The organism is Streptomyces sp. NPDC057877, from assembly GCF_042796855.1.
In the GTDB taxonomy this organism is placed as follows: domain Bacteria; phylum Actinomycetota; class Actinomycetes; order Streptomycetales; family Streptomycetaceae; genus Streptomyces.
The window spans coordinates 225,546-280,582 of the sequence record NZ_JBHVMS010000004.1; the positions used below are offsets into that span (position 1 = coordinate 225,546).

Genomic DNA, 55,037 nt, shown 5'->3' on the forward strand with positions numbered 1-55,037 from the left:
GCAGTCGGCCCACCGGCAGCTCCGGGCTTTTCTCCGCGAGACGGGTGACCAGGTCGTCCACCTGGGCGTTCGTCTGCGCCACGATCATCAACGGGCGCCCGGCGTCGGCCAGTTCGAGTGCCGCGCGTACCACCAGGGTGGACTTGCCCGCGCCCGGCGGGGAGTCGACGACCACGCCGCGGTCGGGGCCGTGCAGGGTGTCGTGGAGGATCGCGGCCGTCGCGCTGGCGGCTTCGGCGCCCGGGTCGAATGCCGTCGTCGTCACAGTACGTCGTCCTCCGTCAGCGGGTCGGCGGGCTCCGGGGGCGTCTCGCCCGGGGGTCCGCCGTGGGTCCAGGGGGTGTCCTCCGGGTCGGGCAGCTTCGGGCCGCCGCGCTGGTCGTGTTCGAAGAGGGTGAAGCAGACCAGGTCACCCTTCTCCGGCACCGAACCCGGCTCCGGTTCCTTGCCCCGGCCCATCTTGTCCAGCACGCGGAGGACGAGAAGCCCTTCCGCCTCCTGGGCGACGAACTCCGCCGACTGCGGCTTGCCGCCCAGTGAGCGGTACACCTTCACCCGCTCGCCGAGCTGCGGGCGGTCGTCCGTGCGGACGGTGACCAGCGGGCGCGGGCTGGGGCGCTTGCCCTCGCTGTACGCCATGACCACGTCCGTGACCTCGCCCGCGAACGCCTCCCCGGACAGCCGCCGTCCGGCCATCACCAGCGGGTCGTCCAGGGCCTCCTGCGCCTCCAGGCGGGCCTGTTCGCGCTCGCGCGTGGCGAGTTTGTTCGCCGCGGTCACCGCGTCGTCGCGGCGCGGCTGCGGGGGCTCGCCGGACAGTACGCGGTCGCGGTGGCCGGTGAAGGACCAGCGGTCGCGGGTCCAGCGGTCCGCCACGCGTGACCCCTCCGGCAGGTCCCGCAGCAGGTCCAGGCCGTGCCAGACCGCGTCCCAGGTGGGGCGCGTGACCTTGGCCACCAGGGCGCGGACCGCCTCCTCGGCCGCGGTGACCGCGCCCAGCCGGTCGTCGGCCTCCAGGCCGTCCTCGGCGGCGGCGAGGGCGGTCCGCGCGCGGTCGTAGCGCTCGATGGCGGGGGCGAGGAGCTTGTTGTCGAACGCCGGGTCGGTGGCCGGGCCCGCGGGCGGGCAGACCAGCTGGCCGTCGGCGTCCCGGTCCAACTCGGCGCGCAGGGCGGCCTCGGCGCCCGTCAGGTCCCGCGGCGGGTCGATCCACGCCAGCAGGGCGCCCAGGTGCTGGTCCTCCAGGCTGGACTGGCCGGTCGCCCAGTGCCCGGACAGTACGTCCGTGAGGGCGAGGAGGAGCGAGGAGCCGGGGACCCGGGCCCGCTCGCCGTAGTGGGTCAGCCAGCGGCCGAGGAGCGGTACCCGGGGTGGCGCCGGGTGCGGGGTCTCGGGGTCCTGCTCGGCGGTGCGGCGGAACCGCATGGAGCGGCCCAGCAGCCGTACCAGGTCGATGCCCGCGCGGCTCGGCACGATCAGCTGCGGGGCGTCCGCGCACAGGTCCACCTCGACCTTGACCCGCTTGCCGGTCTCCGGGTCGGTCTCGGTGCGCTCGGCGGCCTCCACGACGTCGGCGTACGCGTCGATGTACGGCAGTACGACGTCGGCCAGTTCGGCCAGGAACGCGAACCTGAGGTCGCGGTCGCGCGGCTGCGGGACCGCCAGCAGCCGGGGCGCGTCCCGGTCGGTGCCGACCAGCGCGCCGAGCGGGGCCCCGGCCTCACCGGCGGTGGTGAGCGGTACGAGGACCAGGGGGCGGTCGGACAGATGGCGGTGGCGGACCGTGGCGGCGGGCTGGGCGCGGCCGGTGTCCACGGCCTCGAGGCGGGCGAGGGTGGTGATCAGTGACATGCGGCGGCCCTCTCCGCGGCGCCGCTCAGGGCCTCCGCGCGCAGGCGCGCCGCTCGCCGCAGCGCCGCCACCGCCGGGTCCCGCGGGTCGCCGCTCTCGCCGCGCGCCGCCGCCAGGACGTCCCCGACCGTCGTCAGGCCGCCCAGTTCGGCGCGGACCGGGCGGCCCAGGGTGGTCACCGCGCCCGCGGTGCGCGAGCGGTCGCGGCAGTGGAAGGCCAGTTCGCAGGCGGACAGGCACTCCGGGGCGTAGGTCGCCGGAACCGCCTCCACCGCCGCCGTCAGCTCCGCCTCGGGCAGTGCGGGGGAGAAGCAGACGCCCTCGGGAAGGGCGTCGGCGATGTCCTCGATGCGGGTCAGCCGGTCGAGCTGGCGGGCGGTCACCGCGCGCTGCTTGCGGATGTCGACGGCGGAGGCCGTGGGCAGGTTGGAGAAGTCCTTGGGGCAGACCAGGAGGATCCGGTGGCCCACGCGCGGGGGCGGGTCGAGGCGGGCGGCGACCTGTTCCAGGGCCAGCACGTACACCGCCGCCTGGCGGGCCGCGGCGCCCACCTTCGCCGGGTCCGCCGAGCCGTCCAGCATCGGGAACGACTTGATCTCCACGACGGTCCACCGGCCGTCCGGGTGCACCACCACCGCGTCCGGCTCCAGGAACGCCGGGGAACCGGCGACGTCCAGCGCGAGCATCGGATGGTCGAGCAGCGTCCAGCCGCCCGCCTCGGTGGCCTCGCGCAGCGCCAGCGCCGTACGGGCGGTACGGCCCTCGGGGCCGGTCGCGGACAGCTCGGGCACGCTCGCGGCGGCGGGCGGCTCGGCGCCCGGGTCGAGCCTCTCGCGCGCGAGCCGCAGCAGCTCCGCGCCGCCGTCGGCCTTGACCTTCGCCTCGAAGGCGTTGCCCCGCATGAAGGCGAACTGCGACTGTCCGAAACCGGACGGCGAGCCCAGCGCGCCCGCCAGCCTCGCCTTGTCCACCCCGGCGCCGTCGAGGATGGCCCGTCGTCTGCACCCCGGGTTGGCGGCCAGCGCCGCCAGGGCGCGTGCGTCCAGTGCCTTCGCCGGTACGTCCGGACCGCGCAGCTCAGCGAGCCGGTGCCGGAGCGCCGTCCCCCGCCTCCGCGGGGGCGGCACCCTGCTCGGCTCCGGCTCCGAGCCGCGACTCGCGCTGCCGTGGAATTCGTTCACCCGCCGAAGTCTGGCATCCGCCACTGACAATTGAGGCGGGTGCGGTGTCGGAGTCGGCCGTGACCGGTGCGATCCGCGCCATCAGCCAGGCCCGCACCCGCTGTGCGGTCCGCATCACCAGCGGGGTCAGCGCCAGTCCGGCGCCCATCACCGCGGCGCCCGCGACGGCGTCGAGGAAGTAGTGGTTGGCGGTGCCCATCACCACGATCGTGGTGACCAGCGGGTAGACCACGCCCGCGACGCGGCCCAGCCGGGTGCCGCTGTAGCGCCACAGCATCACCCCGCACCACAGCGCCCAGCCCACGTGCAGGCTCGGCATCGCCGCGTACTGGTTCGTCAGGCCGCCAAGACCGCGCGGCGCGCTGGCCTCACCGGCCCACCAGCCGTACGTGCTGTACTGCGCCATCGTGTCCACGAAGCCGTGGCTCGCGTCGAGCAGGCGCGGGGGGCAGGTCGGCAGCAGGGTGAAGCCGATCAGGCCGATGAACGTCGACGTCATCAGCCAGGTGCGGGCCGCGCGGTACCGCACGGCCCGGGACCGGAAGATCCAGATCAGGATCGCCGGGGTGACGATGTAGTGCAGCGAGGCGTACCAGAAGTCCGCCGGTACGCCGATCCACGTCTCGCGCGTGAAGAGGCGGTTGAGCGGGTGCTCGGCGTTGATGCGGAGCACCTTCTCGATCTTCAGGATCGCCAGGCCGTGGTCCACCGCGGTGGAGACGTCGCCGCGGGCCAGGAGCCTGCCCGCGGAGTAGCAGGCGTACACCAGGAGGATCAGTGGCAGCTCCGTCCACCAGCGCAGCCGGGGCCGAACGGCCGCCTCGGTGCCCGGTGTCTCGGCGTGCGGCATCCGATCGCCCTCCCCCTTCTCATCGCGCGGCACCCAACGGCCGACCGCCCACTTTACGGTGTATGTGCACGACCCGGCGGGGGTGCCTCGGCCCTGATAGACGCAGAGATCGCCCTGTGGGTTGCCCCCGCACAGCGTGCGCGATGATGGAGGGGTTCCGCCTCCCGTTTACCTGGTTTCCCCGGAAAGGTCACTCATGGCACCGCGCATCCTGCTGGCCCGGCACGGGCAGACCCAGTGGTCGCTGTCCGGCAAGCACACCGGCCGGACCGATGTGCCGCTCCTGGAGGAGGGGCGACGGGGCGCGAAGCTGCTGGGCGAGCGGCTGCACCGGGCACCGCACGACGGGCTGCCCGCGGCCGAGGTGCGCACGAGCCCGCTGTCCCGCGCGCGCGAGACGTGCGAGCTGGCCGGGTTCGGTGAGCGGGCGGAGCCCTGGGACGTCCTCATGGAGTGGGACTACGGGACCTACGAGGGGCTGACGCCCGACGACATACAGGCCCTTCGGCCCGGGTGGCTGATCTGGCGCGACGGTGTGCCCGGCGGGGAGAGCCTCGCGGAGGTGACCGCCCGCGCGGACGAGGTGGTCTCCTGGGCGCGCGGGCTGGAGGGCGACGCGCTGGTCTTCGCCCACGGGCACATACTGCGGTCCATCGCGGCGCGGTGGCTGGGGCTCCCTCTGGACTTCGCGGCGCGCATCCGCCTCAACCCGACCAGCCTGTCCGTGCTGGGGTGGGCCTACGGGGAGCCCGCGCTCGACACCTGGAACGACGTGGGTCACCTGGTGGCGTAGGCGCCCGTCGCCCCGGTCACCCCGTCCGCTTCCGCGGCGCCTCGTGTCTGTCCAGGAACTCCGACACCCCCGCCGCCCGCCGGTGCGGCAGCAGGACGCGTGCCGTTCCCGCCAGCATCGCCTGGACGCGGGAGGACTGGACCTGCTCCAGGAGGTCCAGGACGCGCAGGCCCGCCGCGGCGGCCTCGTCGGGGTGGCCGCCCCTGGCCAGGTCGTCGGCCAGTTCGGCGGTGTAGAGGGCGATGTTGCGGGTGAAGTGCGGGTCCTGGAGCCGGGCCGCCCGTCCGGCGTGCCGGGCGGCGCGTGGCCAGTCGCCCAGGGTGGACCAGCACTGTGCCTCCAGGCCCTCCAGTTCGGCCTCTCCGTAGAAGCTCATCCACTCGGGGTCGGCGTCCGAGCGGCCTCGCTCGAAGAAGGCCTGTGCGCGCGCCAGGGCCTGTTCGCAGCCCGTGCGGTCGGCGAGCCCGGCCCAGCCGCCCGCCTCGCGCAGGGCGAGCAGCGACATCAGCCGGGCCGAGCCCAGCGGACGGGCGATGCGCTGGGCGGCCTGCGCCGCGCGCACCGCCTCCCGGGGCCGCCCGGTGTCCCGCGCGAGGAACGCCGTGTTGCAGAAGGCGTGGGCCTCGAGAGCCGCGTCGCCGGTCATCCGGGCGGTCGCGAGGGCCTCGGCGTAGTGGGAGCGGGCGTCGTCGAAGCGGCCGGAGTCATGGGCCAGCCAGCCCACCGAGATGGCCAGTTCACCGGCGCCGGAGTGCAGTCGGTCGGCCGTGGTCTGCCGGGTCGTACCGGCGTCCAGAAGCGCGTACGCGGCGCGCAGCGGTGCCGCCGCGCGCCGGTAGAGACCGTCCGCTCCGTGCCGGTCGTCGAGCAACCGGATCCTGCGTACGGCCTCTTCGAGCGCGCTCGCCTCGCTCACCCCGGCGCGCCGCACGGGGCGTTCCACGGCGGCGGCGTCGAAGGTGAGCCCGAGCGGGCCCAGCGAGGCGGCGGCCACCGTGGCGCCTCCGCCGGTCATGAATGCGCGACGCAGCACGTCGCTCTCCTCGTAGTCGTCGTGCGTGTCGTACGGGCCCTGCGGGTCGTACCTGTCCTGCGGGCCGTACGGGTCCTGCCTGTCATACGCATCACAGGTCCCACGCGTCTCACTGGTGACGATCGGCGGGCTCGTGGTGTGCACGGGGAGCGCCTCCGGGGCGGTGCGCGCGCCGCGCCCGCGTACGGACGAGCGGGGCGCGAAGCCCAGGTCAATGAGCGTGCGGCCGGGGAACATGTGCAGGAACACCCGTTCGTACGCGTAGTTGGGACAACGGATCTCGCCCGACTCCACCCGGCCGATGTAACGAGCGTCACAGCTCACCCGCTCACCGATCTCGCGGGCGGCCCGGCGGACCGCGGCGGCGAACTCGGCCGGGGAGCGCCCACCGCGCAGGCCGCGGAAGACGAGGTTCGGCCGGGCGGGCCGGTCGGGCTGAGAGGTCATCGTTGACGACGTCATGGCCGGGTCCTCTCGTGCGAACCGTCGAACCATGCCGGAGTGGGGGTGGGTTGCCTCTGATGTCGGCATGAAGCCCCGGTCTCCGGCGAGCAAGAACGTACCTGCTGTACCGGTGCCGCCACGCTGTGTTTGGCTACAAACCGGATATCTCATCCACGATCTGCCATGAAGTGCCATCCTTTGCGGCGGACTTCCGCCGTAGCCGTTGACGCGACGAAGCGTTGAACCCTGCGGACCGGGAGCCGCCCGACTCCCGGCCTGCTCGCCCTAGGAGGGTTTCGTGGTGGAGGCCGGGATGGAGACAACGACCCCGACGACGGCGCGGGGATCGGCGACCGGGTGCGACCTCGTGACCGTACCGGCGCGGCAGGGCCTGGAGGCGGTCGACATCCTGCGGCGCGGCGCCGGCGACTCCATGGGGCCCGTCCTGCACGACGACGACTGCGACACCCTCTGCTTCGTGGTCCCGCCCGGCACGGCCGACGCCTGGGACGTACCGGGCAGCGTCTGCACCCAGACCGACGGCCGCGGCGTGAGCCTCGTACCCGAACCCCCCGTCGAGGGCACCGACTGGCTGCTGCCCCCCGACGAGGCCGACCGCGCGACCGACCCGGCCGTGCTGCGCCGGGCGCTGGGGGAGGCGGCGCGGCTGATCGAGGCGGCGGACAACTGCCGCTGAGGGCTCCGGAGGACCGAGGGTGCCGGACCGTACCCCCTGAGCGTCAGGCTCCGCCCCTGCGACAATGGCCGGATGGGAAAGTCCAGGAACGCCCGGCGCGGGCAGGCGGCCGTGGCCGCCGTCGTCGAGCCCGTCGACGGGGGGCTCGCCGAGCTGGTCCCCGACCGGGACCGGGCGCGCGCCTGGACGCTGCTCATCGACGGGGCGCCCCAGTCCCACGTGGACCTGGACGACCCGGCGTATCTGGACTTCGAGTACCAGCGCCGCCTCGGTCACGTGATCGACCTCGCCGCCCCGCCCGGCAGACCCGTCCACGCCGTCCACCTCGGCGGCGGCGCGCTCACCCTGGCCCGCTACGTCGCCGCCACCCGCCCCCGCTCCACCCAGCAGGTCGTCGAGCGCGACGCGGCCCTCGTCCAACTGGTCCGCCGGGAGCTGCCGCTCGCCCCGAACGCCCGGATCCGGGTGCGGTCGGTGGACGCCCGCGAGGGGCTGGCCAAGGTGCCGGACGGCTGGGCCGATCTCGTCATCGCCGATGTGTTCAGCGGAGCCCGCACCCCGGCGCACCTCACCTCCACCGAGTTCCTCGACGACGTCCGCCGCGCGCTGCGCCCGAGCGGGGTCTACGCGGCCAACGTCGCCGACGGTCCGCCGCTCGCCCATCTGCGCGGTCAGATCGCCACGGCCGCCGCCCGCTTCGGGGAACTGGCGCTGGTCGCCGACCCGGCGGTGCTGCGCGGCAAACGCTTCGGCAACGCCGTACTGGTGGCCGCCGACCAGCCCCTGCCCGTCGCCGAGCTGACCCGCCGCGCCGCCTCCGACCCGCACCCGGCCCGGGTCGAACACGGCAGGGCCCTCACCGACTTCAGCGGCGGCGCACCGGCCGTCACGGACGCCGCCGCGGTCGCCTCACCGGCACCGCCGCCGTCCGTCTTCCACTGACCCCACCCACGCGGGTCAGTACGTCCCGATCTCCACCCGCGGCGGACCGTCGTGCCAGGTGCAGAACACCGACACCCGGTCGGCACCGGACGTGAACTCCACCCGGATCCAGGTCTCCGTCTTCCACACCTGCATCGACCAGCCCGCGCCCGGGGTCGCCGAGACCAGGGTCGCGTGGTCTTCGCGCAGGTCGAAGACGGCCCGGCCGCCCTCGGTGTCGTAGCTCTTGACCTCGCCGGACGGGGTGGGGCTCGCCTCCGGCGTGGGGGAGGAGGGCCGGGGCTTCGTGGACGGGGTCGGCTCGGTCTCCGGCGAGGCGGACGCGGGCGGCCGGGTGGAAGGGGCGGCCGGGGTCTTCGACGGGCCCGGGCGCTGGGTGCTCGCCGACGTGGCCAGCGGCTGTGAGTCCCGGGGGGTGTCGGCGGCCGTGACGGGCAGGGCCCGGGGCGGGTCGTACACCGTGCCCGCCAGGACCGTGTGCACGCCCCACCAGGACAGCGCCGCCGCGGCACCGGTGGCCAGCGACCAGGCGAGTACGTGGACGAATCCTCTGAGCATCGCGGGCCATACTGCCTCACGCGTCACAGTGGGCGCAGCCCCGGGGCGTGGTGCGGGAGTTGTCCACAGGCGGTTGTCCACAGGCTCGGACCGGTGGTGCCCGTATGGCGTACGGTGCGGCGCATGGCAAGTGTGCTCGTGGTCGAGGACGACCAGTTCGTACGCTCGGCGCTGATCAGGCATCTGACCGACGCCGCGCACACCGTGCGCAGCGTGGGTACGGCGCTGGAGGCGCTGCGCGAGGTCGCCCATCTCCGCTTCGACGTGGTCATCCTGGACCTCGGACTGCCCGATCTCGACGGGTCCGAGGCCCTGAAGATGCTGCGCGGCATCACCGACGTCCCTGTGATCATCGCCACGGCCCGGGACGACGAGGCGGAGATCGTCCGGCTGCTCAACGCGGGCGCGGACGACTATCTGACCAAACCGTTCTCCGTCGAGCACCTGTCGGCCCGGATCGCCGCCGTGCTGCGCCGCGCCCGTGCCGCCACCGCCGACGCCGCGCCGGACACCGTGCTGCGGGTCGGCGGACTGACGGTGGACCCCCTGCGCCGCCAGGCCGAACTGGACGGCGTACGGCTCGATCTGACCCGCCGCGAGTTCGACCTGCTCGCCTTCCTCGCGGGCCGCCCCGGCGTCGTCGTACCGCGCCGGGAACTGCTCGCCGAGGTGTGGCAGCAGTCGTACGGCGACGACCAGACCATTGACGTCCATCTGTCCTGGCTGCGCCGGAAGCTGGGCGAGACGGCCGCCCGGCCGCGCTATCTGCACACCCTGCGCGGCGTCGGCGTGAAGCTGGAGCCACCGGCCGGGGAAGCGGGGCCGACGCGATGAGGTGGGCACTGGTCAAGGTCTCGCTCGCGGTCACCGCCATGGTCGTGGTCGCCTTCGCCGTACCACTCGGGCTGGTCATCAAGGAGATGGCCCGCGACCGGGCCTTCGCCAACGCCGAGCGGGAGGCCGCGGCGATCGCCCCGGCGCTCTCCATCACCACCGACCGGGACCAGTTGGAGCGCGTGGTCGCCTCCGCGGGCTCGGACGACGGCATGGCCGTGCACATCCCGGCCGCCGAGGACGCGGAGGCCGTCGAGATCGGGCGGCGGCGCGCCACCGCCGAGGACATCGAGGCCACCCGGGAGATGGGCCGCGCCTCCACCGCGCGCGTGCCCGACGGCTCCGCGCTGCTCCAGCCGGTCGCCCTCAGCTCGGGCCAGATCGCCGTCGTGGAGGTGTACGTCCCGGACGCCGCCGTCGGCAAGGGCGTCGGCACGGCCTGGGCGGTGCTCGCCGGGGTCGGCCTGGCCCTGATCGTCGGCTCGGTGGCGGTCGCCGACCGGCTGGGCGTGCGGATGGTGCAGCCCGCGCAGCGCCTGGTCAAGGGTGCGCGGGAGCTGGGCGAGGGCAAGCTGGGGGCGCGGGTGCCGGAGGAGGGGCCGACGGAACTGCGGCTGGCGGCGGTCGCGTTCAACTCGATGGCCGACCAGGTCGTCCAGCTCCTCGCCAACGAGCGGGAGCTGGCCGCCGACCTCTCCCACCGGCTGCGTACCCCGCTGACCGTGCTCCGGCTGAACGCCGCCTCGCTCGGCGACGGACCGGCCGCCGACCAGACCCGGGCCGCCGTCGCCCAGTTGGAGCGGGAGGTCGACACCATCATCCGCACCGCCCGCGAGGCCAAGCCGCAGACCGCGGCGGCCGGGCCCGGCGCCGGGTGCGACGCGGCCGAGGTGGTCCGGGAGCGGATGGGGTTCTGGTCGGCGCTCGCGGAGGACGAGGGCCGCAAGTGGCGGGTGGCCGGGGTGGAGCGGCCGGTGCGGATACCCGTCGCCCGTGCCGACCTGGCCGCCGCGCTGGACGCGCTGCTCGGCAATGTCTTCCGGCACACCCGGGAGGGCACCGCCTTCGCGGTCGACGTGCACAACGGCGAGGACGCGGTGATCGTCCTGGTCTCCGACGCGGGCCCCGGCATAGCCGACCCCGACGCGGCGATGTCCCGCGGCCGTGGCTCCGGCGCGGACGGCTCGACCGGCCTCGGCCTGGACATCGTCCGCAGACTCGCCGAGTCCACCGGCGGTGACGTCCGCATCGGCTCCTCCGTCCTCGGTGGCACGGAGGTACGGATCTGGATCCAGCTCGACGACCGCGAACGCGCTCCGCTGCGGCGCGGGCACCGGGGCGCGGTCCGCCGACGCCGCCCGGCGAAGCCGGTCGTGAAGGCCGGTCATTAATCCGGTCCGATCGCATCCTTAAGCGCGCCCTAAGTCCCTCAACCACCGCCCGGAACAGGCACTTTGCCCGTTTCGAGATCGCTAGCGTGCTGCCGAACCCCCACCTTCGAACGACCAGAGGCAGGCACGCGATGAGCACGCACCGGCGCGGACTGAGCGGCAGGAACAAGGCGATCGGCGGGGCCGTCGCCGCGGCCGTGATCGGCGGTGGCGCCGTTCTGTTCTCCGGCACCGCGCAGGCGGCCGGTGTCGGCGCCGCGTACACCAAGACCAGCGACTGGTCGACCGGCTACACGGCCCAGTACGTCGTCACCAACAACAGCGGCGCCAAGAAGGCCGACTGGACGCTGGAGTTCGACCTGCCCTCCGGTGCGAAGCTCAGCTCACTGTGGAACGGCGAGTCGAGCGTCAGCGGGCAGCGCGTCACCGTACGCCCGCCGAAGTGGGACACCGACGGGCTGGCCGCGGGCGAGTCCGTCACCGTCGGCTTCGTGGTCAACGGCTCCGCGGACCCCACCGGTTGCGTCATCGACGGCGCCAAGTGCTCCACGGACGACACGGCCACCCCCGAGCCCACCGGCCGCCCGACCGACTCCCAGACCCCCACGGCCACTCCGACACCCACGTCCACCCCCACGTCCACCCCCACGTCCACCCCCTCGGAGACCCCGAGCACCGGCACCCCCACCGGCACCCCCACCACCGCCGCCTTCGCCCCCTACATCGACACCTCCCTCTACCCCGCCTTCGACCTCCTCGCCTCCGCCCAGGCCACCGGCGTGAAGCACTACAACCTCGCCTTCATCACCGACGGCGGCGGCTGCACCCCGAAGTGGGGCGGCGTGACCGACCTGGGCAGCGACGCGGTGGCCGGGCAGATCGGCGCCCTGCGGGCGAAGGGCGGCGACGTACGGGTCTCCTTCGGCGGCGCGGCCGGTGCCGAACTGGCCACGGCCTGCTCCTCCGCGAGCGCGCTGGCGGCGGCGTACGAGAAGGTCGTGGACGCCTACGACCTCACCAAGGTCGACTTCGACGTGGAGGGCGGCGCGCTCCCCGACGCCGCGGCCAACACCCGCCGCGCCCAGGCCATCGCGCAGCTCCAGAAGGCCCACCCCGACCTGGACGTCTCCTTCACGCTGCCGGTGATGCCGGAGGGCCTGACCCAGCCCGGCGTCGACCTGCTCGCCGACGCCAAGCGCAACGGCGTCGGGATCGACGCGGTCAACATCATGGCGATGGACTACGGCCCGGCGTACAGCGGCGACATGGGCACGTACGCCGAGCAGGCCGCCACCGCCACCCAGGCGCAGATCAAGAGCGTCCTCGGGCTGAGCGACAGCGCCGCCTGGAAGACGGTCGCCGTCACCCCGATGATCGGCGTCAACGACGTCGTGACCGAGATATTCAAGGTCGAGGACGCCACACAGCTGGTGAGGTTCGCCGAGGCCAAGGGGCTGGGCTGGCTGTCGATGTGGTCCTCGACCCGCGACAAGCAGTGCCCCGGCGGCGCGAAGAACTCCGCGGACCCCACCTGCAGCTCGATCCTCCAGGGCGACTTCGCCTTCAGCAAGGCGTTCGCCGCCTACAAGTGAGCCACGGGGAATGACCGGGGCGCGGCACCCCCACAGTGCCGCGCCCCTCCCTCCGTGCTCCCCCCTGGGTCAGGCGTCGGCCGCGTCGGCCGCCGGGGGGAGCACACCCGTGCGCGCCGCCTGGCCGTACCAGAGGGCGCTCGACTTCGGCGTGCGGGCGAGGGTCGCGTAGTCGACGTAGACCGCGCCGAAGCGCTTGCCGTAGCCGTACGCCCACTCGAAGTTGTCCATCAGGGACCACAGGTAGTAGCCGCGCACGTCGGCGCCGTCCGTGATCGCCCGGCGTACGGCGGCCAGGTGGCCGTGCAGATAGGCGACGCGCTCGGGGTCGTGGACCTTGCCGTCGGCGTCCATCTTGTCGTCGTAGGCCGCGCCGTTCTCGGTGACGTAGAGCGGCACACCCGGGGCCTCGCGGCTGTAGCGCATGATCAGGTCGTGCAGACCGCTCGGGTCGATCGTCCAGCCCATCTCCGTGCGCTCGCCCGGCGTCTGGTGGAACGCCACGTCCTCCGCGGCGGGCCAGGGGGAGTGCTCGCTGGAGCCGTGGCCGTCGGCGCGCGGACCGGCGGGGGCGTTGTCGACGTGCGAGACCAGCGAGGGGGTGTAGTAGTTCAGGCCCAGTGCGTCCAGCGGCTGCTTGATGGCGGCCAGGTCGCCGTCCTGGACGAAGGACCAGTCGGTGACCGACGAGGTGGCCTCCAGCAGCGTCGCCGGGTAGGCGCCGTGCAGCATCGGCCCGTGGAAGACGCCGTTGGCCAGGTCGTCGATCTTCTGTACGGCGGCCAGGTCCGCGGGGTCCTGGGAGAGCGGCCGGACCACGGAGGAGTTGAGGGAGACGGCGACCGAGTTGCGGGCGGGCATCACCGACCGCAGGGCGACGGCGCCGAGACCGTGGGCCAGGTTCAGGTGGTGCGCGGCCTTCAGGGTGGCCGCCGGTTCGGTGCGGCCGGGGGCGTGCACCCCGGAGCCGTAGCCGAGGAAGGCGCTGCACCAGGGCTCGTTGAGGGTGATCCACTGCTCCACGCGGTCGCCGAGCGCCTCGCCGACGATCTGCGCGTACTCGGCGAACCGGTACGCCGTGTCCCGCTCGGGCCAGCCGCCCGCGTCCTCCAGCTCCTGCGGCAGGTCCCAGTGGTAGAGGGTGACGGCGGGCTTGATGCCCTTGTCCAGCAGTTCGTCGACCAGACGGCGGTAGAAGTCCAGGCCGACCTGGACGGCGGGGCCACGGCCGGTGGGCTGCACCCGGGACCAGGAGACGGAGAAGCGGTACGCGGTCAGGCCCAGCTCCGCCATCAGCGCCACGTCCTCGCGGAAGCGGTGGTAGTGGTCGACGGCGATGTCACCGTGGTCGCCACCGGCCGTCTTGCCCGGCGTGTGGCTGAAGGTGTCCCAGATCGACGGTGTGCGGCCGCCTTCCCGTACCGCCCCCTCGATCTGGTAGGCGGAGGTCGCCGCGCCCCACAGGAAGGTGGGGGGGAAGGACACCGGCGTTTCGGGCTCAGGCATGGAAGCGCTCCCATAGCGGGTCCCGGCGGGGACCCACAGGTAGAGGACGGAGGAGAAGGGGAAGGAGAGGGGCCGAGGCGGCGGTGACCCGGCCCCCTGCCGACGGGGGCGTAGCGGCAGGCGTTGGGGTCAGCCCTTGACCGCGCCCTGCATGATGCCGCCGACGATCTGCTTGCCGAAGATCGCGAAGACCAGCAGCAGCGGCAGCGTGCCGAGCAGTGCGCCCGCCATGATCAGGGACTGGTCGGGCGTGTAGCCGCGGCCCAGGCCCGCCACCGCGACCTGCACGGTCGGGTTGCCGGTCTGGGTCAGCACCAGGAACGGCCACAGGAAGTCGTTCCAGGTCTGGACGAACATCAGCATGCCCAGCACGGCCATCGCGGGCCGCGCGGCCGGGAACACCACGTGCCACACCACGCGCCAGCTGCTCGCGCCGTCCACCCGGGCGGCCTCGATGATCTCGTCCGGCAGCGCCTGGATGAGGTACTGCCGCATGAAGAACACGCCGAACGCGCTCACCAGCGACGGGAAGATCACCGCCTGGAGCTGGTCGGTCCAGTCCAGCTTGGCGACCATCATGTACAGCGGGATCACGCTGAGCTGCGGCGGCACCATCATCGTGCCGATGACGATCAGCATCAGCGCGTTGCGGCCCTTGAACTTCAGCTTGGCGAAGGCGAACCCGGCGATCGTCGACAGCACCACGATGGTGATCGCGGAGATCCCCGCGACGATGGTGGTGTTGAGGAACGCCTCACCCAGGTTGGCGTCCTCCCAGGCCACCTCGAGCTTGTCGAACAGGTTGCCGCCGAACCACAGCGGCGGGGGGTTCTCCGCGAGGCGCTGGTTGTCCCGGGAGGCGGCGATCGCGGTCCACACCAGCGGGAACAGCGAACCGATCGTGAACAGCGCGAGGATGATGTACGCGACGGGTCCGGCGTGCATGGTCCCGCCCGCACGCGCCGACTTCGGGCGGCGCACCTTGCGGTGCTCCTCCGGTTTGGCGTCCTTCGGGCTCAGTGTCGTCGTCACGGCCGGTTCTCCTAACTACTGGCGCGCAGCCGGCGCGAGATGACGTAGTTGACGATCCCGATCACGATGAGGATCAGGAACATCGTCCAGGCGATGGCGGAGGCCCGGCCGAGGTGCTGGTTGACCCAGCCCTGCTCGTACAGGTACAGGCCGAGCGTCTGGAACTGGTGCTCGGAGCCGCCGGAGGCGCCCTTGTTCGCGTCGAACAGCAGTGGCTCGCCGAACACCTGCGAGGCGCCGATCGTCGACACGACCACGGTGAACAGGATCGTCGGCCGCAGCGACGGCAGTGTGACGTGGAAGAACTGCTGCCAGCGGCTGGCCCCGTCCAGGGCCGCCGACTCGTACAGGTCCTGCGGGATCGCCTGCATCGCGGCCAGGTAGATCAGCGCGTTGTAGCCGGTCCACCGCCAGATGATGATCGTCGACACCGCGATCTTCGAGGCCCACGAGTCGTTCTGCCAGTCGATGTTGTCGATGCCGACCGCGCCCAGCGCCCAGTTGATCATGCCGTAGTCGCGGCCGAACAGCAGCACGAAGACCAGCGAGGCGGCGGCGATCGAGGTGGCGTACGGGGCGAGCATCACGACCCGGTAGAAGGTCGAGGCGCGCAGCTTGTAGTTGAGGATGTGCGCGATGCCCATCGCCATCAGCAACTGCGGAACGGTGGAGATGACGCCGATGATGAGGGTGTTCTTCGCGGCGTTCCAGTAGAAGTCGTCGTCGATGATCCGCGAGTAGTTGCGCAGGCCCACCCAGTCCATGTCGGTGGGCGCGGTCAGCTCCACCTGGTGCAGTGAGGCCCAGCCCGTGTAGATCAGCGGGAACAGGCCGAACGCGATGAACAGCAGGAAGAAGGGGGTGACGAAGGCGTACGGGCTCCATCGCATGTCCCGCTGCCAGCGCCGGGACAGCCGGGCCCGATGCCGCTTCTCCTCGGCGGTGAGGGGGGCGGCCTCGCTCGGGCGCGGGGCCGCGCCCCCCTTGGAGGGGGACGCGGCGGCCGTGTCGTGCCGGGTGGTCATGCCGGTCACTGGTCCAGGTTGTTGTCGATGGTCTTCACGGCGTTGTCCCAGGCGTCCTTGGGCGACTTGCCCTGGGTGACGAGGATGACGCCGTTGTCGGTCAGGCCCTGCTGGATGATCTGGTCCTTCGGGCCGATCACCTGCACGGGGCTGTTCTGGGCGGCCTCGGCGAAGATCTCGCCGATCGGGGCGTCACCGGTCATGTCGTTCTTACCGTCGACGACCTGGGGCATGGTGTACGCGGCCGGGGTGCTCGGGAAGCTGCCCTGCTTGCCGAACAGCTTGGCCTGCTGCTCGGGCGCGGTCAGCCAGGCGGCCAGCTTGGCGGCCTCCTCGGTGTTCTTGCCCGACTTCGGCACGGAGAGGAAGGAACCGCCCCAGTTGCCGGACTTCGGCGCCTGGGCGACGTCCCACTTGCCAGCCGATTCCGGCTTCGACTTGCCCTTGATGTAGCCGAGCATCCACGGCGGGCAGGACATCGCCGCGAACTTGCTGTTGGCGATGGTGGTGTCCCAGGCGGGCTGGAACTGCGTCTGGTTGCCGATCAGCCCGTCCTCGGCCGCCGCGGCGGTGAGGTCGAAGGCCGCCTTGACGGCCGGGTTGGTCTTGTAGATGACCTCGCCGGAGGAGTCGTAGAACTTCTCCTTCTCACTGCTGAGGATGGCGTTGATCAGACCGCCGGGCGAGTCCATGAAGGTGGTGCCGCTGGGGGCGTTCTTCTGGTAGTCGCGGCCGACGTCGACGAACTTCTCCCAGTCGCCCGCCCACAGCTTGGCGACCTCTTCGCGGTCGGTCGGCAGACCGGCTTCCTTGAACAGGTCCGTGCGGTAGCAGATGGCCATCGGGCCGACGTCGGTGCCCAGGCCGATGGTCTGGCCCTCGGCGGTGGTGGCCTGCTGCCACTTCCAGTCGAGGTAGTCGCTCTCCTTGCCGTACTTCGACAGGTCGAGGAGCTTGTCGGACTGCGTCTGGACGACCTCCGCGATGTTGCCCACCTCGACGCCCTGGATGTCCATCAGGCCGCTGTTGGTGGTGAGGTGGTTGACCAGCGCGGGGTAGTAGTTCTCGTTCCGCTCCACCACGTTCTCTTTGATCGAGATGTCGGGGTTGAGCTTCATGTACTCGTCGTAGAGCCCGGCTTCCTTGAAGCCGAACGTGCCGAAGAGTCCCAGCGTGATGGTGGTCTTGCCGCTGCCACCGTCCGACGAGTTGGAATCGCTGTCCTCGCCGTCGTCGGCACACCCGGCCAGCAGCCCAGCCCCCAGCGACGCGATGGTCGCGAGAACCACCGCCTTACGGCGGATTCGGGTAGGTGCTCGCATTGCAGTCCTCCTGTTGCCCTGACGTGCCGACCCCCCGGCCAAATTACTTGCTTGGGCCCGTTGTTCTTCTCGCTGCGGCTCGGGCGGGGAACGTGCGGGTTGTGTATGTGTCAGGTACCGTGGGAGCGCTCCCATCGGTGATGTGTTGAAGGGTCTTAGCTTCGGGCGGGGGTGTCAAGGGAACAGACGCGGAGAGATGCGTTCAGTTATCGGCCTGTTAACTGGAACGACCGAGTCGGTCATCTGGTGCCCGTCCGGCACCTTGACGCCTCGACACTGTTACATTCCAGGCCAGGCGTGGTGTCGACGGGAGGGCGGAGCCAGTGGCAAGCCACGGAACACGGGGCCGGAGCGGCGGCCGACCGACCCTGGAAGAGGTGGCGGCACGGGCGGGCGTCGGCCGTGGCACGGTCTCCCGGGTGATCAACGGCTCCCCGCGCGTGAGCGATGCCACCCGGGCCGCCGTCGAGGCGGCGGTCGCGGAGCTTGGTTACGTCCCGAACACGGCCGCCCGTGCGCTCGCCGCCAACCGCACCGACGCGATCGCCCTCGTCGTCCCCGAGCCGGAGACCCGGTTCTTCGCCGAACCGTACTTCTCGGACATGCTCAAGGGCGTCGGCGCGGAGCTGGCCGACACCGAGATGCAGCTCCTGCTGATCTTCGCGGGCAGCGACCGGGAGCGCCAGCGCCTGGCCCAGTACCTGGCCGCCCACCGCGTCGACGGGGTCCTGCTCGTCTCGGTCCACGCGGACGACCCCCTTCCGGACCTGCTCTCCCAACTGGAGATCCCGGCCGTGATAAGCGGCCCCCGCTCCGCCGCCGAGACGCTCCCCTCCGTCGACTCCGACAACTACGGCGGCGCCCGCCAGGCCGTCGAGCACCTGCTGTCCCGGGGCCGCCGCCGCATCGCCCACATCACCGGCCGCCTCGACGTCTACGGCGCCCAGCGACGCACCGACGGCTACCGCGACGCCCTGCGCGACGCCGGGCACGAGGCGGACGAACAGCTCATCGAGAGGGGCGACTTCACCGAGGAGGGCGGTCGCAGCGCGATGTCCGCCCTCCTCGCCCGCCGCCCCGACCTCGACGCCGTCTTCGCGGCCTCCGACGTCACCGCGGCGGGCGCCCGCCAGGTCCTGCGCGAGTCCGGCCGCCGCGTCCCCGGCGACGTGGCCCTCGTCGGCTACGACGACTCGGCGATCGCCCGCCATATGCATCCGCCGCTGACCAGCGTGCGGCAGCCCATAGAGAACATGGGGCGCGCGATGATCGACCTGCTGCTGGGCGAGATAGCGGACCGTCGGCCCGCGGTGTCGCGGGGGCTGGAGCCCCGGCAGATGGTGCTGGCCACGGAGTTGGTGGAGCGGACGTCGTCGTAGTCGCGGGGAGGGCGTCCTGGCCCGGGGCGGCAGGATCTCCACCTGGCGACGGGCTTCGCCCTCGGCGGCAGGCGTTCACCGCGCGGGCGAGTCGCCGGGCGGGCGCGACCCTGGCGGGCGATTTCGGACGGCCCGGTGTCCGCCCCGGCGCGGGTCACCCGGCCGTCCGGATCGCCAGCCACGCCAAGACGTTCGACCGCCTGCGCGGCACGGCCGTCCACGGCGCCGATTCCCGTGCCCTGGTCCTCCGCGAGGTCGAGACCCTGCGCTGAGACCCGACACTGTTGACGACAAACACCAGGGCCCGACCTGATCCCCCAGGTCGGGCCCTGATCAACAAGGGTGAGTGACGGGACTCGAACCCGCGGCATCCTGGACCACAACCAGGTGCTCTACCAGCTGAGCTACACCCACCATGACCGGCGGTTCTACCGTGGTCTTCCCGACCGGCCGAGAAAAAGTGTACAGGGTCCGAAGGGGTGCTCGCGCACGCCTTTTTCCGAGGCCCCCGCACGGGCCCCGGGGCTCCCTACCGGGCGGGCAGGACGTGCTTCGCGGCGATCGCCTTCGCGGTCTCCGAGTCGGGGCCGGGCTGGGGGACGAAGACGGCCTCGCGGTAGTAGCGGAGTTCCGCGATGGACTCGCGGATGTCGGCGAGGGCGCGGTGGTTGCCGTTCTTCTCCGGGCTGTTGAAGTACGCCCGGGGGTACCAGCGGCGGGCCAGCTCCTTGATCGAGGAGACGTCGACGATGCGGTAGTGGAGGTAGTCCTCCAGCGTGGGCATGTCGCGCAGCAGGAAGCCGCGGTCGGTGCCGACGGAGTTGCCGCACAGCGGGGCCTTGCCGGGCTCCTTGACGTGCTCGCGGACATAGGCCAGGACCTGCGCCTCGGCGTCCGCCAGCGTCGTACCGTCGGCCAGCTCCGCGAGCAGGCCGGACGCGGTGTGCATCTGCCGCACCACCTCCGGCATCGTCTCCAGCGCGGCGTCCGGCGGACGGATGACGATGTCCACGCCCTCGCCGAGCACGTTCAGCTCGGAGTCGGTGACGAGGGCGGCCACCTCGATGAGCGCGTCGTCGGACAGCGAGAGGCCGGTCATCTCGCAGTCGATCCACACCATGCGATCGTTCATGCGTCTAACCCTACGGCCACGGCGTTCGAACCCACCCCGGTGTGCCCGGCGGCCCCGTCGACGCCGCACGGCGGACCCCCGGGCCGCAACCCGGAGGCCCGCCGTGGGCCGCTGCTCAGGCGCCGCCGCGCTGGCCGGGCAGGCCCGCCAGGGACGGTGAGGACGAGCCGACCGTCGCCGGGCGGCGGGACTGGTGGGGCAGTGGGCTCTCGGGGTGGAGGGTGGACGGGGGTGGGCCGACCGGCGCGGACGGTCCCGGGGGCGGGGCGACCTGCGGCGCCGGGGGCGCCGGGCTGTCGCTGTCCATGGGCCGGTCACCGTGCGGACGGCGGGCCCGGTAGGCCGCGCGGTACGCCGCCGGGGACGAGCCGAGCTGGCGGCGGAAGTGACCGCGCAGCGCCACCGGCGAGCGGAAGCCGCAGCGGCCCGCGACCTCGTCCACCGAGTAGTCGGACGTCTCCAGCAGCCGCTGGGCCTGGAGCACCCGCTGGGTGATCAGCCACTGCAGCGGGGCGGACCCCGTCAGCGAGCGGAAGCGGCGGTCGAAGGTACGGCGCGACATGTACGCGCGCGCCGCCAGTGTCTCCACGTCGAACTGCTCGTGGAGGTGTTCCAGCGCCCAGGCGACGACCTCGGCGAGCGGGTCGGCGCCGATCTCCTCTGGTAAAGATCGATCGAGGTAGCGCTCCTGCCCGCCTGTCCGGCGCGGCGGTACCACCAGACGCCGGGCCAGCGCGCCCGCCGCCTCGTTGCCGTGGTCCGTGCGCACGATGTGGAGGCAGAGGTCGATCCCCGCCGCCGTACCGGCGGAGGTGAGGACGTCTCCGTCGTCGACGAAGAGTTCCCTGGGATCGACGTGTACCGACGGATAGCGCTTGGCCAGCGTCGGCGCGTACATCCAGTGGGTGGTGGCCGGGCGGCCGTCGAGCAGGCCCGCCGCGGCCAGTACGAACGCGCCGGTGCACAGCCCGACGATGCGGGCGCCTTCCTCGTGTGCCCGGCGCAGCGCGTCGAGTGCTTCCTCCGGCGGCGGCGAGGTGATCGACCGCCAGGCGGGCACCACGACGGTGCCTGCCCGGGAGATCGCCTCCAGCCCATGTGGTGCCGTGAGTTCCAGGCCCCCTGTGGTCCGCAGTGGGCCGTCCTCGCCGGCGCACACCAGCAGGCGGTAGCGGGGCACCCCGGCGTCCTGGCGGTCGATTCCGAAGACCGACAGCGGTATGGAACTCTCGAAGATGGGGCCGCCGCTGAACAGCAGCACCGCGACGATCTCCTTGCGCCGTCGCCCGGACAGCTTCCGGGTCGCGGCTTCCGGCGCGGCAGTGGAGTCGTGGCTCATACTGCTAAGCCCCCCTCGGTGGTCGCGGCTCCTCGGTTGTGTCGCTCCTGCACGTTTCCCCTCGGTCCTGCACGAGTCCCCCGCCGTAAGACAGTCAAGATCGAATCTACTGCGTCCCGCCGTGCCCAGGTGGCCAGTTCGGACCTAGGCACATTGTCGACTTGGCAACTTGGCGTGAAGCATTCGATCACGAAGCGTTGCACTCGCGGGCCGTGCAGGGAAGTGCGCCTTGTCGCAGTGGCCAATCAGCGTAGGGTGCGCGCGTCCCGCGGGACCCTTTCCATGCAGGTCAAACAGGGGTTGAGGGGTGGTCAGGGAGCGGGATGCACGGGTTCTGGAAGTTGGCTGAAAAGGTACGGGCGCGTGCGCGAAAACCGGTCAGTCGACCGGTGTGTTTCCGCCTGCGTGACGACCGCCCCGGTGCGCCCCCGCTCCCGCCCGGTTCGTTCCCCTTGTGGCCCGCTTCGGTCCCGTTACGGCCCGGTTCGCCCCCTGCCGGGCCGCGCACCGCTCGGAGCGGCGCAGCAGCACACGGCACACGGCGGTGACGGCGGCCAGCCCGAGCGCCGTACCGGCGGCACCGGCGAGGGAGGTGCCGTAGGCCAGCAGGACCACCGGGACGAGGACGCAGGCGAAGGCCGCCCAGCCGATGACGCCGGAGGTGGTGTCGGGCGTGGTGCGGGGTGAAGGCATCGCGGGCTCCCTCGGGCGGCGGTCACGGGGTTCAACGCCTGTTCGAGAAGTCGGTCACTGTGCGCACCCGCGCCCGTGCCCGTGGTGACGGTGATGGCATGACTCGACCCGCCCTGTGCCGCCGTAAGCGAATCCTGTGCAAACCGCCTGTACGGGGCAGCAACCATTGCGTTACGGGCGCACCCTCGTGCATGCTCCGGTGAACCCGCCGCGGCCTGTGTGCGGGATCTGGGCTAAGGAGGCGTGCCGCCGTACCCTTGGGGGTATGGGGTTGGGAAGATGATTCCCGGACACAGCTCCGCCGCACACTGTCGTCCCACCCAACACAAGGATCACAACGCCGAGACAGCCATGGCCGGTCACGAATTCTTCGAACCCGCGGACCGCAAGCGACCGGTCGCCGAACCGACGGCGGCCGATCCCCAGGCGGCACAAGAGCCACGTCAGTCCTGCGATCCCGCCTTCAAGCACGGAGTGGTCGTCGGCTTCGACGGCTCGACCTCCAGTGAGCGTGCCCTCGCCTACGCGATCGGCATGGCCCAGCGCTCCGGCTCGGGCCTGATCATCGTGCATGTCGCCAACCGGCTGCCCACCACGGTGTGGGCGGGCTGTGAGCCGCCCGTCTTCGTGGACGTGCCGGACCACCGCACCGAGGTGCTCGGCCTGGAGCTGGCCTGTGCGGACTATCTCGCCGAAGTGCCCTGGATCCTGGTCGAGCGCGGCGGTGACATCTGCCACGAACTCGAGGAGGTCGGGCGGGAGTACGAGGCGGACGCGATCGTCGTCGGCTCCACGCACGGCATCGTCGGCCGGATCTTCGGCTCGGTGGCCGGGCGGCTCGCCAAGCGGGCGCAGCGGCCGGTCGTGGTGATTCCGTAACTCCCCGTCAGCCGGGGCGAGATGCCCCGTGGGCAGGACCAACTCCCGTTGTCCGCAGCTGTGCGGAGTCCGTCTCCACGCGTGAACCTACTCACGCGTAGAGGTGTTTGTGTGCTTGTGAAGGGCATATACCGCTCACCGCACGACTGCACATGCATGAAGGGAGCCCGCCGTGGACAACGGAGTCTCTGCGGGAAGTACCACCACCGTCGTCGGCCGACTCGCCCTCGGCGTCACCCTGCTGGCCTTCGGCCTCGCGCACACCGAGGTCATCGACGGTGTGACGGTGGCCGACACCGTGACCCTCGCTCAGTACGTGGGCGGCGTCGCCCTGTTCGTCGCCGGTCTGCTGGCCTTGCGCGACCGTGACGCCGCGAACGGTACGGCGTTCTCCGCGCTCGGCGCGCTCTGGTTCACCTGGGCCGTCTCCGCCGACGCGGGGGCGACCGCCAACGCGGCCGGGCTGTTCCTGCTGCTGTTCGCCCTCGTGGTGCTGTCGCTCACCCTGGCGGGGGGCGACCAGCTCGGGCAGGGGGCGTACGGGCTGTTCTTCGTGGCACTGCTGTTGCTGGCCATCGCCCGCTTCGGGGAGAGCGACGGGCTCGCCCAGGCCGGTGGATGGTTCGCCGTCGCGGCGGGCCTGGTGGCCTGGTACGCGGCGACGGCGGTGCTGGCGCACTGGCCCACCGCGCTTCCGCGACGCGCTGCCGGCCGGGGAGTGACGGCCACCGGTTAGCCGCGCTGGCTGGGCGGTTGTTTCAGTCCCGGCCGATGGGAGCGGGCCCCCCGTGCCTTGGTGGCAGCGCGTGGGGGCCCGTTCGCCTGTGCGGCCGGTGCGGGTGCGTGGTGGCTGGTCGCGCAGTTCCCCGCGCCCCTTGGGGGCGCTTACTCGACCGTTACCGACTTCGCGAGGTTCCTCGGCTTGTCGATGTCCCTGCCCAGGGCCAAGGCCGTGTGGTAGGCGAGGAGTTGGAGGGGGATGCCCATCAGGATGGGGTCCAGTTCGTCCTCGTTCTTGGGGACGAGGAGGGTCTGGTCGGCCTTCTCCTGGGGCTGGTGGGCCACGGCGAGGATCTTGCCGCTGCGGGCCTTGATCTCCTCCATCGCGGCGCGGTTCTTCTCCAGGAGGTCGTCGTCGGGGACGATCGCGACCGTGGGGAGGGCCGGTTCGATCAGGGCCAGCGGGCCGTGCTTCAGCTCGGAGGCCGGATAGGCCTCGGCGTGGATGTACGAGACCTCCTTGAGCTTCAGGGAGGCCTCGCGGGCGACCGGGTAGCCGCGCACCCGGCCGATGAACAGCATCGAGCGGGCGTCGGCGTACTGCTGGGCCAGCTTCTCGATCTCCGGCTCCTGCTCTATGATCTCGGCGATCTGGGCGGGCAGCTTGCGCAGGCCCTCGATGATCCGCTTGCCGTCGCGGACCGAGAGGTCACGGGTGCGGCCCAGGTGCAGGGCGAGCAGGGCGAAGGCGACCGTGGTGTTGGTGAAGCACTTCGTCGAGACCACGCAGACCTCGGGACCCGCGTGCACGTAGATGCCGCCGTCCGCCTCGCGGGCGATCGCGGAACCGACGACGTTCACGATGCCCAGCACCCGCGCGCCCTTGCGCTTCAGCTCCTGGACGGCCGCGAGGACGTCGTACGTCTCACCGGACTGCGACACGGCGATGTAGAGCGTGTCGGGATCGACCACCGCGTTGCGGTAGCGGAACTCGGAGGCGGGCTCGGCGTCCGCGGGGATGCGGGCCAGCTCCTCGATCATCTGGGCGCCGATCATGCCCGCGTGGTACGAGGTGCCGCAGCCGAGGATCTTCACCCGGCGGATCCGGCGCGCCTCGCGGGCGTCCAGGTTGAGGCCGCCGAGGTGCACGGTGGAGAAGCGGTCGTCGATGCGGCCGCGCAGCACGCGGTCCACGGCGTCGGCCTGCTCGTGGATCTCCTTGTGCATGTACGTGTCGTGGCCGCCCATGTCGTAGGAGGCGGCCTCCCACTCCACGGTGGTGGGCTCGGCGGTGGTGCGGGTGCCCTCGGTGGTGTACGTGCGGAAGTCGTCGGCCTTGAGGGTGGCCATCTCACCGTCGTCGAGGGTCACTATCTGCCGGGTGTGGGTGACCAGCGCGGCGATGTCCGAGGCGACGAACATCTCCTTCTCGCCGATGCCGAGGACGACCGGGGAGCCGTTGCGGGCGACCACGATCCGGTCGGGGAAGTCGGCGTGCATCACGGCGATGCCGTACGTGCCCTCGATCACGCGGAGCGTCTCGCGGACCTTGTCCTCCAGCTTGGTCGCCTGCGAACGCGCGATCAGGTGGACGAGGACCTCGGTGTCGGTCTCGGAGAGGAACTCGACGCCGTCCGCCTCCAGCTTGCGGCGCAGGTCGGAGGCGTTGTCGATGATGCCGTTGTGGACGACGGCGACCCTGCCCCCGGCGTCCAGGTGCGGGTGGGCGTTGACGTCGGAGGGGGCGCCGTGGGTGGCCCAGCGGGTGTGGGCGATGCCGGTGGTGCCCTTGAAGCGCGCCGGGACCTTGGCCTCCAGGTCGCGGACCCGGCCCTTGGCCTTGACCATCTTCAGCCCGGCGGCCTTGGGGGAGGTGACGACGATGCCCGCCGAGTCGTAGCCGCGGTACTCCAGTCGCTGCAGGCCCTCCAGGAGCAGGGGGGCGACATCGCGCTTCCCGATGTATCCGACGATTCCGCACATATACGTGTATTCCTAGCCGTAGACGATGCGCCGCAACTGCCGGAGGGTGAGTTCCGGCGGTGCCACGGCGCGGTACTTGAGGTCCGCCTCGATCCGTTCGAAGATCGCCGCGTTGACCAGGCCCTGGGCCTGGAGTTCGCGGTGGCGGCGACGGACGTAGTCCTCGGTCGTCTCGTCGAAGTAGGCGAGCACGTCCTGGATCACGCGCAGCGCCTCGCCCCGGCTGAGGGGCGTGGAGCGCGTCAGATGATCTACGAGTTCGTCGTGCACCCGGTAGATCCTGGAGTATGCGCGATGGATTCGCAAGAAACCTGCCCGGATTCGGGCAGGAGCGCACAGGGAACCTACATCCGCTTCAAAATCGCCCGCTTGGCCAGGCTGAACTCCTCTTCCGTCAGGACGCCGGTACGGTGCAGCTCACCCAGCTCGCGCAGCCGCCGCAGCAGGGCGTCGTGGTCGTCCTCGGTGGCGGGCGGCAGCGCGGGGGTGTCCTGGGGCTCCGGCTGCCGTGCGTCGGCGGGTGCGGCCGGGTGCGGGAGCCGGGCCTGGACGGCGGCGGCGATCAGGGCCATCAGGGGATCCTTCTTGAAGCCCCACAGGTCGATGGCGTTGTGGTCGTACTTGGGCGGGGCCGTGGTGGGGGAGTTTCGTACGGTGAAACGGAGGTAGCCGTTCTCCAGGCCGGCCGCGGGGTGCCACTCCACCGCCTCTATGTCGGCGACGGCGAGCGTGCGCGGGCCCCGGGCGGACTTGGCGTCCTCGGTCTTCCAGTTCCACTCCAGCCGCACCTGGTCGCCGTCGAAGCTCGCCGTGCCGTCCCCGGCGGACGCCGACAGCGGCACCGCGGGGCCCGGCAGCAGGTACTCGGTGACCGGGTCGGCCGGGACCTGGTCGAGGAGCAGGGCGTTGCGGACCTCGTCCACGAAGTACTCGGCGACGCCGTAGCGGTCGGACTCGACGGTGAGCTGATAGGGGTCGTGGGGCTCGGTCAGCCGCCCGCCGGTGGCGTGCAGCAGCGGGTCGGCGCCGTCGCGCAGCCGCAGCCGCAGCCGTCCGGTCTTCCGGCCCTGTTCGAAGGAGATGCCCGCCAACGCGCCCAGGGGGACGACGAGTTCGCCCAGGGTCTTGCGGAACAGGCTGACGCTCTTGTCGCGTCCGGGGGTCAGCCGCAGGGCGTCGCCGTCGAACGCCCAGGAGCCGTCCTTCTGGAAGATTTCCGCCATGAGGGGGATTGTTTCATCGGTTTCGCGAGAGAGTGGTCCAGACCTTTCGGAGTCCCGGCTCCGGTTCAGGTCCAGGCAATGGGTCAGGTATAGGTCAGGTATATGAAGGGATCGTTTGTGAGATCGCCCAGACCGCACCACAGAACGCTTCGCCTTCTCGTCTCGCTGCTGCTCGCCGCCTCGGCCGGTGTCTTCGCCACCGCCGCCGCGCCCGCGGAGGGACCCGCACCCCTCGACCGGGTGATCCCGGCGCCCGTCTCGACGGAGGCGGGCGGATCGCCGTACCGCGTCACCGACCGCACCCGGATCCAGGTGGACGGCTCGCGTGAGGTGCGCGGGATCGGGGCCTATCTGGCGGACGTGCTGCGGCCGTCGACCGGCTACCGGCTGCCCGTCACCACGGACGGCGGCAAGGACACCATCCGGCTGCGGCTGGCCAAGGGCCCCTACGGCGCCGAGGGCTACCGCCTCGACAGCGGTCGCACCGGCGTCACGGTCACCGCGGCCAGGCCCGCCGGGCTGTTCCACGGCGTCCAGACGCTGCGGCAGCTCCTGCCCGCCGCCGTGGAGCGGGACACCGTACAGCCCGGGCCGTGGCTGGTGCCGGGCGGCACCGTCGAGGACACCCCGCGCTACGGCTGGCGCGGCGCGATGCTGGACGTCTCCCGGCACTTCTTCACCGTGGACCAGGTCAAGCGGTACATCGACCAGCTCGCCCTCTACAAGATCAACAAACTGCATCTGCACCTCAGCGACGACCAGGGCTGGCGCATCGCCATCGACTCCTGGCCGCGCCTGGCGACGTACGGCGGCTCCACCCAGGTCGGCGGCGGCCCCGGCGGCCACTACACCAAGGACGACTACAAGGAGATCGTCCGCTACGCCGCCTCCCGCTACCTGGAGGTCGTCCCGGAGATAGACATGCCGGGGCACACCAACGCCGCCCTCGCCTCCTACGCCGAGCTGAACTGCGACGGCGTGGCGCCCCCGCTCTACACCGGCACCGCGGTCGGCTTCAGCTCCCTGTGCGTCGACAAGGAGATCACCTACGACTTCGTGGACGACGTGATCCGCGAGCTGGCCGCCCTCACCCCCGGCCGCTACCTCCACATCGGCGGCGACGAGGCGCACTCCACCAGCCACGAGGACTACGTCACGTTCATGGAGCGGGTGCAGCCCGTCGTCGCCGAGTACGGCAAGACGGTCGTCGGCTGGCACCAGCTCACCGGCGCCACCCCCGCGCCCGGAGCGATCGCCCAGTACTGGGGCCTGGACGGCACCAGCGCGGCCGAGAAGGAGCAGGTCGCCGCGGCGGCCCGCAACGGCACCGGACTCGTCCTGTCCCCGGCCGACCGGATCTACCTCGACATGAAGTACGACGCCCAGACACCGCTCGGGCTGTCCTGGGCGGGCTACGTCGACGTACGGCGGTCCTACGACTGGGACCCGGGCGCCTATCTGCCCGGCGCGCCCGCGTCGGCGGTCCGGGGCGTCGAGGCGCCGCTGTGGTCGGAGACCCTCGAAACGTCCGCGCACATCGAGTACATGGCCTTCCCCCGGCTGCCGGGCGTCGCGGAGCTGGGCTGGTCCCCGGCGGCGACGCACGACTGGGAGGACTACCGGACACGGCTCGCCGAGCAGGGGCCGCGCTGGGAGGCACTGGGGATGCAGTACTTCCGGGCGCCGCAGGTGCCCTGGCCCACGGAGTGAGGAACGCCTGACGGGTGCCCCGCGATCCCGGGGGCACCCGCTCATCCGGCCTCGACCCACCGTATGACGCCCTCGTAGGCGTCGAGCGTTCTGGTGTCGTGGGGCCCGAACCAGCGTTGGCAGTCGTCGCCGATCTGGTCGTAGAAGGCCGCGGCACCCCGTGCGTCCCCCGACTCTCCGGTCGTCTCGGCGAGTTCCAGGCGCGCCTTGAGCACATCCGGGTGCCGGGAGCCGAACTGGACGCGGAGCTGTCGCACCCGCTTCTCGAGGGCACGGATGCGTCCCGCGTAACCGGCGTCGGGGCGTGTCGAGGCCGCCGCCCGACCATCCGGAACGCTCGTCGGCGGGTCCACGGCGTGATGTGAGCCGCGCTCGACCTGCCGCAGGGCGTGTATGACCGCGCGGGCGTTCGGGGGACGCTCCGAGGGCTCCTTGGCGAGCAGCTTCATGATCAGCTCGTCCAGCAGCCTGGGCACTTCGGGCCTCTGGGCCCGCGGGCTCACCGGTTGCTGGAACTGGTGGGCGCGTGCGAGAGCCGCCGGGTCGGAAGACGCGTCCCCGAACGGCGGCCACCCGGTGACCATCTCGTACATGACGCACCCGAGCGAGTAGAGGTCGCTCTGGCCCGTACCCGCTTCCAGACGGCAGCGCTCCGGCGAGGAGTACAGCGGAGTGCCCGCGCTGTGGTGCGACTCGGTGGCGTCGGCGAAGCGGGCCAGGCCGAAGTCGACGATGCGGACGTCACCGAGATCGTCGGTGATCAGGATGTTGCCGGGCTTGATGTCCCGGTGCACGACGCCCACCCGGTGCGCCGCCTCCAGCCCTTCGGCGATCTGCGTGGACCACAGGATCGTCCTCTCCCGGGACAGGGGCGGAGGGCCCAGATGCTCTCCGAGGGGGAGACCCTCCACGAACTCCATGACCAGGAACGGTGTGTCGCCGTCCATGCACCGGTCATGGATCGTCGCCACGTAAGGGCTCTGCACCCGGGCCATCGTCTGGCTCTCCTGCGCGAACCACTTCTGTATCTGGACGACGCGTTCGCTGCGCGGAAACGCTCCCGCCAGTCGGTCGAAGGCCAGGAACTTCAGGGCGACACGCCGGTTCAGACTGCGGTCCTGCGCCTCCCAGACGTCGCCCATGCCGCCCTGGTCGTGGTGCTTGATGAGCCGGAAGCGGTTGCCCTCGCCGACGAAGCCGCTCTCCGGTCGTCTCATGAGGAGGCCCCGGCCGCGTCCCGCTTCCGGTCGACCGCGGCGGGCTCACCCCGCCACATCTCCGCTCCCCACGCGGCGAGCCGACTGGGTGCCTCCAGGTTGTCACGCCATTCCGCGAAGAACGGTGCACGCTGTTCGAGACCGCGTCGCAACGCGGTGGCGCCCGACAGCGCGGCGTCATGACCCTCCTGGTGCAGCCGCTGCCGACGGTGGGGCACACGCCACCATTCGAAGGCGGCCCACGCCAGCCCGAGGAGACAGAGCAAACCCAAGAGCACCCGGGTGGGGCCCGGTGCGGCGGGAACGGCGACACCGACGCTCACCACCGTCAGTACCGCGGCGGCCGTCAGACGCCAGACGTTCACGCGCACGGAGTCGACCTGCTGCCCCGTCCGCCGCTCCACCGTCCGCACCAGGTCCGTCACCAACGGCTCGGTGCTCAGCGAGGAGGTCGGCTCGGCCGCGACCTGCTTATGCCATCGCTGCACGGTGATGTCGAGCTGCTGGGGAAGCAGGGACTGCGAACGGTCGGTGTGACGCAACGACGCGGAGAGGATCTCCGGCCAGACGGTGCGAAGCGCCAGCAAGCGCGCTTCCCTTCCCAAGGTGACGGCATCCGGTTCGAACACCGCGTTGACCAGGAGCGAGCCCAGGTCCATCGGCTGCCGTGCCTGCGTGTGGGCCTCGTGCGCCGCGCGAGCCGCCTGCGCGTCGCCCTTGTGCTGCACGACGAGCTGGAGGTACTCCATGCGGTCCTTGACCGCCGCCTCATCCGGGTCGAGCCGGTCGATGAGTGATTCCAGGGCACTGTCGGTGTGGCGGCGCCCCTTCGTCGGTGCGAGCGGCTCCTCGGTGCTGAACGACTCCCGCAGGAGACGCAGTGTGGCACCGGGGACCGAGGCCAGCTGCCATCCCTTGCGCAGCTTGTCCCAGTCCTGGGGACACAGCTGCGCCAGCTCCCCGAAGCGCTGGTCCGCGTCGGAATGGCGCAGTTCCCACATGGCACGCGCCACCTGCCGTCGCTCACTGGACGGCCGGGCCAGATCGAGCTGTCCCGCCCAGCGCTTCATCGCCTGTCGCGCGTGTAGCAGCGCTTCGTGCCCCAACTCGTTGCAGGCGACGGCGTCCAGCACGATCTGGAAGTCGTCCTCCAGGGCATAGGGGTCCAGCGAATCGAGGTACCGGTTCATCCACTTGGCGGCGTCCCCCAGTTCTCCCAGGCGGGAGCAGGTGAGGGAGAAGAAGAGCTGTGCCCGGCTCTTGTCCAGTGTGTAGGCGTGGCCCTTCGCGCGCTGCCAGCGGGCCGGTTCCCGCCGGTGACGAGTGGCCAGCGCCATCAACGCCGGGGCCAACCAGTAGGACTTCTCCATGAGCAGACGTTCCGAGACGCACGACTCGACGGTGTCCTGGTCCACTATGCCGCGCGCGACGGCGTCCGCGGTCAGCTCATGGACGAGGCCCCTGGCCAGGGCTCGGGTGGTCCGGCGCTGCTCGAAGTGGCTGTGCCAGTGCAGGGTGAGCTGTGTCAGCTCGGCTTCGGCGGCGTTGCGGGCCTGGTCCCTCGCGTACTGGCCGGTGAAGGCCTCGAAGCGGTCGTCGAGGCCGCGCAGGGTCGCGGTGACGCCGCCCAGCGTGGCGGAGACCTCCCGCAGCTCGGCCCGCAGGACCGCCATCTCCGAGAGCAGGTGCGCGGAGTCGGACCGTAGGTCAGTCAGCTGGAGCGCCGTGTGGTCCACATCCGTGACCGACCTGTCCGACTTCCTCTGCTCCATGACTCGGCCCCCCAGGTCCGTCGGCACAGTGCTCCCATTATTCGGCAGCCGTCCACGCGGTCCGGCTCGAACGGCTAATCTCATGGCGCGGGTTGTCACGACTGCGCAGGGGGAGTAGTGGAACACGTGAGCAGTCCCGTTCACCGCCTCTTCTTCGGCAGGGACGACGCCGAGAGCGACTTCACCAGCGGCCTGCTCCGGGAGGGGTTCCAGCCGACGCACGCCTACGAAGCCGCCCGCACCGGACGCAAGTCGCTGGTCGTCGGGCGGAAGGGCTCGGGCAAGAGCGCCATCTGCGCGCACCTGGCCGCCGGGGGCGGCTACGCCGGACAGACGGCTGCGATCACACCGGACGCCGCCGCCGGTGACGAGATCCGCCGCTTCGATCTCCAGGGGCTGACGCCGGACGCGGCCAAGTCGCTGATCTGGCGGTACGTCTTCGCGGTGCAGACCGCCCGCTACATCACGGCCCATGCGCGTCAGGTCCACGGTGGTCTCCGCGCGCCCGGCTCGACGCGGGACCTGAAGGACTTCCTCGCCGCCAACGGGGAGTCCGACGAGGGGCGGCTGAGCGACCGGCTCAGGCGGGGTTCCCGGCGGCTCCAGTCGGCCACCCTGTCCCTGAAGATGCTCGGCGTCGAGGCGAGTGTCGAGGCCCTGGGCGGACCTGAGGAGGCGGGCAACGAGGGGGCCCGTGCCCTGCGCCAGCTCGAGGCACTGGAGAGGGGGGTACGCACGGCCCTCGCGGATCTGGGATGCGCGCACACGCATCCCCCGCTGCTGATCCTCGTGGACAAGCTGGAGGACGTGTGGCACGCGGACCCGGACAGCCATGCGCTGGTCACCGGCCTCCTCCTGGCCGCCAAGCACGTCACCGGCTCCTGTCTGAACGCCGTGCGCTGTGTCCTGTTCCTGCGTTCGGACATCTACGACCGCCTCAACTTCGCCGACGGGGACAAGTTCCGCAGCGAGGAGATACGCATCACCTGGACCCCCGAGGCGCTGCGCGAACTCGCCCTGATCCGGGCCCGTATCTCCCTCGGCGAGCCGCTCACCGAGGAGGACCTGTGGGGGAGGATCTTCCCCGCGACGGTTCATGGTGAGCCGACGCCCACCTATCTCTCCCGGCGGTCGCTGCCCCGTCCTCGGGACGCCATCCTCTTCCTGACGCTGTGCCGGGACGCCGCCGCGAAGCGGGACCACGCCACGGTGCGTGAGGAGGACGTGATCGCGGCGACCGAGGAGTTCTCCCACCGGAAGCTGGAGGACCTGGCCAAGGAGTACAACGTCGGCTTCCCGTTCCTGCGGGCCGTGTTCGCCCTGTTCGAGAACGGTGGCTACGTGGTGCCGCGACCGGAGTTCACCCAGCGGTTCGACGAGATCCGGGACGCGCTGCACGAGGCGCACTCCGACTACACCGAGCTGCTGACGGCGCAGACGGCCGTCGACGTGCTGTACAGCATCGGTTTCCTGGGGGTCCGGCGCGGCAACGGCGTCGCCTACGCCAGTGACTCCGCTTTCCCGGCCCAGCCGTACGAGAACGAACTGCACGTCCACCCCTGCTTCCGGCCCGCCCTGAACTGCCGGAGCAGTGCGGGGGACCCCCATGCCGAGCTGCCCAGGCCCGTATCGGACGTGATCGTGGGCGGGCACGGGGCGTTCGCGCTGAGGAGTGGCGGCGCGGACGTGGCGTTGGCCCCCGACCGGGACGTACAGCTCCTCGATGACCTGGTACGTTCCTGCGAGCGGCTGCTGGCGCTGCTCGACCGGTCGGCACTGCGTGCGGCCCTGCGCGACGAGATGACCGAGACCTTGCGGGCGCTGACCCACAACGCGCGCTCGGTCCGGCGGGTGTCGGGCCCCGCCCAGCCGATGAGTGCCAAGGTCCAGGTCGGTTCTGCCGTACACCTCCTGCGTGCGCTGAGCGACCGGCTCACCGGGGAGGGGTACGCGGAGGAACCCGTCACTCTGCGCCTCACGGACGAGGCGCGGGTGCTCGGGCGCCGAGTGGGTGGGGCCGTCGGCGGCGGTGGGGGCTCCGACTCCTCGGGCTGACGATGTCCGCGCTTCTCCGTCCGCGTCGGCGGACGCTGACGGGTGCCCCGGAGGACCGTACTCCGGGGCACCCGTCCGTCTGTGCGTCAGAACCCGGCGATCGGGTTCTTCAGAACCCGGCGATCGGGTTCTTCAGGGTGCCGATCAGCTGGAGGGCGCCGGACGGGTCCGCCAGGTCGACCATCTGCTGGTTGTCGCGCAGTTGGAGCCGGTTGAGGCAGGACAGCGCGAACTCGGGGGCGAACATGTCGTACTGGGCGAACTTGTCGGAGAGTTCGGGGACCGAGGCCTGGTACGCGCGGGTGACCTCGGCGACCGTGCGCCAGAAGGTGTCCTCCGGCAGGATTCCCTCGGTGGCGAGGTTGGCCGCGAGGAAGCGGAAGAAGCAGTCGAAGACGTCCGTGAAGATCGACAGCAGCTTCATGTCGTCGGGGACCTCGGCGCGGACGCGCCGCACCTCGGGCGGGAGTACCGCGTCCGGGTCCATGACGACGATCTCCTCGGCGATGTCCTTGTAGATCGCCCGCTCCACGGCGCCGTCCTTCAGGGCGAGGATGACGTTCTCGCCGTGCGGCATGTAGACGAGGTCGTAGGCGTAGAAGCTGTGGAGGAGGGGGGTGTAGTACGCCCGCAGGTAGCCACGCAGCCATTCCTCCGGCGTCAGGCCCGAGCGGTCGATCAGCGCGCCCGCGAAGGACCTGCCCTCGTGGTCGACGTGGAGGAGCGAGGCCATGGTGGCGAGGGACTCGCCGTCCTGGAGGGACGCCACCGGGCTCTCCCGCCACAGCGCGGCGAGCATCTTGCGGTACGGCGAGTAGCGGTCGGTGGCCTTCTCGTACTCCAGGTGCCGGTAGCCGACGGCCGCCCGCTCCCGGATGATCGTCAGGCCCGTGCCCTTCAGTACCGGGTCGTTCTCGATGAGCTGGGCGAGCCAGTCGTTGATGGCGGGGGTCGCCTCCATGTAGGCGGCCGACAGTCCGCGCATGAAGCCCATGTTGATGACGGACAGGGCCGTCTTGACGTAGTGCTTCTCGGGGCTGGTGGTGTTGAAGAAGGTACGGATGGACTGCTGGGCCAGGTACTCGTCGTCGCCCTCGCCCAGGCAGACCAGGTGCTGGCGGGCCACCTCGGCGGCGAAGGTGACGGTGAGCTTGTTCCACCACTGCCAGGGGTGGACCGGGATCAGGAGGTAGTCGGCGGGGTCCAGGCCCTGGTCGCGCAGGGTGGCGTGGAAGCGGTCGACCGTCGCCTCGCCCAGCTCCTGGCGGAAGAAGGCCTCGTAGTCGATGCCGACCCCGGCGGTGAAGGCGGCGCGTGAGCGGTGCGCGGCCAGCCAGACCAGGCGGACCGGGCTCGCGGTCTCGGGGGCGTACGACAGGTACTCGTGGACGCCGAAGCCGAGGCGTCCGTTGTTGGCGACGAAGCAGGGGTGGCCCTCGGTCATGCCGGTCTCGACGGCCTGGAAACCGGCGCCCGCGAGGTCGGCGGAGGTCACCTGCGGCTTGGCGAGCTTGTAGCAGGTGCCGGAGAGGGTGGAGGAGATCTCCTCCAGGTACACCGGGAGGATCGCGTCGCTCAGGCCGAGGGCGGTCCTCAGCTCGATGAGGAAGTCCAGGGCGCAGAGCGGGAGTTCGGTGTCCCCGTCGCGGTGGCGGGTGATCGAGTCGGCGTCCACCTGCCAGTGGTCGAGGGCGCGGCGGGTGGCGGTGAAGCGGTAGTGGGTCAGGCCGTCGTCGCTGTGCACGACGTAGTGCTCGTCCTGGGGTTCCGGGGTGATCAGGCGCTCGTGGGCGAACTCCGCGAGCGCCTTGCGGATCAGGAGGCGGTTGGCCTGCTCCCAGTGCTCGGGGGAGAGGTGGCTGACGGCGTCGGTGAGGGTCGTCATGCGTGGGCCACCGCCTTCTCGAACTGCTCGCGCGTGCAGAAGCTGAGCAGTGCCCTCTTCTCCGGCTTCTCGATCTCCCGCTCCGGGACGAACCCGACGGCCTCGTTCAGCGCGTGCACGGCCTTGTTGGACACGTCCGGTTCGACGACGACCCGTTCGGTCGCCGGGTCCTCGAAGAGGTGCGCCATCACGGCGGTGATCACGGCACGGGTGAAGCCGTGCACGGGCCGGTCGGTGGGGGCGACCAGGAAGTGCATGCCGACGTCGCCGGGGAGCGGCTCGTACAGGCCGACCAGCTCGCGGTGGGCCGGGTCGTACCGCTCCATCAGGAACGCGGGCACGCCGTCGTGCAGGCCGAGGTGGGCGTGGTGGTGCTCGTCGGCGGCGATCTCCATGTACGCCCGCTCGACGTCCTCCAGCCTGGCGTCCTGCATCATCCAGAAGGCCGCCTTGGGGTGGGTGACCCAGGAGTGCAGCAGCTCGGCGTCCTTGAGGGGGTCGAGGGGGCGCAGGGTGAGGGTGCCGATCCCTGCGGTGGTGCGGGTGGTCATACGGAGAACTCCTGGAACGCGATCGTCTTCTCGACCGGGTAGTACTCGCTGCCGAGCAGCTCACGGATGATGCAGCTGTTGCGGTACGGGCCCATGCCCAGGTCGGGTGAGGTGACGCTGTGGGTGTGGACCCCGGCGTTCTGGAGGAAGACACCTCTGCCGGTGACGTCGATGGCGTAGTCGCGGGTGACGTCGAAGCGGCCGTGGGAGTCGAAGCGCAGGCGGTCGTGGATCGGGGCGAGGAAGGCGGGCGGGGCGTAGTGGTAGCCGGTCGCCATGACCAGGCCCTCGGTCTCGATCTCGAAGTCCTTGCCCTGCTCGTCCTGGTGGAAGCCGAGGGTGTACGTGCCGTCCTCGTGGCGGGCGGTGCGCAGGGTGGAGTTGGTGAGCAGACGGGTGCGGACCGGGCGGTCGCCGCTCTCGACGTCCTTCTGGTAGAGCAGGTCGAAGATCGAGTCGATGAGGTCCGAGTTGATGCCCTTGAACAGGCCCTTCTGCTGCTTCTCCAGCCGGTAGCGGGTCTCCTCGGGCAGCGCGCGGAAGTAGTCGATGTAGTCCGGGGACGTCATCTCCAGCGTCAGCTTGGTGTACTCGAGGGGGAAGAAGCGGGGGGAGCGGGTGACCCAGTTGAGCTGGTAGCCGTGGGTGTCGATCTCCGAGAGGAGTTCGTGGTAGATCTCGGCGGCGCTCTGGCCGCTGCCCACGATCGTGATCGACTTCTTCGCCTGGAGCTGCGCCTTGCGGTGCGTGTACTGCGCGGTGTGCAGCAGGCCGTCGCCGTCCAGGTCCTGGCAGGCCTCGGGCAGGTAGGGGACCGTGCCGGTGCCGAGGACCAGGTGGCGGGCGCGGTAGGTGGCGCCGGTGGCGGTCGTGACGGCGTACAGGCCGTTCTCGTACGTCACTTCCGTGACGGTGGTGTCGAAGCGGATGCTGCTCAGTTGGGCAGCGGCCCAGCGGCAGTAGTCGTCGTACTCGACGCGCAGCGGGTAGAAGTTCTCGCGGATGTAGAACGGGTAGAGCCTGCCCTTCTCCTTCAGGTAGTTGAGGAAGGAGTAGGGGGAGGTCGGGTCGGCGAGGGTGACCAGGTCCGACATGAACGGGGTCTGGAGGTGGGCGCCGTCCAGGAACATCCCGGCGTGCCACTCGAAGTCGGGCTTCGACTCCAGGAAGACGCCGTCGAGTTCGTCGATGGGCTCGGTCAGGCAGGCCAGACCGAGGTTGAAGGGGCCGAGTCCGATGCCTACGAAGTCGTAGGTGCGGTCCGTGGTGTCAGCAAGCGCGGTCAAGGGACTCTCCCAGGTACTGCTCGGCGTGGCCGGCGATCAGGTCGAGGACGGCGGCGATGTCGGACGCCTTCGTCTCCGGGTTGAGCAGGGTGAACTTCAGGTAGTGGCGGCCGTTCACCTTGGTGCCCGCGACGATGGCGGCGCCGGAGGCGAACAGGGCCTTGCGGGCGTGGAGGTTGGCCCGGTCGATCTCGGCGGGGTCGGTGACGGCCGCCGGGATGTAGCGGAAGACCAGGGTGGACAGGGTGGGCTCGACCACGACGTCGTAGCGCGGGTCGGCGGCGAGCAGGTCGAAGCCCTCGGCGGCCAGGTCGCAGACCTCGTCGAAGAGCTGGCCGATGCCGTCGGCGCCCATCACGCGCAGGGTCATCCACAGCTTGAGCGCGTCGAAGCGGCGGGTGGTCTGCAGGGACTTGTCGACCTGGTTGGGGATACGTTCCTGCACCATCCTGCGCGGGTTGAGGTACTCCGCGTGGTAGGTCGCGTGCCGCAGCGTGGCGGCGTCCCGGACCAGCACGGCCGACGAACTGACCGGCTGGAAGAAGGACTTGTGGTAGTCGACGGTGACCGAGTCGGCGCGCTCGATGCCGTCCAGCAGGGCGCGGCGGGTGCGCGAGGTGAGCAGTCCGCAGCCGTAGGCCGCGTCGACGTGCATCCACGCCCCGGACTGGCCGCACAGCTCGGCGATCTCGGGCAGCGGGTCGATGGAGCCGAAGTCGGTGGTGCCCGCGGTGGCGACGACGGCCATGGGGACGAGGCCGTCCCGCGCGCAGCGCTCCAGCTCGTGGGCGAGCGCCACGGTCTGCATGCGCTGGTCGTGGTCGACGGGGATGACGACCACGGCGTCCGGGCCGAGGCCGAGCAGTTTCGCGGACTTCTTCACGCTGAAGTGGCTGGCCTCGGACGCGAAGACGCGGAGTGTGCCGAGGTCCTTGGTCTTGGCCTCCTCGCGGGCCAGCAGCAGCGCCTGGAGGTTGGACTGGGTGCCGCCGGAGGTGAACACGCCGTCGGCGGCGGGGCCGAGGCCGATGCGTTCGGTGGTCCAGTCGATGAGCCTGCGCTCGATCAGGGTGCCGCCCGCCGACTGGTCCCAGGTGTCCAGGGAGGAGTTGACGGCGGAGAGGATCGCCTCGCCGAGCACGGCCGGGATGACGACCGGGCAGTTGAGGTGGGCGAGGTAGCGGGGGTGGTGGAAGTAGACCGCGTCCCGGAGGTAGACCTCCTCCAGTTCGTCCAGGGCCGCCGCGGTGTCGTGCAGCGGGCGGTCCAGGTCGATCTGCTCGATGCGGGGGGCGAGGTCGTCGACCGTCACTCCCGTGAACGGCCGGTCGGTGGTGGCGAGTTTGGCCGCCACCCGCTCCACTCCCTCGGTCACGGAGCGGCGGTACTGCTCCGCGGTCGTGTCATTGAGCAGGTGCGAGCGCATGTGGGGGTCCTCCGGTGGGGACAGTCCGGGTTTCGACTTAGGGAAGCCTAACCTAATTAACATCGGGGAAACGCAGCCTCATGCGTGACTGCCGTCACTTGGAACAACAGCCGCTACACGGAGAGTTGACACGTCTGGCCTGCTGGCGCTGAGCGCTCTGCTCGCCCTAGGGCTCTGCTCCCCCTAGGGCTCTGCTCGACCTGTGGGCTACTCGCCCTGCTCGCGGAGCTGCTCCTCGGTCAGCCCCTGGCGCCAGTAGCCGACGAAGGTGACCCGGCGGCGGTCGACGCCGCGCTCGTTGACGAAGTGGCGGCGCAGTTCCTTCATCCGGCCCGACTCGCCCGCGATCCAGACGTACGGGCGCTCGGCGTCGGGGAGTTGGGCGGCCCGGACGGCGTCGATGGCCGCGGGAGCCCCGTCGTCGCTGACGAGCCAGACGAGGTCGGCGTCCGCCGCCACGGACAGCTTCTGCGCCTCTTCGGCGTGGTGTGCCTCCAGCCAGGCCACGGCGCGGGTGCCCGGCGGCAGGGACTCCAGGATGGCCGAGGCGGCGGGCACGGCCGTCTCGTCGGCCCAGATGAGGACCAGGTCGGTGTCCTCGGGCGGGCGGAAGCGGATCGAGCGGTTGTCGGCGGCGCTCGGGCCGATCAGCCGGACCCGGTCACCCGCGCTCGCCTGGGCGGCCCAGCGGGACGCGGGGCCCGCGGGGACCGCCGCGTCCGGCTCGACGCCGTGCAGCACGAAGTCGATGTCGATCTCGGTGGTGGCGCCGTCGGCGTCGCGGCGCAGCTCCCGGAGCGTGTACGAGCGCATCACCGCCCGTACGTCCTCCGGGAGTTCCATCCACCCCCGCCACCAGTCCTCGCCCAGCTCGATGGGCACCATCGGCTCGTCCTGCCCCGGGTGCGGCAGGAACAGCGACAGGGACTGGTCGAGGCCGTCGGAGCGGAAGTCCCGCAACTCGGGCCCGGCGAAGGTGATCCGGACCAGGGACGGACCGAGCCGCCTCGTCCGTACGACCTGGAGGGAGAAGAAACGGAACGGGACGGCTTCGGCCGAGGTCATCGGGGACTCCAGTGCTCCTGGGGTGGCGGGCGGTGGCGGAAGGTCAGCTGACCTTCTTGGCGTTCTCCAGGGCCTCGGCGAGGCCCTCCACCAGCGGGGTGCACTTGTCGTAGGACAGGATCGGCTCCGCCGAGCGGGCGATGATCTGACCGGCCTGCACGGCGGGCAGCTTCTTCCAGGTGCCCTCGGTGATGTCGGCGGGCTGGATGGCGGAGGAGCGGTCGTCCATCATGATGATGTCCGCGTCGTACTTGTCGACGTTCTCCCAGCTCAGCGCCTCGAACCAGCCGCCGCCCTCGGCCTTGGCCTTCTCCGGCGGCTCGATGAAGTTCACGCCGAGGGCCTTGAAGTACTCCAGGTCGACGGAGAGGTTGGTGCCGGAGACGTAGAACAGGTCCTGGCTGGCGGAGCCCGCCATCACCTTGATGTCCGGCTTGGACTTGGCGGCGGCGCGCAGCCGGGCCGAGGCGTCCTCGAAGCGCTTCTTCGCCTCGGTGATCTTCGACGAGGTCACGTCCGCGCCCAGCGACTTGGCCAGGTCCAGCATGCGCTGGAGGGGCTCGGTCAGCTGGCGGTCGTAGACGGAGACACCGACGCTCGGGGCGCCGACGCCGAGGATCTTGTCCTTGGACTCGTCCGGGACGTACCAGAGGGTGCCCTGGTCGTCGAACATCGTGGAGACCAGCAGGTCCGGGGTGAGGGAGACGTACTTCTCGATGTTGAACTGGCCCCACTCGTTGCCGAGGATCTCGACCTTGCTGATGTCCATGTCACCGGCCTGGACGTCGGCCTTGCCGTCGGCGGTCTCGGTCGGGCCGAAGACGCCCTTGACCTGGATGCCGTAGTCGTACAGCGCGGCGGCCGCGCCCGTGAACGCGACGATGTTCGAGGGGATCTTGTCGGCCTTGGCCGTCTCGCCCCGGTCGTCCTTGAAGGTCCAGGGGCCGGACGCCTTGGCGGACGCCGTCGAGTCCGCGCCACCGCTTTTCGCGTCGTCGTCCCCGCAGGCCGCGAGGACGGAGCCGAGGCCGAGGGCGCCGCCAGCGGCGAGGATGCCGCGGCGGGTGAGGTGGGTGGCACGGGCGTTGGGCATGGTGTGACTGCTTTCGAACGGGGCGGAACGCCCGCCGGACAATTCGAAGGTAGGTTAGCCTAACCTCAGATCTTGTCTAGAGGCGGAGGGCCCTGACGGGGCGTGGTGTGGATCACTGGCCCGGTGTGGCACAGTCGCCCGGTGGCCTCGCAGTCGAGCAACTCGCCTTCCCCAGCCCGCCCGAGCGCGCCGCGGACCTGGGCGCTGCCCATCGCCCTCAATCTCGCGATCGGGGTCGTGGCCGTCGTCCCGCTGGGGTTCCTGATGTTCTTCCTGTCCAGCTTCCCGCTGGCGGCCCTGGGGCTCACCAGCAGGGAGCCCACGGAGAACGACGGCATGCTGCCGTGGGCGATCCTGCTGGTGCCGATGTGGGCCCTGCTGCTCGGGCTGTGGGGCTCGGTCAACGCATGGCTGCGGGAGGGGCGGCCGGTGGCGGGGCGGCGGTACTGGAGCGTCGGCGCGGCGGTGGCGCTGGTGCCGTTCCTGACGCTGATCGCCCTGATCGCCGTCATCGGCTGAGGGTCGGCCCGTGAGCCACCGTCGGCTGAGGGCCAGCCATCGAGTCACTGTCGGCTGAGGGCCAGCCATCGAGCCGCTGTCGGCTGCGGGTCGGCCCGTGAGCCACCGTCGGACGAGGGCCAGCCCCCGAGTCACCGTCGGACGAGGATCAGCTCCCGAGCCACCGTCCGCTGAGGATCAGCCCGTAAGCCCCAGTTCCCGAGCGATCAGCATCCGCTGGACCTCGCTCGTGCCCTCGCCGATCTCGAGGATCTTGGAGTCCCGCCACATGCGGGCCACCGGGTACTCGTTCATGAAGCCGTAGCCGCCGTGGATCTGCGTGGCGTCGCGGGCGTTGTCCACCGCGATGGTCGACGAGTACAGCTTGGCGAGGGCCGCCTCCTTCTTGAAGGGCTCACCGGCGACCAGCCGGGAGGCCGCGTCCCGCCAGGCGAGGCGGGCCGTGTGGGCGCGCATCTCCATGTCGGCCAGCTTGAACTGGATGGCCTGGTTGGCGCCGATCGGGCGGCCGAAGGCGTGACGTTCCTTCGCGTAGCTGACCGACTCGTCGACACAGCCCTGCGCCAGCCCCGTCGCCAGCGCGGCGATCGCGATCCGGCCCTCGTCGAGGATGCGCAGGAACTGGGCGTAGCCGCGGCCCATCTCGCCCAGCAGGTTGGTGGCCGGGACCCGGACGTCGGAGAAGGACAGCTCGCGGGTGTCGGAGGCGTTCCAGCCCACCTTGGAGTAGGCGGGCGCGACCGTGAAGCCGGGGGTGCCGGAGGGGACGATGATCGAGGAGATCAGCGGCTTGTCGTCCGGGGTGCGGCCGGTGACCGCGGTGACCGTGACCAGGCCGGTGATGTCGGTGCCGGAGTTGGTGATGAAGCACTTGGTGCCGTTGATGACCCATTCGTCCGTCTCCGGGTCGAGAAGGGCCGTCGTGCGCGTCGCGCCCGCGTCCGAGCCGCCGTCCGGCTCGGTCAGCCCGAACGCGCCGAGCATCTCGCCCGAGCAGAGCCGGGGCAGCCACCGCCGCTTCTGCTCCTCGGTGCCGAAGAGATGGACCGGCATCGCGCCGAGCGAGACGCCCGCCTCCAGGGTGATGGCCACCGAGGAGTCCACGCGGGCCAGTTCCTCCAGGGCGATGCCGAGCGCGAGGTAGTCGCCGCCCATCCCGCCGTACTCCTCCGGGAAGGGCAGCCCGAACAGCCCCATGCGGCCCATCTCCCGCACGATCTCGTACGGGAACTCATGCCGCTCGTAGTAGTCGCCGATCTTGGGGGCGACCACGTCGTGTGCGAACTCCTCGACGGTGCGGCGGAGTTCTTCCAGCTCGGGGGAGAGACGGTGGTCCATGGCTCTGATCACGACTCCTGGTGGGAGAGGGCTCGTACGGTGCGGGACGGGCTGGGTCGGCCCAGTTGTCCGGCCATCCACACGCTGGTGGCGGTGAGGCGGCCGAGGTCTACTCCGGTGTCGATGCCGAGCCCCCGCAGCATCCACACCAGGTCCTCGGTGGCGAGGTTGCCGGTGGCGGACTTGGCGTAGGGGCAGCCGCCGAGGCCGCCCGCGGAGGCGTCGACGGTGGTCACGCCGTGCCGCAGGGCGGTGAGGGTGTTGGCGAGGGCCTGACCGTAGGTGTCGTGGAAGTGCACGCCCAGGGCGGACACCGGCACGTCCGCCTCGGCGAGTGCCGTGAGCAGGGCGGTGACATGGCCCGGGGTGCCGACGCCGATGGTGTCGCCGAGGCTCAGTTCGTCGCAGCCCATGTCCAGCAGGGCGCGGCAGACCTGCACCACCTGGGGGACCGGGACCTCGCCCTCCCAGGGGTCGCCGAAGCACATCGACAGATAGCCGCGCACAGGGACGTCCGCCGCCTTCGCGCGGGTGACGACCGGCTCGAACATGGCCAGCGCCTCGTCCATCGTGCGGTTGAGGTTGGCGCGGGCGAAGGACTCGCTGGCGCTGGCGAACACGGCGACGCGGTCGGCGCCCAGGGCGAGTGCCCGGTCCAGGCCGCGTTCGTTCGGCACCAGGACGGGCAGCGCCACCGGCAGGTCGGCCACCTGCGGGAACAGCTGCTCGGCGTCGGCCAGTTGGGGCACCCACTTGGGGTGTACGAAGCTGGTCGCCTCGATCGTCGTCAGGCCCGCGTCGGCCAGCCGCCGGATGAACTCCGCCTTGACCTCCGTCGGGACGGTCCCCTTCTCGTTCTGGAGGCCGTCGCGGGGGCCCACCTCGTGGATGCGGACGCGGGCGGGGAGGGACTCGTCCGGGATCACCATGGGGAGCTGGGGGGTGGTCATTCCCCGGCCTCCTCGTGCGGGGCGACGACCGCGAGCACCTGGTCCATGGCGACCGTGCTGCCCGGCCGGACGTCCAGCTCGGCGACCGTGCCCGCGTGTGGGGCGGAGATGACGTGCTCCATCTTCATCGCCTCCACCACCAGCAGGCTCTGCCCGGCCGTCACCTCGTCGCCGACGGCCACCTTGACGACGGTGACCGTGCCCGGCATGGGCGCCGTGAGGGAGTCGGCGCCCGCGTGGGCCGCGCGGTTCAGGGAGGCGGCGACGGGGTCGTGGTCGCGTACGTGCCAGGCGTCGCCCGCGCGGCCGAGCCAGACGCCGTCCGGCGCGGTGGCGCGGTGGAAGGTGTGGCGGACGCCGTCGAGGGTGACGCAGACCTGGTCGTCCGTCACGGTGTGCGTCCCGCGCGGGACGTGCTCGACGGGCTCGCGCACCCGCAGCGGGAAGCCGACGGGGTGCGGGGTGCCGCCGAGGCGCCAGCCGCTGGGCACGGAGAAGGGGTCGGTCCAGCCCTCCCCGCGCGGACGCAGGGCGTCGAGCCGGACGGCCGCCGCCGCCTCGTACACCTCCTCCGGTACGTCGGTGGAGACCAGCCCCTCCACCTCGCGCTCCACCAGACCGGTGTCCAGGTCGCCCGCGACGACCGCCGGATGGGCCAGCAGCCGCCGCAGGAACCCGGCGTTGGTCTGCACGCCGAGGGTGACCGTCTCGGCGAGGGCGGCGCGCAGCTTGCGCAGCGCGGTCGCGCGGTCGGGGCCGTACGCGATCACCTTGGACAGCATCGGGTCGTACAGGGAGCCGACCTCGGTGCCCTCGCTGAGCCCCGAGTCGGTGCGCACGCCGTCGCCCTGCGGCTCGCGCAGCCGCAGCACCGTGCCGCCGGACGGCAGGAACCCGCGCGCCGGGTCCTCGGCGCAGATCCGCGCCTCCACGGCGTGCCCGGTGAGGGAGACGTCCTCCTGCGCGAACCCGAGCGGCTCGCCCGCCGCCACCCGCAGCTGCCACTCCACCAGGTCCACCCCGGTGACCAGCTCGGTGACCGGGTGCTCCACCTGGAGGCGGGTGTTCATCTCCATGAAGTAGTACGACGTCGGGTCGCCGCCGGGGACGATGAACTCCACCGTGCCCGCGCCCCGGTAGCCGCACGAGCGCGCCGCCTGCACGGCCGCCTCGCCCATCGCCGCGCGGGTGGCCTCGTCGAGGAGCACGCTGGGCGCCTCCTCGATCACCTTCTGGTGGCGCCGCTGGAGGGAGCACTCGCGCTCACCGAGGTGGACCACGCTGCCGTGGCCGTCGGCCAGCACCTGGATCTCGATGTGCCGGGGCCGGTCGACCCACCGCTCCACGAGCAGGGTGTCGTCGCCGAAGGAGGCGCGGGCCTCGCGCCGGGCGGCGGCGATCTCCTCCTCCAGGAGGGTGAGGTCCCGCACCAGCCGCATGCCCTTGCCGCCGCCGCCCGCGCTGGGCTTCAGCAGCACGGGCGCGCCCAGCTCACGGGCCGCCTCGGCGAGGTCGGGGTCCCGGCCGCCGGGGACGACCGGCACTCCGGCCGCCATGACGGTCTCCTTGGCCCGGATCTTGTCGCCCATCAGGGCGATGGCCTCGGCGGGCGGCCCGATGAACACCAGCCCGGCGTCGGCGCACGCGCGCGCGAAGGCGGCGTTCTCCGCGAGGAAGCCGTACCCGGGGTGGACGGCCTGGGCGCCGGTGCGGGCGGCGGCCTCCAGGAGGCGCTCCACGGACAGGTAGCTCTCGGCGGCCAGGGCGGGCCCGATCCGCACGGCGGTGTCGGCCTCCCGCACATGCCGGGCGTCGGCGTCCGCGTCGGAGAAGACCGCGACCGAGCGCACGCCGAGCGCGCGCAGGGTGCGGATGACGCGGACCGTGATCTCGCCACGGTTGGCGACGAGGACGATGTCGAACATGGTCGCCGTGGGGGGCGTCGTCGAACGGGTCGTCATCATGTGGGTGTCCCCCTCACATCCGGAAGACGCCGAACTGGGGGTCACCCAGCGGCGCGTTGGCACAGGCGGTCAGGGCGAGGCCCAGCACCTGACGGGTCTCCAGCGGGTCGATGACCCCGTCGTCCCAGAGCCGGGCGGTGGCGTAGTAGGCGTTGCCCTGACGCTCGTACTGTGCCCGGATGGGTGCCTTGAAGGCCTCTTCCTCGTCCTGCGGCCACTCGTCGCCCCGCGCCTCCGACTGGTCCCGCTTGACGGTGGCGAGGACGGAGGCGGCCTGCTCGCCGCCCATGACGGAGATCTTGGCGTTGGGCCACATCCACAGGAAGCGCGGCGAATACGCGCGCCCGCACATGGAGTAGTTCCCGGCGCCGTAGGACCCGCCGACGACGACGGTCAGCTTCGGCACGCGGGTGCAGGCGACGGCGGTGACCATCTTCGCGCCGTGCTTGGCGATGCCACCGGCCTCGTAGTCCTTGCCGACCATGAAGCCGGAGATGTTCTGCAGGAACACCAGCGGGATGCCGCGCTGGTCGCACAGCTCGATGAAGTGGGCGCCCTTCTGGGCGGACTCGGAGAACAGGATGCCGTTGTTGGCGATGATGCCGACGGGGTGGCCGTGGATCCGGGCGAAGCCGGTGACCAGGGTCTGCCCGAACTCGGACTTGAACTCCGCGAACCGCGACCCGTCGACGACGCGGGCGATGATCTCGCGGACGTCGTAGGGGGTGCGGGAGTCCACGGGCACGGCCCCGTACAGCCCGTAGGGGTCGACCTTGGGCTCGACGACATCCGTGACCCGCCAGGGGATGAAGCCGCGCGGGGGCAGGGTGGCGACGATGTCCCGCACGATGCGCAGCGCGTGGGCGTCGTCCTCCGCGAGGTGGTCGGTGACACCGGACACGCGCGCGTGCACGTCCCCGCCGCCCAGTTCCTCGGCGGTGACGACCTCGCCGGTGGCGGCCTTCACCAGCGGGGGGCCGCCCAGGAAGATCGTCCCCTGGTTCCGGACGATGACCGCCTCGTCGCTCATGGCGGGCACATAGGCGCCGCCCGCCGTGCACGACCCGAGCACGGCGGCGATCTGCGGGATCCCGGCGCCGGACATCCGGGCCTGGTTGTAGAAGATCCGCCCGAAGTGCTCCCGGTCCGGGAAGACCTCGTCCTGCATGGGCAGGAACGCCCCGCCGGAGTCCACCAGATAGAGACAGGGCAGCCGGTTCTCCAGCGCCACTTCCTGCGCCCGCAGGTGCTTCTTCACCGTCATCGGGTAGTACGTCCCACCCTTGACGGTGGCGTCATTGGCCACGACGACGCAGTCCCGCCCGCTCACCCGCCCGATCCCGGCGATCACTCCGGCGGCCGGGGCCTGTCCGTCGTAGATCCCGTCGGCCGCGAGCGGTGCCAGCTCCAGGAAGGGCGAGCCGGGGTCGAGCAGGGTGTCCACCCGGTCCCTCGGCAGCAGCTTGCCGCGCGCGGTGTGCCGGGCGCGGGCCTTCTCGCCACCGCCCAGCCGGGCCGCGGCGAGCTTGGCGCGCAGCTCCTCGACGAGGGCGCGGTGCGCCTCCTCGTTGGCCCGCCAGGCCTCCGACGCGGGGTCGGCCGCGGTCGTCAGCTCGGGTGCCTCCTGCATCCTGCGATCCCCTCACCTCTGCGACCGGCCGGTGGGCCGGTGCTGGTTAATGAGCGTTAACCCATTTCCCTCATGTTAACGAGCGCTAACCTCCCTGTCTACAATTGCCTTCATGAGCATCAGGACCGACGCCCCCACGCGGCGCGAGCAGATCCTCAAGGAGGCCGCCCGGCTGTTCGCCGAGCGCGGCTTCCACGGCGTCGGGGTCGACGAGATAGGCGCCGCCGTCGGCATCAGCGGTCCCGGCCTTTACCGCCACTTCCCCGGCAAGGACGCGATGCTCGCCGAGCTGCTGGTCGGCATCAGCGGGCAGCTCCTCACCGGCGCGAAGCGACGCCTGGCGGAGGCGGACGGCAGTGCTCCCGAGGCGGTCCTCGACTCCCTGATCGAGGGCCACATCGACTTCGCCCTGGACGACCGTCCCCTCATCACCCTGCACGACCGCGAGCTGGACCGCCTGCGCGACAGCGACCGCAAGCTGGTGCGCCAGCTCCAGCGGCAGTACGTCGAGCTGTGGGTGGCCGTCGTCCGCGAGATGTACCCGGCGCTCACCGAGCCCACGGCCCGCTCGGCCGTGCACTCCGTCTTCGGCCTGCTGAACTCCACCCCGCATCTGGGGCGCCGGGGGGCGTTGCCGGGGCGGGGGGCTACGGCGGAGCTGCTGCACCGGATGGCTCGGGGGGCGTTCGGGGCGGTGGGGGAGCCGGAGTAGCCGAGGAGGGACAGCCAGCCGGGCGACTACTCTGCTGCCATGCCCGAGCACGACCGCTCCTCCACCCCGGATCTCGATCTGCGGCTGGTGCGGTACTTCACGGTCGTCGCCGAGCACGGCCACTTCGGCCGGGCCGCGGAGGCGCTGCACGTCGCCCAGCCGTCCCTGAGCCGCCAGATCCGCCGCCTCGAGCAGCAGCTGGGCGCCCGGCTCATCGACCGCACCCCGCAGGGCAGCAGGCTCACCGAGGCCGGGGAGGTCTTCCTGACCCGCGCGCGGGCGCTGCTGCGCGCGGCCTCCCAGGCGGCGGCCCACACCCGGGCTGCCGCCCGCGCGGGTCAGCTCACCGTCGGCTACACCGCGGGCCTCATCGTCACCTCCGCGGTGCGCGAGCTGCGGCACCGGCATCCGGAGGCCGAGGTGCGCACCCTGTACGTGTCCTGGGCCGAGGTGCACGCGGCGCTGCTCGACCGCCGGGTGGACGCGGTGGTCGCGCGGGTGCCGTTCCCGACGGACGGCCTGCGGGTGACGCCGCTGTACGAGGAGCCCCGGGTGCTGGTGGTGCCGCTGGACCACCCGCTCGCCGGGAAGGAGTCCGTCACCCTCGACGACATCGCGGACGAGCCGATGCCGCGGCCCCGGGACGCCGACCCGGCCTGGACGGCGTACTGGCGCATCGACCCGCGTCCCGACGGCCGCCCGGCGCCGGACGGTCCGCTCGTCGAACACATCGAGGACAAGTTCGAGGTCGTGGCGGCGGGGGAGGCGGTGGTCCTCTCGGCGGGCCACCGCGTGGGCCGCCTGCGCCCCGACCTGACGACGGTCCCGCTGACGGGCGTGGAACCGAGCCGCGTGGTCCTGGCGACCCGGGCCGACGACGACAACAGCCTGGTGGCGGCCTTCCGGGGGGTGGCCGTGGCCCACCTGACACCTGAGGGGATCGCATGAGCGGCTACGCCCCCCAACGGCCCGGCGTCATGGCGGCCCGGTCCGCCCCAACGGTCGCGTACGGCCTGTACGCCAGTCCCAGGAGCGGCAACCAGGGGTGCGGGTACGTCGACGGCGCGGCGGAGGGCGGGGACCCGCACCCGGGCGCCGCCCCGTGGCCGGACCGCACCTCCCACGAGGTCCCCGTCGCCTGCCTCACCCACGGACACGCGGTCGCGTACTGCTGCGCCTGCGCGCGGGCGTACCCGCCGGACGCCCGCGCGGTCGTGGGCTCGCCGGAGGCCTGGCTGCGGCTCCCGCCCCGGGACTCCTAGCCGACCAACCCGGCCTCCGCCAGCAGATACGCGGTCATCGGGTCGTAGTACCGAGGGCTGAGGACGTGATCATCCAGCGGCACGGCCACCTGAAGGGTGCCCTCCGACTCCGCGAGGAAGAGGGCGGGGTCGTTGCAGTCGGCGTAGCCGACGGAGTCGACGCCGTGCTGGGCGGCGTAACCCGCCCACCCGTGGTCGGCGACGACGAGGTCCGGCAGCGGACGGCCTTCGCGCTCAAGAGCGGTGAGGATGGCCTTCATGGGCTCCCCGGAGTGGGTGTGCCAGAGCGTGGCCCCATGCTCCAGCACGGCCACGTCCGCGAACTGCATGACGTACCCCTCATCGGTCTGCAGCCCGTCCGGAATGACGACGATCTCGCACCCGGCCCCCCGCAGAGCGGCGGCGGTGGCCCGGTGCACATCCAGCAGACCCCCCGGATGCCCGGTCGCGAACAGCACCCGCTGCCGCCCGTCCGCCGCCTTCCGCAGCCGCCCCGCCATCCGCTCCAGCGCGGCGACGGTCAGTTCCGGGTCGATGGTGTCCTGCCCGTACCGGTACTCGTGATCGTCGTTCACCCCCACCCGCTCCGCCATCACCGCGAGCACGTCCTGCTCGTCACTCCAGCGGTCCCCCAGCTCCAGCCCGAGCCAGAAGTTGCGCACCCCGTTGGACAACTGGCGGTAGTGGGAGAGGTTGTTCTCACGCGGCGTCGCGACCTCGCCCGCGATACGGGTCTTGACGAGGTGGTCGATCAGTTCGGCGCGGCTGGGTGTCCCGGATATCGGCATGCCTCCCATTGTGAGGCAGCCCACCTGCGCCCGTCCCGGGCGTACCGCCCGCTGGGACGGGGGTCACGCCGGTACCGGAGGAGTCCGTGTCTCCCGGTTGTCGCGCGGCGTTCCGGCTGACCTGCGGTGATGCCTCGCACGCAACGCCCCGTGCACAACGGGTCTTGGACGGGCGCCGAGCCCCCGCAGGAGGGTGGACAGCGGTTCTTCCGTTGTCTGAAACTCTGTGAGGGAGCGCGGTATGCGCGTGTTTGTCACCGGTGCGACCGGGCACATCGGGTCCGCTGTCGTGCGGGAGTTGCTCGGTGCCGGGCATGAAGTCGTGGGGCTGGCGCGGTCCGAGCGGGCCGTCGAGGCGCTGGTGGGTGCCGGGGCCGGGGTGCACCGGGGGTCGCTGGACGACCCCGGCAGTCTGGCGGAGGGGGCCAAGGGCGCCGACGGTGTCGTTCATCTGGCCTTCAAGCACGACTTCTCCGATTACGCCGGGGCGGTGGCCACCGAGTTGCGGGCCGTGGACGCCATGGGGGCGGCGCTGGAGGGGTCCGGCAAGCCGTTCGTGGTGACCTCGGGGACGCTCACGGTCGAGGGGGCCTCGCCGCGGGGGGAGGCCGAGGAGCGGGCCGTCGCGTTCGCCGGGCGGGGGGTGCGGGCGTCGGTCGTGCGGTTGCCGCCGTCCGTGCACAGTGAGGCCGACCGGCAGGGGTTCGTGCCGATGCTGATCGGGATCGCCCGGAACAAGGGGCTCTCCGCTCATGTGGGGGACGGTGCCAACCGGTGGCCCGCCGTGCACACCCTCGACGCGGCTCGGCTGTTCCGGCTGGCGCTGGAGGGCGCTCCGGCGGGGGCGCGGCTCAACGGGGTGGGGGACGAAGGGGTGGCGTTCCGGGAGATCGCCGAGGTGATCGGGCGGCGGCTGGACGTGCCGGTGGGCAGGGTGTCCGTCGAGGAGGCCGAGGGACACTTCGGGTTTCTGGCCGCCATGGTCGGGGCCGACAATCCCACCTCGGGGGCGCACACGCGGGAGCTGCTGGGATGGCGGCCCGAGCACGCCGGGCTGGTGGCCGACCTCGAGGCCGGGCACTACTTCGGCTCGCGCGCTGATGGCGGATGAGATGTTGGCGCCCCCCTCGGCCCGAGGTGAGCCTGAGCACGGCGGCACCCGGCTCACCGGGCGCGGGCGGACCGCGTCGGCCGTGGTGCGTGGAACGGAGTGAGTGCCATGAGGGTCATGCTGAGAGCCACCATCGACACCGAGGCCGGGAACGAGGCGATCGGCAACGGCACCCTGCCGAAGCTGATGCAGTCGATGATCGAACGGCTCAAGCCCGAGGCGGCCTACTTCGGCCCGCACGAGGGACACCGGGCGTGCTTCTTCGTGTTCGACCTGCGGGACAGCTCGGAGCTGCCGGGCCTCGCCGAGCCGCTGTTCGAGCAGCTCAAGGCGAAGATCGAGGTCCAGCCCGTGATGAACGCCGATGACCTGCGCAAAGGGCTCTCCGCGCTCCAGGGCTAGCGGGCTCGCGGTACCCGCACCACGCCCTCCTGGATCACCGTGATCGCCAGGCGGCCGTCCCGGGTGTAGATGCGGGCCTGTCCGAGACCCCGGCCACCGTGGGCCGACGGGGACTCCTGGTCGTACAGCAGCCACTCGTCGGCGCGGAACGGGCGGTGGAACCACATCGCGTGGTCCAGGGAGGCGCCCACCACGTCGCCGACCGCCCAGCCGCCGCGGCCGTGGGCCAGGAGGACGGAGTCGAGCAGGGTCATGTCGGAGACGTACGTGGCCAGGACGACGTGCAGCAGCGGCGTGTCGATGTCGCCGTCCAGCTTGCCGTTGGTGCGGAACCAGACCTGGGAGTGCGGGGACCGGGGCGCGCCGAAGCTGCCGTAGGGCGGGTCGTCCACATGGCGCAGGTCCACCGCCGCCCTGGTCTCGACGAAGCGCTCCACCACCTCCGCGTCCAGGTGGGCGTAGCTCCGCAGGCGGTCCTCCGAGGTGGGAAGCGTCGCCGGGTCGGGGGCGGGCGGCATGGGGGTCTGGTGGTCCAGGCCCTCCTCGTACGTCTGGAAGGACGCCGACAGGTGGAAGATCGGGTGGCCGTGCTGGACCGCGACCACGCGCCGCGTGGTGAAGGAGCGGCCGTCGCGGATGCGGTCCACCGTGTAGACGATCGACGCTCCCGGGTCTCCCGGGCGCAGGAAGTACGCGTGCAGGGAGTGCGCCGGGCGGTCGGCGGGGACCGTGCGGCCCGCCGCCACCAACGCCTGGGCCGCCACCTGGCCGCCGAAGACCCGGGGGACCACGGCGGACCGGGAGCGCCCGCGGAAGATGTCCCGCTCGATCTGCTCCAGGTCGAGCAGATCGAGCAGGGACTGAAGTGCCTGACTCATGGGGTCAGTTGTATCTGGCAATCTTTTCGCGGACCTTACCGACCCGTGTCCTCGCGGACCGGCGTCCTCACAGACCCATGTCCTTGGCGATGATCATCTTCATGACCTCGCTGGTGCCGCCGTAGATGCGGTTGACGCGGTTGTCCGCGTACAGGCGGGCGATCGGGTACTCGTTCATGTAGCCGTAGCCGCCGTGCAGTTGCAGGCAGCGGTCGATCACGCGGTGCGCGACCTCGGTGCAGAACAGCTTGGCGCTCGCGGCCTCGGCGGCCGTCAGCTCACCGGCGTCCAGCGCCTCGAGCGCACGGTCGGCGACCGCCTCGGCGGCGTCCACCTCGGCCTGGCAGGCGGCCAGTTCGAACTTGGTGTTCTGGAACGCGGCGACCGGCTTGCCGAAGACGGTGCGCTCCTGCACGTACTGCTTGGCGAACCGCACCGCCGCCTTGGCCTGCGCGTACGCGCCGAAGGCGATGCCCCAGCGCTCGGAGGGCAGGTTGGCGCCGAGGTAGTAGAAGCCCTTGTTCTCCTCGCCGAGGAGGTCCTCCACCGGCACCTTCACGTCGACGAACGCCAGCTCGGCGGTGTCGGAGGTCTTCAGGCCCAGCTTGTCCAGCTTGCGGCCGACCGAGTAGCCCTCGGACTTGGTGTCGACGGCGAAGAGGGAGATGCCGTAGCGGCGGTCCTCGGCGGTCGGCGCGGCGGTGCGGGCGCAGACGATGACCTTGTCCGCGTGGACGCCGCCGGTGATGAAGGTCTTGGCGCCGTTGAGGACGTAGTGCGTGCCGTCCTCGCTGAGCTTGGCGGTGGACTTCATGCCCGCGAGGTCGGAGCCGGTGCCCGGCTCGGTCATCGCGATGGCCCACATCTCCTCGCCGGAGACGAACTTCGGCAGGAAGCGCTTCTTCTGCTCGTCGGTGGCGAGCATCTTGATGTACGGGAGGGCGAGCAGCACGTGCACGCCCGAGCCGCCGAACGTGACGCCCGCGCGGGCCGTCTCCTCGTACTGGATCGCCTCGAACTTGTGCGTCTCCAGGCCCGCGCCGCCGAACTCCTCCGGCACGTTGATGCCGAAGACGCCCAGCTCGCCGAGCTTGTAGTAGAAGTCGCGGGGCGCCTGGCCCGCCGCGAACCACTCGTCGTACACGGGTACGACCTCGGCCTCGATGAAGGCGCGCAAGGTCTCCCGGAACGCCTCGTGATCCTCGTTGAACACCGTACGGCGCACGCCGCCACCTCCACGGGTACATGTCTAAGCGCTTGCTCAGAGGCCTACCGTACCGGCGAGTACGGATCGTCGTCCAGAGCGGGAACCGTGGGGCTCGTCACGCTGCCCCGGGGTCACGACCGTCTCAGGGCGAACCAGAGTTCCATCCGTACGTCCGGGTCGTCCAGGTCCGTCTCCAGGAGCGCCGCGCAGCGGGCGACGCGCTGGCGGACCGTGTTGCGGTGCACGGACAGCGCCACGGCCGTGCGGTCCCAACTGCCGTGCAGGGAGAGCCAGGCGCGCAGGGTCGCGATGAGGGTGGGGGTGAGCGGGGCGAGGAGCGCGCGGGCGTGCGCCTCGGCCTCGGTGGGCGGGACGAGGTCCGCCAGCCGGGGCGTGCCGTGGCGGACCAGCGGCGCGCGGGTGGCCCGGGCGCGGGCCAGGGCCCGGGCGGCCTGGGTGTCCGCCGCGGGCCAGTCCGGCGGGCCGACGGGGGCGCTGACGCCCAGGGTCCAGCCGGGCTGCGCGGCCGGTGCGCGGTCGGCGGGCACCAGGACGCGGACGACGTCCTCCGCCAGGTCCACCAGGGGCGAGCCCAGCGCCGTGCCCAGGGCCGCGGCCGTCAGCGGGTCGGGAGCGGTCCTGGCCTGCGGCCCGGCGTGCACCACCAGCCACCGCTCCGCCTCCAGCAGCGGTGCCACCTCCTCCGGCGCGGCCCCCAGCAGCAGCCGCACCAGCGCGGAGGAGCGCGCCGCCGCCGCGCCGCTCAGGTGCTCGCCGGTGAGGAGCGAGAGCAGCACGGCGGCCACCGAGACGACGGTGTGGTCACCGGGGGCGCGGCGCGGGGCGGCGACCCCGAGGGCGTAGCCCTGACCTCCGGTGCCGAGCGCGTACGCCGTGAGGTGGGACTCCCGCTCATGGGTGCCCGTGGCCGTCGTCGACGCCCGCGCCGACAACTGCCGCGCCAGCTCCCGCAGGGCCGTTCGCGCCCCGTCCCCCGGCGCCCGCCCCGCCCGCGCGACCTCCGCGCCCTCCGGGTCGTAGAGGACCGCCCACCCCTCGACCCGCTGGGCCAGCTGCCGCAGCACCGACGGCACCGGGTCGGGCCGGGCCGCCGCCGCGGCGAGGCTCTGCTGGGCCTCGGTGACGCGGCGCAGTTCCGTGTGGCGGGCGCGGGCCATCAGCTGCCAGACGGCCCGGGCCACGCCCGCGAAGGTGGTCCGCGGCTCCACCTCGAGCAGCGGCAGCCCGTGCGCCTCACAGGCCGCGACCAGCCCCTCCGGCACCGTGTCGTGCACGGGCGCCAGCCCGAAGCCGAGGGCGGCGCCGCCCGCCGCGACGATCCGGCCGACGTAGCCCTCGAAGTACGCGCTCCCCGGGGCACCCGGGACGTGCGTGCCCGCCGTCAGCAGCAGCTCGCCGCCCAGCAGGTACGGGTACGGGTCGGCCATCTCCGAGCTGTGCGCCCCGTGGATCGCGACGCCGGACGCGGCGGGCCCGGCGATCTGCCGCAGCGCCAGGTCCGCACGGGCCAGCAGGTCCGACAGCGGCACCGCGGGAGTGGGCGGAAGGTCCGCGGGGACAGCCATGGTGTGCGTTTCCTCCATTCCAGCCCCGGCATCTGAAGGAAACGTACACTTCGCGGCCGCCCGGCGGCGGTCCTAGTGTCGGCCCCGCGTGCATACGCGATGATGAGCGAGAAAGCGTACGAAAGAAGGCATAGCCCCATGACCAGCAACGAGACGCCCCGCGGACCCGTCGACTCCTCCCGCGTCCCGCGGTACGCCGGTCCCGCGACCTTCGCCCGGCTGCCCCGCCTG

At 71.6% G+C, this 55,037-nt stretch carries 50 protein-coding genes and 1 tRNA gene (2 of these 51 cut by a window edge); 18 read left to right on the forward strand and 33 right to left on the reverse strand.

The annotated features are described in order from the left end of the window. The 4 genes in view from ACFVQG_RS12580 to ACFVQG_RS12595 are tightly spaced (each overlapping or abutting the next) and all read right to left on the reverse strand, a layout consistent with a single transcriptional unit that may run on beyond the window. On the reverse strand, positions 1-265 hold the start of the coding sequence (locus ACFVQG_RS12580; protein WP_383380358.1) for an AAA domain-containing protein. The gene continues 1,073 nt to the left of window position 1, outside the view; the window shows 265 of its 1,338 coding nt (coding positions 1-265); it begins with the start codon at positions 263-265; the stop codon falls past the left edge of the window. Then, on the reverse strand, positions 262-1,851 hold the full coding sequence (locus ACFVQG_RS12585) for a hypothetical protein (RefSeq protein WP_383380361.1): 1,590 nt from the start codon (positions 1,849-1,851) through the stop codon (positions 262-264). The genes ACFVQG_RS12580 and ACFVQG_RS12585 overlap by 4 nt, the downstream gene beginning before the upstream one ends. Next, complete coding sequence (locus tag ACFVQG_RS12590; protein WP_383381693.1) at positions 1,842-2,978, reverse strand: hypothetical protein; 1,137 nt, start codon at positions 2,976-2,978, stop codon at positions 1,842-1,844. The genes ACFVQG_RS12585 and ACFVQG_RS12590 overlap by 10 nt, the downstream gene beginning before the upstream one ends. Then, a complete protein-coding gene (locus ACFVQG_RS12595; protein ID WP_383380363.1) occupies positions 2,929-3,882 on the reverse strand; it encodes a phosphatase PAP2 family protein in 954 nt (317 codons plus the stop codon). Before ACFVQG_RS12595 ends, ACFVQG_RS12590 begins: the two co-directional genes overlap by 50 nt. Before the next feature lie 196 nt (positions 3,883-4,078). Between ACFVQG_RS12595 and ACFVQG_RS12600 the strand changes: the two genes are divergently transcribed. Then, a complete protein-coding gene (locus ACFVQG_RS12600; protein WP_383380366.1) occupies positions 4,079-4,675 on the forward strand; it encodes a histidine phosphatase family protein in 597 nt (198 codons plus the stop codon). A gap of 16 nt (positions 4,676-4,691) precedes the next feature. On the opposite strand, the gene ACFVQG_RS12605 is transcribed toward ACFVQG_RS12600, so the two are convergent. Beyond that, positions 4,692-6,170, reverse strand: coding sequence for a hypothetical protein (locus ACFVQG_RS12605; protein WP_383380368.1), 1,479 nt, complete (start codon positions 6,168-6,170; stop codon positions 4,692-4,694). A gap of 295 nt (positions 6,171-6,465) precedes the next feature. Between ACFVQG_RS12605 and ACFVQG_RS12610 the strand changes: the two genes are divergently transcribed. Both ACFVQG_RS12610 and ACFVQG_RS12615 read left to right on the forward strand, forming a co-directional pair. Then, a complete protein-coding gene (locus tag ACFVQG_RS12610; RefSeq protein WP_383380371.1) occupies positions 6,466-6,849 on the forward strand; it encodes a hypothetical protein in 384 nt (127 codons plus the stop codon). 72 nt (positions 6,850-6,921) lie between these two features. Next, on the forward strand, positions 6,922-7,791 hold the full coding sequence (locus ACFVQG_RS12615; protein ID WP_383380373.1) for a spermidine synthase: 870 nt from the start codon (positions 6,922-6,924) through the stop codon (positions 7,789-7,791). Between the two features lie 15 nt (positions 7,792-7,806). On the opposite strand, the gene ACFVQG_RS12620 is transcribed toward ACFVQG_RS12615, so the two are convergent. Continuing rightward, positions 7,807-8,349, reverse strand: a complete 543-nt coding sequence (locus ACFVQG_RS12620) for a hypothetical protein (RefSeq protein ID WP_383380376.1) — start codon at positions 8,347-8,349, stop codon at positions 7,807-7,809. Between the two features lie 123 nt (positions 8,350-8,472). Here ACFVQG_RS12620 and ACFVQG_RS12625 point away from each other — a divergent pair, with 123 nt between their 5' ends. The 3 genes from ACFVQG_RS12625 (at position 8,473) to ACFVQG_RS12635 (ending at position 12,166) form a co-directional block, all read left to right on the forward strand. Further along, on the forward strand, positions 8,473-9,183 hold the full coding sequence (locus ACFVQG_RS12625; protein ID WP_383380379.1) for a response regulator transcription factor: 711 nt from the start codon (positions 8,473-8,475) through the stop codon (positions 9,181-9,183). Continuing rightward, a complete protein-coding gene (locus ACFVQG_RS12630) occupies positions 9,180-10,574 on the forward strand; it encodes a sensor histidine kinase (protein WP_383380382.1) in 1,395 nt (464 codons plus the stop codon). Before ACFVQG_RS12625 ends, ACFVQG_RS12630 begins: the two co-directional genes overlap by 4 nt. Positions 10,575-10,705: 131 nt before the next feature. Next, positions 10,706-12,166, forward strand: a complete 1,461-nt coding sequence (locus ACFVQG_RS12635; RefSeq protein WP_383380385.1) for a cellulose binding domain-containing protein — start codon at positions 10,706-10,708, stop codon at positions 12,164-12,166. 69 nt (positions 12,167-12,235) lie between these two features. Here ACFVQG_RS12635 and ACFVQG_RS12640 read toward each other — a convergent pair whose 3' ends face one another. From ACFVQG_RS12640 to ACFVQG_RS12655, 4 genes are all read right to left on the reverse strand, one after another. Continuing rightward, entirely contained in the window at positions 12,236-13,672 is a 1,437-nt protein-coding gene (locus ACFVQG_RS12640) for a GH1 family beta-glucosidase (RefSeq protein ID WP_383380388.1), read from the reverse strand. A gap of 129 nt (positions 13,673-13,801) precedes the next feature. Next, positions 13,802-14,704 carry a carbohydrate ABC transporter permease gene (locus ACFVQG_RS12645; RefSeq protein ID WP_383380391.1) on the reverse strand — a complete coding sequence of 301 codons (903 nt, stop codon included), beginning with the start codon at positions 14,702-14,704 and terminating at the stop codon, positions 13,802-13,804. Positions 14,705-14,715: 11 nt separating this feature from the next. After that, a complete protein-coding gene (locus ACFVQG_RS12650) occupies positions 14,716-15,729 on the reverse strand; it encodes a carbohydrate ABC transporter permease (RefSeq protein WP_383381696.1) in 1,014 nt (337 codons plus the stop codon). 5 nt (positions 15,730-15,734) lie between these two features. Further along, positions 15,735-17,051, reverse strand: coding sequence for an extracellular solute-binding protein (locus ACFVQG_RS12655; protein WP_383380395.1), 1,317 nt, complete (start codon positions 17,049-17,051; stop codon positions 15,735-15,737). A gap of 323 nt (positions 17,052-17,374) precedes the next feature. Between ACFVQG_RS12655 and ACFVQG_RS12660 the strand changes: the two genes are divergently transcribed. After that, positions 17,375-18,430 (forward strand): LacI family DNA-binding transcriptional regulator, encoded by a 1,056-nt coding sequence (locus ACFVQG_RS12660; protein ID WP_383380400.1) that lies wholly within the window; start codon positions 17,375-17,377, stop codon positions 18,428-18,430. A 341-nt stretch (positions 18,431-18,771) separates the two neighbouring features. Here ACFVQG_RS12660 and ACFVQG_RS12665 read toward each other — a convergent pair. The 4 genes from ACFVQG_RS12665 to ACFVQG_RS12680 form a co-directional block, all read right to left on the reverse strand. Then, a tRNA-His gene (locus tag ACFVQG_RS12665) sits at positions 18,772-18,844 on the reverse strand. 115 nt (positions 18,845-18,959) lie between these two features. Beyond that, positions 18,960-19,562 (reverse strand): oligoribonuclease, encoded by a 603-nt coding sequence (gene orn, locus ACFVQG_RS12670; protein WP_383380403.1) that lies wholly within the window; start codon positions 19,560-19,562, stop codon positions 18,960-18,962. Positions 19,563-19,677: 115 nt separating this feature from the next. Further along, the gene (locus tag ACFVQG_RS12675) at positions 19,678-20,901 is read right to left on the reverse strand and encodes a helix-turn-helix domain-containing protein (RefSeq protein WP_383380406.1); all 1,224 of its coding nucleotides are present in this window, start codon (positions 20,899-20,901) and stop codon (positions 19,678-19,680) included. A gap of 378 nt (positions 20,902-21,279) precedes the next feature. Next, positions 21,280-21,594: a hypothetical protein gene (locus tag ACFVQG_RS12680; RefSeq protein ID WP_383380410.1), complete on the reverse strand. Its 315-nt coding sequence runs from the start codon at positions 21,592-21,594 to the stop codon at positions 21,280-21,282. Between the two features lie 351 nt (positions 21,595-21,945). Between ACFVQG_RS12680 and ACFVQG_RS12685 the strand changes: the two genes are divergently transcribed. Together ACFVQG_RS12685 and ACFVQG_RS12690 are read left to right on the forward strand one after the other, a co-directional pair. Beyond that, a complete protein-coding gene (locus tag ACFVQG_RS12685) occupies positions 21,946-22,473 on the forward strand; it encodes a universal stress protein (protein ID WP_383380413.1) in 528 nt (175 codons plus the stop codon). 172 nt (positions 22,474-22,645) lie between these two features. Then, the gene (locus ACFVQG_RS12690; protein WP_383380416.1) at positions 22,646-23,209 is read left to right on the forward strand and encodes a GPR1/FUN34/YaaH family transporter; all 564 of its coding nucleotides are present in this window, start codon (positions 22,646-22,648) and stop codon (positions 23,207-23,209) included. Positions 23,210-23,358: 149 nt separating this feature from the next. On the opposite strand, the gene glmS is transcribed toward ACFVQG_RS12690, so the two are convergent. From glmS to ACFVQG_RS12705, 3 genes are all read right to left on the reverse strand, one after another. Then, a complete protein-coding gene (gene glmS / locus ACFVQG_RS12695; RefSeq protein ID WP_383380418.1) occupies positions 23,359-25,176 on the reverse strand; it encodes a glutamine--fructose-6-phosphate transaminase (isomerizing) in 1,818 nt (605 codons plus the stop codon). A gap of 12 nt (positions 25,177-25,188) precedes the next feature. Further along, positions 25,189-25,446: a hypothetical protein gene (locus ACFVQG_RS12700; protein WP_055521645.1), complete on the reverse strand. Its 258-nt coding sequence runs from the start codon at positions 25,444-25,446 to the stop codon at positions 25,189-25,191. Positions 25,447-25,520: 74 nt separating this feature from the next. Continuing rightward, positions 25,521-26,399 (reverse strand): DUF4429 domain-containing protein, encoded by an 879-nt coding sequence (locus ACFVQG_RS12705; protein WP_383380421.1) that lies wholly within the window; start codon positions 26,397-26,399, stop codon positions 25,521-25,523. Positions 26,400-26,501: 102 nt separating this feature from the next. Between ACFVQG_RS12705 and ACFVQG_RS12710 the strand changes: the two genes are divergently transcribed. Continuing rightward, complete coding sequence (locus ACFVQG_RS12710) at positions 26,502-28,109, forward strand: beta-N-acetylhexosaminidase (protein WP_383380426.1); 1,608 nt, start codon at positions 26,502-26,504, stop codon at positions 28,107-28,109. Between the two features lie 41 nt (positions 28,110-28,150). On the opposite strand, the gene ACFVQG_RS12715 is transcribed toward ACFVQG_RS12710, so the two are convergent. Both ACFVQG_RS12715 and ACFVQG_RS12720 read right to left on the reverse strand, forming a co-directional pair. Then, entirely contained in the window at positions 28,151-29,326 is a 1,176-nt protein-coding gene (locus tag ACFVQG_RS12715) for a protein kinase (RefSeq protein WP_383380429.1), read from the reverse strand. Then, positions 29,323-31,098 carry a hypothetical protein gene (locus tag ACFVQG_RS12720; protein WP_383380432.1) on the reverse strand — a complete coding sequence of 592 codons (1,776 nt, stop codon included), beginning with the start codon at positions 31,096-31,098 and terminating at the stop codon, positions 29,323-29,325. The genes ACFVQG_RS12715 and ACFVQG_RS12720 overlap by 4 nt, the downstream gene beginning before the upstream one ends. Before the next feature lie 126 nt (positions 31,099-31,224). On the opposite strand from ACFVQG_RS12720, the gene ACFVQG_RS12725 reads away from it, so the two are divergent. Next, positions 31,225-33,153, forward strand: a complete 1,929-nt coding sequence (locus tag ACFVQG_RS12725) for a P-loop ATPase, Sll1717 family (RefSeq protein WP_383380435.1) — start codon at positions 31,225-31,227, stop codon at positions 33,151-33,153. Between the two features lie 109 nt (positions 33,154-33,262). On the opposite strand, the gene ACFVQG_RS12730 is transcribed toward ACFVQG_RS12725, so the two are convergent. The 6 genes from ACFVQG_RS12730 to ACFVQG_RS12755 form a co-directional block, all read right to left on the reverse strand. Then, the gene (locus ACFVQG_RS12730; protein ID WP_383380438.1) at positions 33,263-35,038 is read right to left on the reverse strand and encodes an IucA/IucC family protein; all 1,776 of its coding nucleotides are present in this window, start codon (positions 35,036-35,038) and stop codon (positions 33,263-33,265) included. Further along, positions 35,035-35,589, reverse strand: a complete 555-nt coding sequence (locus ACFVQG_RS12735; protein WP_383380440.1) for a GNAT family N-acetyltransferase — start codon at positions 35,587-35,589, stop codon at positions 35,035-35,037. Before ACFVQG_RS12735 ends, ACFVQG_RS12730 begins: the two co-directional genes overlap by 4 nt. Further along, a complete protein-coding gene (locus ACFVQG_RS12740) occupies positions 35,586-36,875 on the reverse strand; it encodes a lysine N(6)-hydroxylase/L-ornithine N(5)-oxygenase family protein (protein ID WP_383380443.1) in 1,290 nt (429 codons plus the stop codon). The genes ACFVQG_RS12735 and ACFVQG_RS12740 overlap by 4 nt, the downstream gene beginning before the upstream one ends. After that, positions 36,859-38,301 carry a lysine decarboxylase DesA gene (desA, locus tag ACFVQG_RS12745; RefSeq protein WP_383380448.1) on the reverse strand — a complete coding sequence of 481 codons (1,443 nt, stop codon included), beginning with the start codon at positions 38,299-38,301 and terminating at the stop codon, positions 36,859-36,861. The genes ACFVQG_RS12740 and desA overlap by 17 nt, the downstream gene beginning before the upstream one ends. A 207-nt stretch (positions 38,302-38,508) precedes the next feature. Further along, the gene (locus tag ACFVQG_RS12750) at positions 38,509-39,366 is read right to left on the reverse strand and encodes a siderophore-interacting protein (RefSeq protein ID WP_383380452.1); all 858 of its coding nucleotides are present in this window, start codon (positions 39,364-39,366) and stop codon (positions 38,509-38,511) included. 43 nt (positions 39,367-39,409) lie between these two features. Beyond that, positions 39,410-40,459, reverse strand: coding sequence for an ABC transporter substrate-binding protein (locus tag ACFVQG_RS12755; protein ID WP_383380457.1), 1,050 nt, complete (start codon positions 40,457-40,459; stop codon positions 39,410-39,412). A gap of 141 nt (positions 40,460-40,600) precedes the next feature. Here ACFVQG_RS12755 and ACFVQG_RS12760 point away from each other — a divergent pair, with 141 nt between their 5' ends. Further along, positions 40,601-40,978 carry a hypothetical protein gene (locus tag ACFVQG_RS12760; protein ID WP_383380460.1) on the forward strand — a complete coding sequence of 126 codons (378 nt, stop codon included), beginning with the start codon at positions 40,601-40,603 and terminating at the stop codon, positions 40,976-40,978. Positions 40,979-41,155: 177 nt separating this feature from the next. On the opposite strand, the gene ACFVQG_RS12765 is transcribed toward ACFVQG_RS12760, so the two are convergent. Genes ACFVQG_RS12765 through ACFVQG_RS12780 form a run of 4 tightly spaced genes read right to left on the reverse strand, consistent with a single transcriptional unit; the run spans position 41,156 to position 46,860 of the window. Next, entirely contained in the window at positions 41,156-42,316 is a 1,161-nt protein-coding gene (locus ACFVQG_RS12765; protein WP_383381699.1) for an acyl-CoA dehydrogenase family protein, read from the reverse strand. A gap of 8 nt (positions 42,317-42,324) precedes the next feature. After that, a complete protein-coding gene (locus ACFVQG_RS12770) occupies positions 42,325-43,266 on the reverse strand; it encodes a hydroxymethylglutaryl-CoA lyase (RefSeq protein WP_383380463.1) in 942 nt (313 codons plus the stop codon). After that, positions 43,263-45,191: an acetyl/propionyl/methylcrotonyl-CoA carboxylase subunit alpha gene (locus tag ACFVQG_RS12775; protein WP_383381701.1), complete on the reverse strand. Its 1,929-nt coding sequence runs from the start codon at positions 45,189-45,191 to the stop codon at positions 43,263-43,265. Before ACFVQG_RS12775 ends, ACFVQG_RS12770 begins: the two co-directional genes overlap by 4 nt. A gap of 52 nt (positions 45,192-45,243) precedes the next feature. Then, entirely contained in the window at positions 45,244-46,860 is a 1,617-nt protein-coding gene (locus tag ACFVQG_RS12780) for a carboxyl transferase domain-containing protein (protein WP_383380466.1), read from the reverse strand. A 112-nt stretch (positions 46,861-46,972) separates the two neighbouring features. Here ACFVQG_RS12780 and ACFVQG_RS12785 point away from each other — a divergent pair, with 112 nt between their 5' ends. Genes ACFVQG_RS12785 through ACFVQG_RS12795 form a run of 3 tightly spaced genes read left to right on the forward strand, consistent with a single transcriptional unit; the run spans position 46,973 to position 48,834 of the window. Continuing rightward, entirely contained in the window at positions 46,973-47,572 is a 600-nt protein-coding gene (locus tag ACFVQG_RS12785) for a TetR/AcrR family transcriptional regulator (RefSeq protein ID WP_383380469.1), read from the forward strand. Positions 47,573-47,611: 39 nt separating this feature from the next. After that, the gene (locus ACFVQG_RS12790; protein ID WP_383380472.1) at positions 47,612-48,520 is read left to right on the forward strand and encodes a LysR substrate-binding domain-containing protein; all 909 of its coding nucleotides are present in this window, start codon (positions 47,612-47,614) and stop codon (positions 48,518-48,520) included. Further along, on the forward strand, positions 48,517-48,834 hold the full coding sequence (locus ACFVQG_RS12795; protein ID WP_383380475.1) for a hypothetical protein: 318 nt from the start codon (positions 48,517-48,519) through the stop codon (positions 48,832-48,834). The genes ACFVQG_RS12790 and ACFVQG_RS12795 overlap by 4 nt, the downstream gene beginning before the upstream one ends. Here the strand turns inward: ACFVQG_RS12795 and ACFVQG_RS12800 are convergent. Further along, on the reverse strand, positions 48,831-49,622 hold the full coding sequence (locus ACFVQG_RS12800) for a phosphatase (RefSeq protein WP_383380478.1): 792 nt from the start codon (positions 49,620-49,622) through the stop codon (positions 48,831-48,833). The two genes, ACFVQG_RS12795 and ACFVQG_RS12800, sit on opposite strands and share 4 nt — an antisense overlap. A 241-nt stretch (positions 49,623-49,863) precedes the next feature. On the opposite strand from ACFVQG_RS12800, the gene ACFVQG_RS12805 reads away from it, so the two are divergent. Together ACFVQG_RS12805 and ACFVQG_RS12810 are read left to right on the forward strand one after the other, a co-directional pair. Next, the gene (locus tag ACFVQG_RS12805; RefSeq protein WP_383380481.1) at positions 49,864-50,733 is read left to right on the forward strand and encodes an SDR family oxidoreductase; all 870 of its coding nucleotides are present in this window, start codon (positions 49,864-49,866) and stop codon (positions 50,731-50,733) included. Between the two features lie 108 nt (positions 50,734-50,841). Then, positions 50,842-51,135: a hypothetical protein gene (locus ACFVQG_RS12810; RefSeq protein ID WP_383380484.1), complete on the forward strand. Its 294-nt coding sequence runs from the start codon at positions 50,842-50,844 to the stop codon at positions 51,133-51,135. Here ACFVQG_RS12810 and ACFVQG_RS12815 read toward each other — a convergent pair. The 3 genes from ACFVQG_RS12815 to ACFVQG_RS12825 form a co-directional block, all read right to left on the reverse strand. Next, the gene (locus ACFVQG_RS12815; RefSeq protein ID WP_383380487.1) at positions 51,132-52,013 is read right to left on the reverse strand and encodes an acyl-CoA thioesterase; all 882 of its coding nucleotides are present in this window, start codon (positions 52,011-52,013) and stop codon (positions 51,132-51,134) included. The two genes, ACFVQG_RS12810 and ACFVQG_RS12815, sit on opposite strands and share 4 nt — an antisense overlap. A gap of 67 nt (positions 52,014-52,080) precedes the next feature. Further along, positions 52,081-53,238: an acyl-CoA dehydrogenase family protein gene (locus ACFVQG_RS12820; protein ID WP_383380490.1), complete on the reverse strand. Its 1,158-nt coding sequence runs from the start codon at positions 53,236-53,238 to the stop codon at positions 52,081-52,083. A gap of 113 nt (positions 53,239-53,351) precedes the next feature. Beyond that, positions 53,352-54,806, reverse strand: a complete 1,455-nt coding sequence (locus ACFVQG_RS12825) for a helix-turn-helix domain-containing protein (protein ID WP_383380493.1) — start codon at positions 54,804-54,806, stop codon at positions 53,352-53,354. A gap of 138 nt (positions 54,807-54,944) precedes the next feature. Between ACFVQG_RS12825 and speB the strand changes: the two genes are divergently transcribed. After that, on the forward strand, positions 54,945-55,037 hold the 5' end (the start) of the coding sequence (speB, locus tag ACFVQG_RS12830) for an agmatinase (RefSeq protein ID WP_383380496.1). It continues 876 nt past the right edge of the window; 93 of the gene's 969 nt are visible here — the first part of the coding sequence; its start codon is at positions 54,945-54,947; its stop codon lies off the right edge, out of view.

What these genes read in the sequence shown, in the direction of transcription:
- ACFVQG_RS12585 (WP_383380361.1), bottom strand. Translation starts at nt 1,851, where the DNA reads ATGTCACTGATCACCACCCTCGCCCGCCTCGAGGCCGTGGACACCGGC.
- ACFVQG_RS12595 (WP_383380363.1), bottom strand. Translation starts at nt 3,882, where the DNA reads ATGCCGCACGCCGAGACACCGGGCACCGAGGCGGCCGTTCGGCCCCGG.
- ACFVQG_RS12600 (WP_383380366.1), top strand. Translation starts at nt 4,079, where the DNA reads ATGGCACCGCGCATCCTGCTGGCCCGGCACGGGCAGACCCAGTGGTCG.
- ACFVQG_RS12605 (WP_383380368.1), bottom strand. Translation starts at nt 6,170, where the DNA reads ATGACGTCGTCAACGATGACCTCTCAGCCCGACCGGCCCGCCCGGCCG.
- ACFVQG_RS12610 (WP_383380371.1), top strand. Translation starts at nt 6,466, where the DNA reads ATGGAGACAACGACCCCGACGACGGCGCGGGGATCGGCGACCGGGTGC.
- ACFVQG_RS12615 (WP_383380373.1), top strand. Translation starts at nt 6,922, where the DNA reads ATGGGAAAGTCCAGGAACGCCCGGCGCGGGCAGGCGGCCGTGGCCGCC.
- ACFVQG_RS12620 (WP_383380376.1), bottom strand. Translation starts at nt 8,349, where the DNA reads ATGCTCAGAGGATTCGTCCACGTACTCGCCTGGTCGCTGGCCACCGGT.
- ACFVQG_RS12625 (WP_383380379.1), top strand. Translation starts at nt 8,473, where the DNA reads ATGGCAAGTGTGCTCGTGGTCGAGGACGACCAGTTCGTACGCTCGGCG.
- ACFVQG_RS12630 (WP_383380382.1), top strand. Translation starts at nt 9,180, where the DNA reads ATGAGGTGGGCACTGGTCAAGGTCTCGCTCGCGGTCACCGCCATGGTC.
- ACFVQG_RS12635 (WP_383380385.1), top strand. Translation starts at nt 10,706, where the DNA reads ATGAGCACGCACCGGCGCGGACTGAGCGGCAGGAACAAGGCGATCGGC.
- ACFVQG_RS12640 (WP_383380388.1), bottom strand. Translation starts at nt 13,672, where the DNA reads ATGCCTGAGCCCGAAACGCCGGTGTCCTTCCCCCCCACCTTCCTGTGG.
- ACFVQG_RS12650 (WP_383381696.1), bottom strand. Translation starts at nt 15,729, where the DNA reads ATGACCACCCGGCACGACACGGCCGCCGCGTCCCCCTCCAAGGGGGGC.
- ACFVQG_RS12655 (WP_383380395.1), bottom strand. Translation starts at nt 17,051, where the DNA reads ATGCGAGCACCTACCCGAATCCGCCGTAAGGCGGTGGTTCTCGCGACC.
- orn (WP_383380403.1), bottom strand. Translation starts at nt 19,562, where the DNA reads ATGAACGATCGCATGGTGTGGATCGACTGCGAGATGACCGGCCTCTCG.
- ACFVQG_RS12675 (WP_383380406.1), bottom strand. Translation starts at nt 20,901, where the DNA reads ATGAGCCACGACTCCACTGCCGCGCCGGAAGCCGCGACCCGGAAGCTG.
- ACFVQG_RS12680 (WP_383380410.1), bottom strand. Translation starts at nt 21,594, where the DNA reads ATGCCTTCACCCCGCACCACGCCCGACACCACCTCCGGCGTCATCGGC.
- ACFVQG_RS12685 (WP_383380413.1), top strand. Translation starts at nt 21,946, where the DNA reads ATGGCCGGTCACGAATTCTTCGAACCCGCGGACCGCAAGCGACCGGTC.
- glmS (WP_383380418.1), bottom strand. Translation starts at nt 25,176, where the DNA reads ATGTGCGGAATCGTCGGATACATCGGGAAGCGCGATGTCGCCCCCCTG.
- ACFVQG_RS12705 (WP_383380421.1), bottom strand. Translation starts at nt 26,399, where the DNA reads ATGGCGGAAATCTTCCAGAAGGACGGCTCCTGGGCGTTCGACGGCGAC.
- ACFVQG_RS12710 (WP_383380426.1), top strand. Translation starts at nt 26,502, where the DNA reads ATGAAGGGATCGTTTGTGAGATCGCCCAGACCGCACCACAGAACGCTT.
- ACFVQG_RS12715 (WP_383380429.1), bottom strand. Translation starts at nt 29,326, where the DNA reads ATGAGACGACCGGAGAGCGGCTTCGTCGGCGAGGGCAACCGCTTCCGG.
- ACFVQG_RS12720 (WP_383380432.1), bottom strand. Translation starts at nt 31,098, where the DNA reads ATGGAGCAGAGGAAGTCGGACAGGTCGGTCACGGATGTGGACCACACG.
- ACFVQG_RS12730 (WP_383380438.1), bottom strand. Translation starts at nt 35,038, where the DNA reads ATGACGACCCTCACCGACGCCGTCAGCCACCTCTCCCCCGAGCACTGG.
- ACFVQG_RS12735 (WP_383380440.1), bottom strand. Translation starts at nt 35,589, where the DNA reads ATGACCACCCGCACCACCGCAGGGATCGGCACCCTCACCCTGCGCCCC.
- desA (WP_383380448.1), bottom strand. Translation starts at nt 38,301, where the DNA reads ATGCGCTCGCACCTGCTCAATGACACGACCGCGGAGCAGTACCGCCGC.
- ACFVQG_RS12750 (WP_383380452.1), bottom strand. Translation starts at nt 39,366, where the DNA reads ATGACCTCGGCCGAAGCCGTCCCGTTCCGTTTCTTCTCCCTCCAGGTC.
- ACFVQG_RS12755 (WP_383380457.1), bottom strand. Translation starts at nt 40,459, where the DNA reads ATGCCCAACGCCCGTGCCACCCACCTCACCCGCCGCGGCATCCTCGCC.
- ACFVQG_RS12765 (WP_383381699.1), bottom strand. Translation starts at nt 42,316, where the DNA reads ATGGACCACCGTCTCTCCCCCGAGCTGGAAGAACTCCGCCGCACCGTC.
- ACFVQG_RS12770 (WP_383380463.1), bottom strand. Translation starts at nt 43,266, where the DNA reads ATGACCACCCCCCAGCTCCCCATGGTGATCCCGGACGAGTCCCTCCCC.
- ACFVQG_RS12775 (WP_383381701.1), bottom strand. Translation starts at nt 45,191, where the DNA reads ATGTTCGACATCGTCCTCGTCGCCAACCGTGGCGAGATCACGGTCCGC.
- ACFVQG_RS12780 (WP_383380466.1), bottom strand. Translation starts at nt 46,860, where the DNA reads ATGCAGGAGGCACCCGAGCTGACGACCGCGGCCGACCCCGCGTCGGAG.
- ACFVQG_RS12785 (WP_383380469.1), top strand. Translation starts at nt 46,973, where the DNA reads ATGAGCATCAGGACCGACGCCCCCACGCGGCGCGAGCAGATCCTCAAG.
- ACFVQG_RS12790 (WP_383380472.1), top strand. Translation starts at nt 47,612, where the DNA reads ATGCCCGAGCACGACCGCTCCTCCACCCCGGATCTCGATCTGCGGCTG.
- ACFVQG_RS12795 (WP_383380475.1), top strand. Translation starts at nt 48,517, where the DNA reads ATGAGCGGCTACGCCCCCCAACGGCCCGGCGTCATGGCGGCCCGGTCC.
- ACFVQG_RS12800 (WP_383380478.1), bottom strand. Translation starts at nt 49,622, where the DNA reads ATGCCGATATCCGGGACACCCAGCCGCGCCGAACTGATCGACCACCTC.
- ACFVQG_RS12805 (WP_383380481.1), top strand. Translation starts at nt 49,864, where the DNA reads ATGCGCGTGTTTGTCACCGGTGCGACCGGGCACATCGGGTCCGCTGTC.
- ACFVQG_RS12810 (WP_383380484.1), top strand. Translation starts at nt 50,842, where the DNA reads ATGAGGGTCATGCTGAGAGCCACCATCGACACCGAGGCCGGGAACGAG.
- ACFVQG_RS12815 (WP_383380487.1), bottom strand. Translation starts at nt 52,013, where the DNA reads ATGAGTCAGGCACTTCAGTCCCTGCTCGATCTGCTCGACCTGGAGCAG.
- ACFVQG_RS12825 (WP_383380493.1), bottom strand. Translation starts at nt 54,806, where the DNA reads ATGGCTGTCCCCGCGGACCTTCCGCCCACTCCCGCGGTGCCGCTGTCG.